This window comes from Streptomyces sp. NPDC024698 (assembly GCF_055559015.1).
This window is the reverse complement of the sequence record NZ_JBVHLK010000004.1, coordinates 1-55,486: the sequence shown is the minus strand read 5'-3', so window position 1 is coordinate 55,486 and position 55,486 is coordinate 1. Positions and strand designations below refer to the sequence as shown.

Sequence of the window (55,486 nt, the reverse complement as noted above, 5' to 3'; positions counted from 1 at the left end):
GCCCTCTCTTCCAGGTGGGCCTTGCCGGACCCGTCATCTCAGCCGAGCAGCTGGCTCTGGAGAACCACGGTCTGCTGGAAGGGGATCTCCGGCGCGGCACCCTTGCCGTGTCCGCGTACCGGACGACCTCGTCGACCGACACCTTCTCGGGAGACTCCCCGTCCCGCTCGGTCAGGGCGGCGCCCCGCAGCGCGTAGGCCGGTGAGTCGTGGTTCGCCACCGCGCCGACGGGGCACGCGTTCTGACGGCGCGTCCGCCGTCGTACCGGGACCGGCGAGCGCCGTGTCGTCGGACGCGTCCCCTCTTTCCGGTGTTTCGGAACCTTCGGGTCCTACCAAGACGTCCCCCCACAGAAGGTGAAGCACGGACTCCGTATCCGCGCACAGGAGACCCGTGGCCCACACACGGGGTTGTCCGGACGTTGATCACGATTCGGATTACGATGGCGGCCATGGCGAACAAGCTCGTGATCAAGGTGACGGCGGGGGCCGACGCCCCGGAACGCTGCTCACAGGCGTTCACCGTCGCCGCGGTGGCCGTGGCCAGTGGTGTGGAGGTCTCCCTCTGGCTGACCGGGGAGTCCTCCTGGTTCGCGCTGCCGGGCCGCGCCGCCGAGTTCGAGCTGCCGCACGCGGCGCCGCTGCCCGATCTGATCGACTCGATCCTGGCGGCGGGGCGCGTCACCCTGTGCACCCAGTGCGCGGCCCGGCGCGACATCACGGAGAAGGACGTCCTGGAGGGCGTACGGATCGCGGGTGCGCAGGTGTTCGTGCAGGAGGCGATGACGGACGGGACGCAGGCGCTGGTCTACTGACCGGGGGAACGCGCCGGTCCGCCGACCGCGGCCGCCCCCGGTTCACGGGCCGTCCCCGGTTCACGGGCTGCCCCCGGTCCGTGGGCTGCCCCCGGTCCGCGGGCCGTCCTCGGTTCACAGGCCGTCCTCGGTTCACAGGCCGCTCCTGATCCGGCTGTCCCCGGTCCGCGGGCCGTCACTGATTCCGTCGGCGCCGGCTGCGCGTGTCCACCCAGAGGCAGAACGGGTGGCCCGCCGGGTCGAACAGCACCCGTACGTCCTCCTGGGGCTGCTCCGCGGCGAGCCGGGCGCCTTGCTCCACCGCGTAGACGGTCTCCTCGGCCAGGTCGTCGACCTCGATGTCCAGGTGGAGCATCATCCGCTGATCGCCGGGCCCCGCGGGCCACACCGGCGGTGTGTAGAGCGGCTCGGTCTCGAAGGCGAGCGCGACCCCGCCGAACGGGGGCCCGATGAGCACCCAGTCGGGCTCCTCGGCCCGCACCTCGTACCCGAGCAGCCTCCGGTAGAAGTCGGCGAGTTCATGGGCGTCGGGCGCGTCGAGCACCACGGTGGACAACCTCGTACGCGACATAGACGCCTTTTCCGCTCCTACCGCTGCCTTCGGTTCACGGCTGCCGCCGCTTCTTGCCGTCCAGCTCGTCCCACCATTCGTCGGACTTCGGGTCTCCGGACGGGTCGTCCCACCATCGGTCATCGGGCCCCCGCCGGTTGGCCACCATCGCGGCGACCGGCGGGATCAGCATGGCCACCACGCACATGGCGACGGCCGCGGGAACCGACCACAGCCGCACGACCGACCACGCGAGGACGAACAGCACGATGCACGTCCCCATCATGGCGAAATACAGATGACGCCTGCGCGCGTACATACCACCAGCGTAGGCCCGGACAACCCGTCCGGCGCAGTGCCGGCGGGCCCGGGAAGCGGGCAAGCCGAAGGGCCGCACCCCGATCCGGTAAGCGTCCAACCCCCGGGGGTGCGGCCCTTCGGCCGTATCGTCGACCGCCGTCAGCGACGGCGGTCCGCCGTTCAGACGGCGATCGCGACCTCGGCGAGGCCGCCGGTCCGGGCGACGACCGTGCGGTCCGCGGTGCCACCGGGGACCAGCGCGCGGACGGTCCAGGTGCCCTCGGCCGCGTAGAAGCGGAACTGACCCGTCGCGGAGGTGGGGACCTCCGCCGTGAACTCGCCGGTCGAGTCCAGCAGACGGACGTAGCCCGTCACCGGCTCGCCGTCGCGGGTCACCTGACCCTGGATCGTGGTCTCACCGGGCTTGATCGTCGAGGCGTCGGGGCCGCCGGCCTTCGCTCCACACATATTTCGATTCCGTCCTTCAGGCCTTGGGGATTACTTGTTGGCGCCGAGCTCGATCGGCACGCCGACCAGGGAGCCGTACTCGGTCCAGGAGCCGTCGTAGTTCTTGACGTTCTGCACACCGAGGAGCTCGTGCAGGACGAACCAGGTGAGCGCGGAACGCTCACCGATGCGGCAGTAGGCGATCGTGTCCTTGGCGAGGTCGACCTGCTCGGCGGCGTAGAGCTCCTTGAGCTCGTCGTCCGACTTGAAGGTGCCGTCGTCGTTGGCGTTCTTCGACCACGGGATGTTGCGGGCGCTCGGGACGTGGCCCGGACGCTGCGACTGCTCCTGCGGCAGGTGCGCCGGGGCGAGCAGCTTGCCGCTGAACTCGTCGGGCGACCGGACGTCGACCAGGTTCTGCGAGCCGATCGCGGCGACGACGTCGTCACGGAAGGCGCGGATGGAGCTGTCCTGGGCCTTGGCCTTGTACGCGGTGGCGGCGCGCTCGGGAACCTGCGAGCCGTCGACCAGGTCGCGGGAGTCGAGCTCCCACTTCTTGCGGCCGCCGTCGAGCAGCTTCACGTTCTCGTGGCCGTAGAGCTTGAAGTACCAGTAGGCGTAGGACGCGAACCAGTTGTTGTTGCCGCCGTAGAGGACGACCAGCGTGTCGTTGGCGATGCCCTTCGACGAGAGGAGCTTCTCGAAGCCCTCCTGGTCGATGAAGTCACGGCGGACCGGGTCCTGGAGGTCCTTGGTCCAGTCGATCCGGATGGCGTTCTTGATGTGGTTCTTCTCGTACGCCGACGTGTCCTCGTCGACCTCGACGACCGCCACGTTCGGGTCGTCCAGGTGATCCTGGACCCACTCGGCGTCTACCAGGACGTCGCTGCGGCTCATGCTCGTTCTCCTCCGGGGCAGTTGCGGCGGGGTGGTGCGTTGTGGAGAGGGTGCGCGGTGCGATGCGTGCCGGTGAGAGGCTCGCGCGGCGCAATCGTGGCCCGGACAAGAGAGGTCCAGGGGCCCGGCTCGCGGAAGGCGGAAAGCTTCCGCTCAGAAGGTGCGACAGAGCATGGCGGCGACGCGGCACAGGTCTACTGCCCGCCGCTTCGTGAGATCCGCCTGTCGCTTCATGGGTCCGATCGTAGGGACGGACAGGCGGGCATGTCACCGGCGTGTCGGATGCTGAGACGCGATCGTCCGCACTGTGGGACGAGAGGGGTGTGAAGGCCCGGCCCGTACGGATTCCGGGGGCCGCGCCGGGAACGGGCCCGGTGACGGCATCTGCGGTACGGACGGAGCCGTCTCGCCTTTCGGACAGCCACCCTTCCGCAAGACACTCTTCACCCGCCGGACCGTCGCACTCGACGGTCCGGTCGGGCCTTCCGCCCCATGACGCGGCCGCCCGAACGCCCGGATGGCCGAGTGCCCGGACGCCCGAGGCCCGGACGCCTGGATGCCCGGACGCCCGGCTACCGACTACCCGACCAGCCGGACGTCCGAACCCTTCACCGAGATCTCCACACCGTCCGGCGCCGCCTCGACCTTGTCGAGCTTGATACCGCCAGGGAGCTGCTGGATCTTCTGCTGGAAGTCGGTGATCGAGCGGATCCGGCCCTCGGCGAGCTGGACGCCCAGCTTGGGCAGGGAATCCGCGTGCACCTTCACGGTGTCGCCGGAGACGGTCACGGAACTGAGCACCGAGACGGGCTCGGGCAGCTTCGCACCGAGGACGGTCCCGGAGACGGTGACCTTGATCTTGCCGTTGCCGCCGTCGGAGAGGCCGATGACCTGGGCCCTGACCCCCGGCGCCACCTCCGAGGGCTCGGACCTGGCGGCCTTGAGCAGCTCGGCGTACGAGATCGACGCGGTGCCGGTGGCGCTGCCGGCGGTGGCGGAGCCGTAGCCGCTGCTGAAGGCGACGCCGTGCATCTCGGCGTCGAGGTCGTCGATGCGGATGGTGCGGGCCGAGGAGCCGGTGCCGCCGGTCGGTGCCTCGTAGTCCTTGATGCCGATCTTCACGTCGTCGAATTCCCCGGCGACGACCTGGGTGAGGAACGGAAAGCCCCCGATCGACACGTCGGGGGTGGACGCGAGGCCCTCGGTGCTCTTGATGCGGTCGGCCGCCTCGTCCTCCGCGAACCCGACCGCCACCCGGTCGGCGAGCACGAACAGTCCGCCGAGAACGACTAACAGAATCAGGGATATTCGCAGTGCGCGCATGCTCGTTGTTCCCCCACCTGGGACGGCCCCGTCTGGACGGCCTGGTGGCCACCGCATGCGAGCCTAACCCCGAAGGGCCCCCGGATCGGGGGCCCTTCGGGGTGCTTGTCGATCACCTGTGACGATTCGGCGCGGCACGGCGACCGGGTCAGGCGGAACCGGGAGTCCGGCCGGCCGGTCAGCCCAGCGCCCGTCCCAGCAGGTAGACCGCCGGAGCGGCGGCGGCCAGCGGCAGCGCCACGCCCGCGGTGAAGTGGACGAAGCGGGACGGGTAGTCGTAGCTCGCCACCCGGTGCCCGATCAGCGCGCAGACGCCCGCGCCGAGGCCGAGGAAGGCGCCCTGCGTGCCCAGGTCCGTCATTCCGCCGACCGCGATACCCGCGCCCGCGGCGGCCAGCAGCGCGACGCCCACGGATGCCGCTGTGGGCAGCGGCAGCGCGCGGGCCAGGATCGCCGCGGCGACCGCGGCCGTGCCCACCGTGACGGCGTCCGGCTCGGCCGCCAGATGCCCGGTCGCGATGATCGCCAGCGCCGCGGAGACGACGGTCGCCATCAGGCCGTACATCCGGGTGTCCGGGTCGGCGTGGCTGCGCAGTTGCAGCACGAGGGTCAGCAGGACCCACACCCCGAGGGTGCCGAGGATCGCGGCGGGCGCGTTCTCGCGTCCGGCGGCCAGGAGCGCCACGTCGGCGGTCACCGCGCCCAGGAACGCCAGCGCGATGCCCTGCCGGGCGGGCCACATCCCGTTCAGCCGGAACCAGCCCGCCGCGGTGACGGCCTGGAGCAGGACGAGCGGGACGACGAGGGCGTACTGGCCGATCGCCGCCGTCCCGGAGAGCAGCAGCGCGAGCAGCGCCGTCAGCGCGGCCGGCTGGATCCCCGGCTCGATGACGGGCGAGCGTCCCTCGGCGCGGGCGCGCTGGGCGTCGGTGACCCGGTTCTGTCCTGTGACCGTCGCGGGTCCGTAGGCGACGCCGGTCCCGTCCGCGCTCTCGGGCAGGGTCCCGCCGTCATGCGACGGGCCCCCGGCTCCGGGTGCCGGGGCGCTGCCGGGGTTCCAGGCCGGGGCCTCGGGCGGCAGGGGCGCTCCGACGGCACCGCCGAATCCCTGGGGCTCGCCGTAGGTCTGGTAGCCCTGCGGAGGCAGGTTCGAGGGGTCGGCCTCCTGGACCGGCGCGTGCGCCTGTGTCTCCCAGGTCCGCCCCTCCCACTGCTGGGTGTGCTGCTGCGGCGGCCAGTCGGCTCCCTGCGGGGGCTCCTGGTGCTGCGGCTGCTGATACGGGTCGTATCCCTCGCGGCGACCCTCGTACGGCTGGTTGCTCATCGTCTCGCTCACCCTCCTGCGAACGGCGGGAGCACCTCGACCGTGCCGCCCTCGGCCAGCCGTACCGTCTCATGCCCGCGGGTCCCCACGGGATCACCGTCGATCAGGAACGAGCATCGCCGCAGGACGCGGACGAATTCGCCGGGGTGTCGTTCACGGGCCGTGTCGAGTGCCTCGGCGAGCGTGCCGGCGTCGTACGGCTCGTCGCCGACGCCTGCCGCTGCCTTGGCGGCGGCCCAGTAACGCACCGTGCCCTTTGCCATCTCGTTCCTCGATCGGAGATTCGTGTGTGCTGGTGTGTGGTGTCCGCGCATCTGTTTGCGTGAACCCCGCCAGGCTAGGCCCTGTCACCCGCGTGGGTGGCGCCCCAGTCCCCGATGCGGGTGAGGAGGTCGTCGGTGGCGGCGTTCTCGGCGTGGCCCATGCCGTGCTCCAGCCACAGCCCGGCGTGGCCGCCGGAGGCCTCGGCCAGCGTGCGCGGGTGGTCGAGGGGGAAATAGCCGTCACGGTCGCCGTGGACGACGAGGAGCGGAATCGGCGCGATGCGCGGGACGCACTCGACAGGGGAGGCCGGCACCGGGTCCCAGTCACGGTGGTCGATACGGGTCCGCAGCCCGACCCGGCCCACGATCCGGCCCTCCGGACGGGTCACCAGCCAGTGCAGCCGCCGCATGGGGGCCGTACCCCGGTAGTACCAGCGGGCCGGCGCGCTCACCGAGACCACCGCGTCCGTACGGGCCCGCGCGCGCCCCTCGTCCTCGTGCTCCCGGCCGGACACGGGCCCGCCCAGGAGGGTCTGCGACGCCTTCTGCCCGTACAGCGCCGCGTGCCGCAGCACCACCGAGCCGCCCATCGAGAACCCGACCGTCACGATCCGGGTGTGCCCGAGTTCACGCGCCCAGGCGACCGCCGCGGCCAGATCGAGGACCTCGCGGTCACCGACCGTGGAACGGCCGCCGGACCGGCCGTGGCCGCGGAAGGAGAAGGTGACCACCGCTCCACGGCGGGCCAGGACACCGGCCGCGCGGCGGACGTGCGGACGGTCCAGATCGCCCGTGAATCCGTGTGCGACGATGAACGCAAGGTCACCGTCCGACTGCGTTCCGGGGTCGTGAGCCGCGTCGATCGTCACCCCGTCGGCGGTACGCAGAAACGTCCGCAGAGGGGCGCGCGGCGCCGTCTCAAGGCGTGGACTCTTGGAAGATCGCGTCACTTGACCTGCCGGACCAGGGCTCATGTGGGCTATTCTGCTGGGCATGAGGACTCGGGCAGAGTAGCCCCCGGGTCCTTTTGTGCTTTCGGAAGCGTTGTATACGAAGCGGGAAACCGCAGGTGTACAGCCCTTGGGAGGGCGCTGCGGATCCCTCGGCGCACGGGAACCGCATGGACAAGAGCAGTGCCGCAAACGTCCTCGCAGGGACCGAGGAGGAACCGACGTTATGGGCGAGCGAACCGTGCACGAAGGCAGGACGACCCGAGCGGGTGAGTCACGATGAGTTCTCTTCTGCTCCTGACCAACGCCCTTCAGCCGTCGACGGAGGTGCTTCCCGCTCTCGGCCTGCTGCTGCACAACGTGCGCGTGGCTCCGGCGGAAGGCCCAGCCCTCGTCGACACCCCAGGTGCCGACGTCATCCTGATCGACGGACGGCGTGACCTCCCGCAGGTGCGCAGCCTGTGCCAGCTGCTGCGCTCCACGGGACCCGGCTGTCCGCTCGTCCTCGTCGTGACCGAGGGCGGTCTCGCGGCCGTCACCGCCGACTGGGGCATCGACGACGTCCTGCTCGACACGGCGGGACCCGCCGAGGTCGAGGCGCGCCTCAGGCTCGCGATGGGCCGCCAGCAGATCGTCAACGACGACTCCCCGATGGAGATCCGCAACGGCGACCTCTCCGTCGACGAGGCGACCTACAGCGCCAAGCTCAAGGGCCGGGTCCTCGACCTCACCTTCAAGGAGTTCGAGCTCCTGAAGTACCTCGCGCAGCACCCGGGCCGCGTCTTCACCCGCGCCCAGCTGCTCCAGGAGGTCTGGGGCTACGACTACTTCGGCGGCACCCGGACGGTCGACGTCCACGTACGGCGTCTGCGCGCGAAGCTCGGTCCCGAGCACGAGTCGCTGATCGGAACCGTCCGGAACGTCGGATACCGATTCGTTACCCCGGAGAAGGTGGAGCGCGCCGCGGACACCGCGAAGGCCAAGGCGGCCCAGCCAAAGCCGGATGATGCGGACGAGACGGCGCACCCGGACGGGACCGCTCCCACGCAGGCCGCCGCGCAGCCCCAGGAAGCTGCCGTACGCCCTGCCCAGAGGTAGGTCCATCCGCGTAGACTCCGCGCGTGGCCAAGGTGACTAGGGATGATGTGGCGCGGCTGGCGGGTACTTCCACCGCCGTCGTCAGTTATGTCATCAACAACGGACCCCGGCCGGTCGCCCCGGCCACGCGCGAGCGTGTACTCGCCGCGATCAAGGAGCTGGGGTACCGGCCCGACCGGGTCGCCCAGGCCATGGCCTCGCGGCGGACGGAGCTCATAGGCCTGATCGTGCCGGACGCGCGCCAGCCCTTCTTCGGGGAGATGGCGCACGCCGTCGAACAGGCCGCCGCCGAGCGCGGGAAGATGGTCCTGGTCGGCAACTCCGACTACATCGCCGAGCGCGAGGTCCACTATCTGCGGGCCTTCCTCGGCATGCGGGTCTCCGGACTGATCCTCGTCAGTCACGCGCTGAACGACCACGCGGCCGCCGAGATCGACGCCTGGGACGCCCGTGTGGTGCTGCTGCACGAACGTCCCGAGGCGATCGACGACGTCGCCGTCGTGACCGACGACATAGGGGGCGCCCAGCTCGCCACCCGGCACCTGCTGGAGCACGGGTACGAGTACGTGGCCTGTCTCGGCGGCACGGCCGAGACGCCCGCCGTCGGCGACCCCGTCTCCGACCACGTCGAGGGCTGGCGCCGCGCGATGCAGGAGGCCGGCAAGCCGACCGAGGGACGCCTCTTCGAGGCCCCGTACAACCGCTACGACGCCTACAGGGTCGGCCTCGAACTGCTCGCCGGACCGCACCGGCCCCCGGCCATCTTCTGCTCCACCGACGACCAGGCGATCGGTGTCCTGCGCGCCGCGCGCGAGCTGCGCATCGACGTGCCCGGGCAGCTGGCGGTCGCCGGGTTCGACGACGTCAAGGAAGCGGGCCTGACCGACCCTCCTCTGACAACGATCGCATCGGACCGCTCGGCGATGGCCCGCGCGGCCGTGGACCTCGTCCTGGACGACGGCCTGCGGGTGCCCGGCTCCCGCCGCGAGCGGCTGAAGCTGTTCCCCTCCCGCCTGGTCCTGCGCCAGTCCTGCGGCTGCGAGTAGCCCCCGCGGCACCTCCCGCCTCTCACCACCCGGCCGACAGCGCAGATCCCCGCGCCCCTGAGGGGACGCGGGGATCTCCGTGTGCCGTACCGGGCCTGGCGGGGCCTAGAACAGCAGGTTGTACTGGTTGAAGCCGGTACCGAGGCTCTTGCGGGTGCCGAAGAGGCTGCTGGAGGCCTTGCCGGTGCCGGGGTAGAGCCAGAGCGTGCCGCCCGAGTCGCGGGCCACGACGTCGGCGATGCCGTCACCGGTCACATCGCCGTTGGCCACGGACGAGGTGAAGTTCCAGCCCGTACGGGCCTGGATCCGCGCGGAGAACGGGGTCTTCTCGACCTGCGTGCCGCGGTAGAGGTACAGCACGCCGGAGCTGTTGCGGACCAGCAGATCGGCGCGGCCGTCGCCCGACAGGTCGCCGTGACCGAAGATCTTGACGTTCTTCCACGCCTTGTCGACGATCTTGACACGTCCGTAGAACTGGCCGGTGCCCTTGCCCGGGTAGAGGTAGACCGAACCGTCCGTGTCCACCGCGACCAGGTCGGGGCGGGCGTCACCGGTCAGGTCACCGGGGACGGCGTACGACGTGTAGCTGCCCCACACCGAGCTGATCTGCATCCACTCGAACTCGCCCGAGCTGTGGTTCATGTAGCTGCGGTAGAGCTTGCCGTCACCCTTGTCCCGCATGATCAGGTCCTGGTAGAAGTCCCGGTCCAGATCGGCCTGGAGGACCCAGCTCGCGTTCTGCCAGCCGTTGCCCTGATAGGCGCGGGCGGCCAGCGAGGTGCCCTTGCTGTCCTGCTCGAACAGACCGCCGGAGGGCGTGCGCTCCAGCAGGTCGGCACGGCCGTCGAACGTCAGGTCCGTGTCGTCGATACGGGGCTGGGCCGCCCACGTGTACGAGGACACCTTGGTGAAGACCGGGTAGGCGCCCTTGGCGGTGCAGCCGGAGACACCCCAGGAGACGATGCCGATGATCTTGCCGCCGAACATCACCGGGCCGCCCGAGTCACCGTTGCACGGGCTCTTGGTGCCCTCGTCGACGCCGGTCGCGGGCGTTCCCGCGCAGAACATCGAGCCCTCGACGAAGTCGTCCTCGCCGAGGACCGTGTTCATCGCGCTGTTGCAGGTCGCGTCCGAGACCAGCGGCAGGGTGACCTTGCGCAGGTTCGCCGACAGGTCGGCGTCCGCCGCACCCGAGGTCAGACCCCAGCCGTAGACGGTCGCGGAGTTGCCCGCCTTGTACGAGGCGCTGTCGCCCGAGGACACCAGCTTCGCCCACTGCTGTTCCAGCGGACGGTCCAGGGTGAGGACCGCGACGTCGTTCTGGAGGGTCGAGTTGTTGAAGTGCGGGTGGTTCCACTGGCGGTGGACGCCCGCGACGGTGCCGTTGGCGCTGTCCAGCAGACCGGTGGCACCGGCGACGACCGCGCCGTTGTCGACCCAGTCGAGACCCGCGACGCAGTGGGCCGCCGTCAGGACCTTGTTCGGGGCGACGAGGGTGCCGCCGCAGAAGTAGCCGGTCCCCGCCGCGCTGTCGTAGTAGGAGAGCTGGACCATCCACGGCGCCGAGGAGATGGCCGTCTCGCTGCCGCCGATGATGAACGGCGCCTTCTTGGGTGCCGTGCCGGGGGTCGCCTGGCTCTTGGCGGCCTCGACGACGCGGTGGCGCAGCTCCTTGTCGGAGGCGGTCGGCGCGGGCGCCGCGGTGGACCGGGCGACGCTCGCGTCGGGCAGTCCGGCCGGGTCACCGGCCGCGGAGGCGGGCTGTGCCGCGAGGGCACCGGCGCAGGTCAGCGCCAGTGCGAGAGCGGCCGTCGGCAACGCCGTGGCGTGGCGTCTCCAGCGGTCGCGCAGGGCAGGTATCACTCAGGACTCCTGGTGTGGGTGCGTGTTCGTTCTCGTCACGGGCCCGAGAAGGGCGTACGACGCACCGGTCCGACCGTCGACGGCGAACGCGCGTCGACCTCGGACGTAACCGCGGAGCCCCCCTCCGGCCCGGGAAGCGTAGGCCTCACCGATCGCTCCGGACACGGCCTTCACAGGGGTCGGACGAGACTTCGTCCCCGGCGTTCCGGGACATCACCCGAGCGCAACCCGCCGTTGGCCGGAGCGGGGCGGAATCACCCGCCGTGCCCGCCCGGGTACGCAGCGACAGCGCGGCCGCACCTCCGGCGGATCCACGGGGAGGGCACACAGGCCGCTCTCAAGATCTCCGCAGAGCACTCCGAGACGGCGCACAGAAAGCGTCTTTATATCGGGCATACGAGGTTCTGTCGGGCTTCTCAGGGGCCACTCAGGGAGCTCTCATGATCGGGGGACAGTCTTTTTTCATGACCGAGAGCTTCCGCCGCAACGGCGAGTACCCCCAGGGCGACCACTCCGGGTCCGCGTACCCGGAGCAGCAGTCGCAGCCCTCCTCCCCCGTGAACCCCGAGTGGCCTCCGCCGCCGGCGTACGACCCTGCCGGTCCGGTCCACGTCGAGCCGGGCACCACCGTGTGGCCGGGAGCCGGTCACGGCGGCAGCGGCGGAGGCGGCGGTCACACCGCCGGCCCGTACGCCGGCCACCCCGGGCCCGACCCCGCCGACCACGCCGGCTCCACCGCGGCGTTCGCGACGGTGGCCCCCGGCCAGGCAGGACCGCCCGCGTCCGCCCCGGCCGGCCGGCGGCGCGCCAAGGGCCCGTTCGCGCTGCTCGCCGCCGTGGCGATCGTCGCCGCGACGATCGGCGGCGGCACGGCGTACGCCTTCCAGGAGCTCACCGGCAACGACACCGTCGCCGCGAGCAGCAGCACCAGCGCGAACGTGGTGCCCACCAGCCAGCGCGGCACGGTCGCGGGCGTCGCCAAGGCGGTCAGCCCGAGCATCGTCGAGATCGGCGCGACCTCGAACGCGGGCTCGTCCACCGGCTCCGGCGTGATCATCACGACCGGCGGGGAGATCGTCACCAACAACCACGTCGTCTCGGGCGCCTCCGAGATCAAGGTCCAGCTGAGCGACGGCAAGTCGTACACCGCGAAAGTCGTGGGCACCGACAGCAAGAAGGACCTCGCGCTGATCAAGCTGGACAGCGCGCCCTCCGGTCTGAAGCCGGCGACGCTCGGCGACTCCGACGGCGTCCAGGTCGGCGACCAGGTCGTCGCGATCGGCTCCCCCGAGGGCCTGACCGGCACCGTCACCAGCGGCATCGTCTCCGCCCTCGACCGTGACGTCACCGTCTCCACCGACGAGAGCCAGGGCCAGCAGCAGCAAGGCGGCGGCAACGGCCAGTGGCCGTTCGAGTTCGGCGGCCGGCAGTTCAACGGCGACACCGGCTCCTCCACGACGACGTACAAGGCCCTCCAGACCGACGCCTCGCTCAACCCGGGCAACTCCGGCGGCGCCCTCATCGACATGAACGGCAACATCGTCGGCATCAACTCCGCGATGTACTCCGCCGCTTCGGACTCCTCGTCCTCCTCGTCGAGCGCGGGCAGCGTCGGCCTCGGCTTCGCCATCCCGATCAACACCGTCAAGTCCGACCTGGCAACGCTGCGGGCCGGCGGTTCCGACAGCTGACCCGGAGGTCGCCATGATGATCAAGCGCGTACCGCACACCACGCCGGCCGCCGACGCGGCCGGACTCGTCCTCGCCCTGGCCGTCGCCCGCGAGCTGCACCCGCCCGTCCGGCGCGCCCCCGAACTGGCCCCCGCCGTCTCCCGGCCCAAGCAGCACCGGACCTCCGGCCGCCGCCGTACGGCACGCGGTTGATCCCCTCCGGGACAGCCAGGAACGTGCGAGGCTGAAAGCACCCGATCACGCCCATCCCACCCGAGGAACCCGACACCCATGAGCTCCGCCGAAGGCGACCGTGACACCCAGCGCATCCTGATCGTCGACGACGAGCCGGCCGTGCGCGACGCACTCAAGCGCAGCCTCGCCTTCGAGGGGTACGACACCGAGGTCGCGGTCGACGGCGCGGACGCCCTGGAGAAGGCGACGGCCTACCAGCCCGACCTGGTCGTCCTCGACATCCAGATGCCCCGGATGGACGGCCTCACAGCGGCCCGCCGGATGCGCGGCGCGGGCACCACCACGCCGATCCTCATGCTGACGGCCCGGGACACGGTCGGCGACCGGGTCACCGGGCTGGACGCCGGGGCGGACGACTATCTCGTCAAGCCCTTCGAGCTCGACGAACTCTTCGCCCGCATCCGCGCGTTGCTGCGGCGCAGCTCGTACGCGGCCATCTCGGGCGCGGTGGTCGAGGACGACGCGCTGACCTTCGGCGACCTGCGCATGGACCTGTCGACGCGCGAGGTCACCCGTGCGGGGCGCCCGGTGGAGCTCACCCGCACCGAGTTCACCCTGCTGGAGATGTTCCTGGCCCACCCGCGCCAGGTCCTCACCCGCGAACAGATCCTCAAGGCCGTCTGGGGCTTCGACTTCGAGCCGTCGTCGAACTCCCTGGACGTCTACGTCATGTATCTGCGCCGCAAGACCGAGGCGGGCGGCGAACCGCGGCTGGTCCACACGGTGCGGGGTGTGGGGTATGTGCTGCGGTCCGGTGGCGCGGAGTGATGCGCAGATTCAGAACCCTGCCCCTGCGCTCACGCCTGGCCCTGCTGGTGGCGGCAGCGGTGGCGTTCGCGGTGGCGGCGGTCTCGACGACCTGCTGGTTCATCGTCGAGGGCAAGCTGTACCACCAGGTCGACTCCCAGCTAGGTGGTGCGGACTTCAGGCTGAACGGGCCTCAGGTCACGGCGCTGCTGGCGACGTGCCCCAAGCACGTGGACGAATCGACCGACCTCATGCGCCCCAGGGACTATTACGTACAGCTGGTCAAACCGAACGGCGCGGCATGCGTGTTCGGCAGCTCCGCGGGTGTCGTGAAGACCACGGCACAGGACAAGAGCATCGCCGCGAACCCCGACCGGGACACGCAGACGTTCCACGACACCACCGATGCGGACGGCAACGCCGTACGGGTGCGGACCACGCCCCTGCTGGTGGGGTTCGGCCCCGGCGCCCAGCTCTATCCGGACGTGGCACTGACCATCGGAATCTCGCTGCGGGACACCCAGAAGACCCTCAACGACCTCGCCCTCGTCCTGCTGCTCGTCGGCGGCATCGGCGTCGTGGGCGCCGGGGCGGCCGGGCTCTGGGTCGCGCGGGCCGGGCTCCGGCCGGTGGACAAGCTCACGGACGCCGTGGAGCACGTCGCCCGCACCGAGGACCTCACCATCCGCATCCCCGTGGACGAGGACAGCGACGACGAGATCGCCCGCCTCTCCCGTTCCTTCAACTCGATGACCGCCTCCCTCGCCAGCTCGCGCGAGCTCCAGCAGCAGCTCATCGCCGACGCCGGACACGAGCTGCGGACACCGCTCACCTCCCTGCGCACGAACATCGAACTCCTCACCCGCAGCGAGGAGATCGGCCGCCCGATCCCCCCGGCGGACCGCAAGGCGCTGCTCGCCTCGGTGAAGGCGCAGATGACCGAACTGGCGGCGCTGATCGGCGACCTCCAGACGCTGTCGCGTTCCGACGCGGGGCACCCGGCCGACCGGGTGGAGGTCGTGGCGCTCCAGGACACCGTGGACGCGGCCCTGCGCAGGGCCCGGCTGCGCGGCCCCGAGCTGACGATCACGGCCCGGCTTGAGCCCTGGTTCGTCCGCGCGGAGCCCTCCGCGCTGGAGCGGGCGATCGTGAACATCCTCGACAACGCCGTGAAGTTCAGCCCCGCGGGCGGCACGATCGACGTCATGCTCAAGGACGGCGAACTCACCGTCCGCGACCACGGCCCCGGCATCCCAGGCGATGAACTCCCGCACGTCTTCGACCGCTTCTGGCGCTCCCCGAGCGCCCGCGCCCTCCCCGGCTCGGGCCTCGGCCTGTCGATCGTGGCCCGCACGGTCCAGCAGTGCGGCGGCGAGGTGACGCTGAGCCCCGCGAAGGGCGGCGGCACGATCGCGGCCGTACGGCTTCCGGGTGCTCCGACGGCCCCGCCCGACCTCCCCTGACCTGCTCCCGGTCATGAGCGAGCCCCCACCCGGGTCCGGGTGGGGGCTCGCCGCTCTTCGGCCTACTGGACGACCGTGATCCGGTCCGCCGCCGGGACCGGGTACGGCGTGGCGGCGGAGGAGTTGGACGTCAGGTAGGTGCCCAGCGCCGCCAGGTCGTCCTCGCCGACCCGGACGTTCGCGCCCTTGCCGAGCTCCGCGAAGCCGTCGCCGCCGCCCGCGAGGAAGGAGTTCATCGCGACGCGGTAGGTGGCGGCCGGGTCGATCGCGGTGCCGTTGAGCTGGACCGAGCCGACGACGACACGCGCCGCGCCGCTCTTGGTGAGGTCGAGGGTGTAGGTCAGGCCCTTGGAGATCTGGAGGATCTTCGGGGAGGCCTCGTTGGCTCCGCCGACCTGCTGCTGGAGCGCGGTGATCACCTGTGCGCCGGTGAGGTCGACCAGGTTGACGGTGTTGGCGAACGGCTGGACCGTGTACGCCTCCCCGTAGGTCACGACACCGTCGCCCTCACCGCCGCTCGACGCGTACGTGAGCCCGGCGCGGATGCCGCCCGGGTTCATCACCGCGAGGTCGGCCTCCGGGTCGACGGACTTGGCGTAGGCGAGCTGGGCGTCGGCGATCAGGTCGCCGGCCTGCGACTCGGTGCCGGTGTTGCCGATGTCGCCCGCGATGTAACCGAGGGGACGCGAGGCGACCGGCGCGGACAGCGCCTTCCACTTGGTGATCAGCGCGGTCATGTCGGGGGCCTTCGCGACATCGCGCGTGACCACGTGGTTCGCGGACTTCACCGCCGTACGGGCGATGTCACCGGTCCGGCGGTCGTACGTCAGCGTCGTGTCCGTGTACAGCCGGCCGAAGGAGGAGGCCGAGGTGACCATGCGGGGCCGGCCCGAGGGGTCGGGGATGGTGCACGCGTACGCCTGGTGGGTGTGGCCGGTGATCAGCGCGTCCACGGCCGGTGTGACGTTCTTGGCGATGTCGACGATGGGCCCGGAGATGCCGTCACCGGCGCCGGGGCTGTCGCAGTCGTAGTTGTACGCCGTCGACGCGGGCGCGCCGCCCTCGTGGATCAGCGCCACGATCGACTTCACGCCCTGGTGCTGGAGCTCCTTGGCGTACTTGTTGATCGTCTCGACCTCGTCGCCGAACTTCAGGCCCTTGACGCCCTCGGCGGACACGATGTTCGGCGTGCCCTCCAGCGTGACGCCGATGAAGCCGATCTTGACGCCGTTCTTCTTCCACACCCAGTAGGGCTTGAGGATCGGCTTCCCGGTCTTCTCGTCGGTCACGTTCGCGGCGAGGTACGGGAAGTCGGCGCCGGTGAACTTCTTGCCGCCGTAACAGCCGTCCGTCGGGTGGCAGCCGCCCTTCTGGAGCCGGCCCAGTTCCTTGGCGCCCTCGTCGAACTCGTGGTTGCCGACCGAAGTGACGTCGAGGTCGAGGCCGTTGAGCGCCTCGATGGTCGGCTCGTCGTGGAAGAGGCCGGAGATCAGCGGGGAGGCGCCGACCATGTCACCGGCGGCCGCCGTGATCGAGTACTTGTGCCCCTTGCGGGCGTCGCGCAGATGCGTGGCCAGATACTCGACACCGCCCGCGTCGACGGTCTTCGTCGTGCCGTCCGCCTGAAGCTCCGTGACCCGGCCCGAGGAACCGGTCGGCGGCTCCAGGTTGCCGTGCAGGTCGTTGAAGGACAGCAACTGGACGTCCTGATAACGGCCGCTGCCGTGATGGTGCTGCGGTGTCCTGTCGTCCTGGTGCGCGCTCGCCGGGATCGCGGCGGCCAGCGCCCCGACGGTGGCGAGCCCGGCGGCGGCCGCGAGGAGGCGGTGACTGCGTCTGAACCGGATCGTGGGCGGCATGGTTCCCCCTGGAGAACGGTGAGAGGTCCGAAGCGGTGTGCCGTGCGTGAGCCGGGCGGGTGGTGCGTGCCCTGTACGCCGCGCGAACCGTGTGTACGAGCACATGATGCCCGCGGCTTTGCACGCACTTTAGAATCAACGCGCGTAGCGCGAAAGGGGGTTCGGGATTACGGAGTGGTTGCCATCACCGCACCGGGAACCGACCATCACGCCACAGGGATCCCTCGGGCACACCGCCGGACTCCACCGCGGCCCGCCCGGGGCGCCGCCCGGCCCGCCCGCCCGGGCCACCGCCCAGGCCCCGACCCGGTCCGCGCCGACCCGCACGGGCCCCCTGACCGCACGTGCTCCGGTCTCCCCGGACCGTCCCTCCCCGCCACGTCCCGTGTCCGCGTCGCCCAACTCCTTGTCCCTCCACCGCCGAGCCGTACCCTCGTATGCATGACCAGCGACGACGCGGCACCCTTCGCCCTCTCCCGCTCCATCGAGGCCCACTCCGTGCTCTCTCCGGACCAGGCCGAGGACGTGCTCCGACTGCTCGCGGAAGCCGCTCGGGCCGATGGTCAGCAGGCCGTGTCCGAGCAGGGCCGGCTTCAGCTGAAGGGCGGAAGCCGTGACGGCGTCCGGCATCTCCTGCTGACGGTCGGCGACGAACTGATCGGCTACGCGCAACTGGAGGACACCGACCCGGTCGAGGCCCCGGCCGCCGAACTGGTCGTCCATCCGGCCCACCGGGGTCACGGACACGGGCGCGCGCTCGGCTCGGCGATGCTGGACGAGTCCGGGAAGCGGCTGCGGGTCTGGGCGCACGGCGGTCACTCCGCCGCCCGGCACCTCGCCCAGGTCCTGGGCCTCACCCTCTTCCGCGAACTGCGCCAGATGCGGCGCCCGTTGGAGAACCTCGACCTGCCCGAGCCGAAGCTGCCGGAGGGTGTGAGCGTCCGGACCTTCGTGCCGGGCCGGGACGACGCCGCCTGGCTCGCCGTGAACGCCGCCGCCTTCGCCCACCACCCCGAGCAGGGCTCCCTGACCCAGCGCGACCTGGACGACCGGACCGCCGAGCCGTGGTTCGACCCGGCCGGCTTCTTCCTCGCCTTCCGCGGCGACGAACTCGTCGGCTTCCACTGGACCAAGGTCCACGCCGAGGAGGGCCTGGGCGAGGTGTACGTCCTCGGTGTGCGGCCCGGCGCCCAGGGCGGCGGACTGGGCAAGGCGCTGACCACGATCGGACTGCGCCATCTCGCCGCGCAGGCCCTGCCCACCGCGATGCTCTACGTCGACGCCGACAACAAGGCGGCGGTGACCGTCTACGAGCGTCTCGGCTTCGTCACCCACGAGACGGACCTGATGTACCGGACGGAGTCCTGAGCTCGCGGCCCTCGGCCCTGAGCCACCGGCCCTGAGCCACCGGCGCAGGCGACCTCCCGGCGGGCCGAACTCAGCGGTGGGCGAGGACGGTTGTCCCGCGTCGCCGCAGGGGTTCGGTCAGGGAGAGGGCTCCCACCAGCACGGCCATGACCAGGACGCCCGCCCAGCGCCGGTGCGCGTCGTCCCAGTTCGGGTCGGACGGTCCGGCGAAGAGCTCCCAGCGTTCGGGCAGCAGCAGGGACGCGGCGAAGAACGCGCCCACGAGTCCGGCGGATATCGCGATCCCCGGTTCGCCTGCCTCCGAGTACCGCACGGCGACGAGCGCGGAGGCCAGCGCCAGGACCATCACGGCGGCCGCCTCCAGGGTGATCGCGCCCATCGGGGGCCGGCCCTTGGCGGGGATCAGGAACAGCGCGGCCGTCCAGCACGCTGCCGCGAGCGGCACGACGAGCCCCAGCCGCAGTCCGATCCGGACCGGGCGCCTGACCGGCACCGTGGCCGTGATGGCGCGGGCCGGGTCGTCGAGCAGGAACGCCAGCCCCAGCGCGAAGGCGAGCGCGGAGGCCCTCAGGAGGTTCAGACACAGCCAGGTGTCCGGTGATCCGCCGACCATCCGTGACAGGCCGGCCGGCAGCAGCCCGACGACGGCGCCCGTGATCAGGGCCCATCGCGGCAGACCGCGGCAGACGGGGCGGAGCAGGGCGCGGGCCACGACATGGGTGGGAGGGGGCCCGGCAGCAGCTGGGGAGCGGTCCGCGGACGATGCTCCCGCCGTCTTCACTACTCCCCGCACGAGCCACTCCCCGAGTCGGCCGTGGTCCCCTTGCCGCCGACCGGGACGCCGAACAGCTCGGCCACCCGCGCCGTGGACGTCCTGGGGGAGGTCAGCTCCGTCCAGTGCGCCTTCACCTTCGCGGCGACGCTGTAGTGCGGCTGCCGGAGCAGTTCGCGGACCACGGTGGTCTGCTGGGCGGACATGGAGACGGGGTTCGTGGGGGCCAGCGCGACGGCGGAGCCCTCGATGCTGTCGTCGATCCGGACGTCGCGCAGGGAGGCGACCGGGTCCGGCTGGGTGCTCAGTGCCAGCCACATGATGGTCACCACGCGCGCGTCGCACCTCTCGCCGACGGCCTGCTCGTTCCCCGCGACCAGGACCGAGGCGACGCCGACCGCGAACTCGGGAAGGCGGTTGCCGCCCCAGCGCGTGCCCACGGTCACCGTGCCCGGTGTGCTGGAGGGGGAGATCGCGGCATCGCCCTGTAGGCCGTAGCGGGCGTCGATCCGCTGGCGGACGGTCAGCCGCTCACCTGCGGCGGAGCCGCCCGCGCGGGACTGGATGCGGTCGACGGCTGCGGCCCAGTTGGCCGTACGGCCGGTCCACTCCGGGAACGCGCAGTACGTGGACCGTCCGTGCCGGGCACAGATCTGCTCCTGCCGCGGGCTGACGGACGCCTTGGCGCGTGCCGCGATCAGCGAGGCCGAATCGTCCGGGGACTGGCCGGCCACGCCGACGGCCGTCGCGGCGAGCGCGAGCGCGGTCACCGCCGTGACCATCCGCGTCCGGCCACCGCTCAACCGCACGGCGAGGCAGAGCAGCAGGACCGTGAGGCCCGTGAGATAGAGCGCGTGCCAGGCGGCCGGGCGGCCCAGCAGATCGGAGGGGAAGGGGTCGGCTCCCATGTCCTCCACGACCGGTCCGAGCCAGCGCACCCAGTGCTTTCCCTGGGTGAGCGCGGAGGCCAGGGTGCTGAGGACGAACACACCGATCACGAAGGGCGGTGCGACGAATCCGACGGGTATCACCCGGGCGAGCAGCACACCCAGGGCGCCGGCCAGCAGGACCACGAGCGGACCCACGACCAGTTCGGCGGGTGAGCCGTGGCCGACGGCGCCCGGCTTCAGCGCGGCCCAGAGGTACTGGAAGCCGACGACGAGCGCGGTGATCGCGGCACAGGGCAGCACGGACAGGGCGTGCGCCACCGTCCGCCGCCACTGCTCCATGGGCAGGAGGCCGAAGTGCTCGTCGGTGGACTGTCGCCGGGAACGCAGCACGGCGCGGTTGACGCAGACGAACACGGCGACGGCCAGCAGCATGGGTGTCGCCTGGGTGGACCGGTCGATGTCCTGGAGGACCGGGAAGTCACCCGTTCCGTCGCCCTTGGTGAACAGCCGCCAGCCGACATAGCCGAGGTAGAGGGCGAGGAAGGCCAGGACCGGGATCTGGAGCAGCAGTTCGCGTGCCTCGAACCGGGCGAGGGCCAGGACGGCGGCCGTGCGGGACTCCGGGCCGGGCGCGGGCGGCTCCACCCCCGTGGGAGCCGCCTGCGCGATGGTGTCGGTGGGGGCGCTCATGCCGCCACCTGCGCGTCCTGGGTGTCGAGGGTGAGCAAGTAGCCGTCCTCCAGGGTCGGTTCGAGAAGGTCGGCGCCCTCGGGCGGATCGCCGACATTGCGGAAGGCGCCGGTACCCGTGCGCCATCCGGCCCGGGCGGACGGGTCGCGTTCCGTGCTGCTCCACACCCGGCCGGCCGCCCGCTCGGTCAGCTCCGCAGGGGTGCCCTCGAAGCGGATGCGGCCGGCGTCCATGACGATCACCCGGTGGCAGAGCATCGCCACGTCCTCGGTCTGGTGGGTGGAGAGCAGGACGGTGCGTCCTTCTCCCGCCTGGGCGATCAGTTCCCTGAAGCGCATGCGCTGTTCGGGGTCGAGGCCGACGGTGGGTTCGTCGAGGACGAGGAAGCCGGGGTCGCCGACGAGCGCGGCGGCCAGGGCGACCCGCTGGCGCATACCGCCGGAGAGCCGCTTGATGCGCTTGCCCCGCACCTCGGACAGGCCGACGGACTCCAGCACCCGGCGGACCTCGCGGTGCCGGGCGGTGCGGTCGGTGAGTTCCTTGAGGATCGCCACGTAGTCGACGAACTCGAAGGCCGAGAAGTCCTGGTGGAATCCGGGGGTCTGCGGGAGATAGCCCAGGGCGCGCCGCACCGCCAGGCGTCCGGCGGTGGTGCCCGGGTCGTGGCCGAGGACGGTGAAGGTGCCCCCGTCGGCGGGCACGGCGGTGGCGAGGACCCGCAACAGGGTCGTCTTTCCGGCGCCGTTGGGTCCGAGGAGTCCGGTGACTCCTTGGCCGAGGCGCAGGGAGACGTCGTCGAGGGCGCGCGTGCCGCCGAAGCGGAGCGTCAGGCCGGAGGCGGAGACAGTGGGGATCATGCTGCGTTCCTGTCGGTGATGTCGGTGAACGGGAGGTTCGAGGCGTCGAACCGGTCGCGTGCGAGATAGAGGAGTACGGCGGCCAGTACGGCGACGGCCCCGGAGACGCCCTGCCCGGCCGCGGTGAAGGGGGCGAGCGTGCCGTCGGGCTCCGTGGTCGCCCGGGCCACGGCCAGCAGGGCGACCCAGCCGCCGCCGACGAGCGAGGGGGCGAGGACGGGACCGAGCCGGGAGCTGAGCGCCAGCCCGGTCGCGGTGAGGGCGAGGCCGGGCAGCAGCCAGGCCAGGGCGTGCAGTCCGTAGGAGGGGAGGGCGAGGGTGGCGAGGCCGCTGAAGCCGAGGCACACGGTCAGGACCGCGACCGTGCGGATCATCAGGAGCCGGAAGCCGTGCAGGGGTGAGACGACCGCCATCTCGTAGGTCGGGTCGATCCCGGGGCCGTACGACACGGCGACTCCGGCGAGCGGCAGCAGGGGCGCGAGGGCGAGGAAGAGGGTGGGCGTGGCTCCGGCGTTCACCGCGTCCGCCACGACCACGGTCATGGCCAGGAGGGCGGCGATCGCGCTCAGCCAGGAGCGGCGCAGGGCGGGTGCGGCGGCCAGGAGCCGTGCGGTGTGGTCGGCGACGCCGAGCCGGACGAGCAGCCACTCCACCGGACCCGGCCGGGGGGCGTCGAGTTCGGCGTCGAGCCGCTCCCAGCCGGCGTCCAGGGCGACCGGGTCGCCGACCTCGGCCAGCGTCCCCCGGCACCGCGTGCACGCGGCGAGGTGGGTGTCCGCTGACCACAGGCGCGGAGCCGTCAACTCGCCCCGTGTGTAGGCCAGGAGGTCCTCGTCCGGGACGTGCCAGGTCCTGCGGCTGTCACCGCTCATCTCGTCGCCATCGCTTCCGTGACGGTCGTCGCTCATGCCAACGCCTCCCGCAACTGCCTGCGCGCACGCAGTGCCCGCGTCTTGACCGTCCCGGGCGGAATGCCGAGCAGGACGGCCGCTTCTCTGGTGGTGAGTCCGTCGATCACCGTGGCCTGGAGCACCACCCGGAGTTCGGGCGAGAGCCGGGTCAGCGCGCCGGCCAGGTCGCCGTGTTCGACGCCCGCCAGCACGCGTTCCTCCGCCGAGGCCTCGTCGCGGTGCCGGAGCCTGGCGAGCGCGCTGCGGAGCCGGCCGCGCGCGCCGTCGCCACGCAGCGTGTCGACGAGACGCCGTGAGCCGATGCGCCACAGCCAGCCGGCCGGGTCACCCTCCTCGCGGTAGCGGGCGGTGCCGCGCCAGACGGCGAGGAAGGTCTCCTGGACGACGTCGTCGACGATCCCGGCGTCGGCGCACCGGCCGCGCAGCCGCGCGGTCAGCCATGGCGCATACCGCCGGTACAGCTCTTCGAAGGCGCGACGGTCCCCGTCCGCCACGATGGCCCGCAGCAGCTCTCCGTCGCTTCTCGTTTCCCTCACATCCCCTCATCGGACGAGCCCCACCGATCGGTTCACGGATCGGCGAAAAATTTCGTGACGCCCTCGCGTGCCTGGTGGGCGGCCCGATCCGGCACCGGGACAACACCACCCGGCGGCCCTCGACTTGACGCCGACCCCCCTCTTCCACCACCCTTTCACTACTCAATTAGTGAAAGGGTGGTTGTCCGAGTGGTCGTGTACCGCATCGACCGGCGCAGCGGCGTCGCCACCTACGTCCAGATCGTGCAGCAGACCAAACAGGCCCTCCGGCTCGGCCTCCTCGAACCGGGCGACCGGCTCCCCACGGCCCGTGAGGTCGTGGAAGCCACCGCGATCAATCCGAACACCGTCCTGAAGGCCTACCGCGAACTGGAGCGCGAGGGACTGGTCGAGGCCAGGCGGGGTCTCGGCACGTTCGTCCGCAAGACCCTCGGCGCCACCCCGGCCGACTCGCCGCTGCGCGACGAGCTCGACGCCTGGGCCCGAAGCGCCCTCGCCGCCGGCCTCGACCACGAGGACGTGGCCGCGCTGTTCACCTCCGTACTGGACGCACATTTCCCGAAGGGGGACCAGTGAGTTCCACCGGCACCACCCGATCCACCGTCGCCGTCGAGGCACGCGGTCTGACCGTGCGCCACGGCCGGCGCTCCGCCGCCGCCCTTGACGACTGCTCCTTCCGCCTCCCGGCCGGGCGGATCAGCGCCCTCGTCGGGCCCAACGGCGCCGGCAAGTCGACGCTGCTGGCGACCGCGGCCGGGCTGCTGCGCCCCGCCGCCGGCAGCCTCACCGTGCTCGGCGCGGGCCCCGCCGAGGCCCGCGAGAGGATCGCCTACCTGGCCCAGGACAAGCCGCTGCACACCCAGCTCACGATCGCCGAGACCCTGCGCCTGGGCGCCGAGCTCAACCCGGCCCGCTGGGACGCCGCGCACGCCGCCGCGATCGTGGAACAGGGCTCGCTCGACCCCGGGACCAAGGTCCGCAGGCTCTCCGGCGGCCAGCGGACCCGCGTGGCACTCGCCCTCGCGCTGGGCAAGCGGCCCGATCTGATGCTCCTGGACGAACCGATGGCCGACCTGGACCCGCTGGCCCGCCACGAACTGCTGGGCACCCTGATGGCGGACGCCGCCGAACGCGGGACCACGGTGCTGATGTCCTCGCACATCGTCACCGAACTGGCCGACGCCTGCGATCACCTGCTGCTCCTGGGCGACGGACGCGTCCGGCTCGGCGGCGGCCTGGACGACCTGCTCCTCGCGCACACCCTGGTGACCGGCCGCGGCACCCCCGCCGACCTCGCCCCGCACCTCGTCGTCGAGTCCCGCGCCACCGGCCGCGGCCTCACCGCCCTGATACGCAACGACGGACCGGTGGACGACCGCTGGGACGCCGAACGCCCCTCCGTGGAGGAACTCGTCCTCGCCCATCTGCGCTCCCCGAAAGCCCCCGCGCTGCTCACCCCCGGCACGACCGCGACCCCCGCGGCGGTGACCCGATGAGCGCCACCGCCACAAAGGCTCCCGTACGCCGCACGCTGCCCGTGCCGCGCGGCCTGGTCTGGACGGTCCTGCGGCTGCACCGCACCGCGCTGTGGATCTGGACCGGCTTCGTCGTGCTCACCGCGGGACTGCTGCTGTGGCTGTACGGCCCCGGGGCCGCCCACACGCAGCATCTGCTCGACACCTTCGGCTACGCGGGCGTGCAGGACGACGCCTGGACCTTCGGCATCATCGGCTCGCCGTTCTCCGACGCCTACAACGACCTCTTCCAGGACCCGGCCTCGCTGCTGAACCTCGCCTCGTTCGCCGTCGCCGTCTTCGCGGCAGGCTCGCTGACCGCACGCGAGCTGGAGAACGGCACGGCCCGGCTCGCCTGGACCCAGTCCGTCACACCGGCCCGCTGGCTCGCGGCCATACTCGCGGTGCCCGCGCTGCTCGTCACCGTCGGCACGGGCCTGCTGGTCGTCCTCTACCGGATGCTGTGGGACGCCCACGCCAACCTCCTGCTGGCCGGCATCGGACCGCGGGCCGTGTACTTCGCCATCGGCCCGGCCACCGTCGCCGCGCCGCTGTTCGGTCTGGCCGTCGGCGCGTTCGCCGGTCTCGCACTGCGCCGCACCCTGCCCGCCCTCGCCGTCGCCGGGCTCGTCCAGGGCGCCGTCATCATGTTCCGCGCGAACTCCTGGCCCTTCCAGGGCAGTTACCAGCAGCCCGACCTGTCCGCCCGGAGCCGGGCCATCACCTCGGCGGGTACGGAGATCCCCGACCCGGGCTGCTACCTCAGCCGCCCCTGTCTGGCCAGGCACCATGTCGTGGGCTTCAGCCGCGAGTACCTCCCCTCCCCCGACTACTGGCCCCGCCAGCTCCTGGAGACCGGCGTGCTGCTGGCCGCCACCGCGATCCTGGTCGCCGCCGCCTTCGGCGTCCTGAGGCGGAGGTCGACGTCGTGACCACCCTGACCACCCCGCACCACCCGTCAGGCCCGGCCCCGTACCGCCCGTCCGGCCTGACCTGGACCGTGCTGCGGCTGCACCGCACGGCCCTGTACGCCTGGATCGCCGCCCTGCTCCTCGCCGCGGCGGGCCTGGTCTGGATGCACGCCATCGGCCCCGACGCCCGCGCGGCCACCGGCGACTGCGGCCCGCCGGACCTCTTCGCGGCGGACTGCGGAACCATCCGGGAGACCGCCGCGGACAGGATCTATCCCTACGGTCTCGACCTGGCCTCCGCCTGCGTCACCTGTCTGCTGTACCCGGTGGCTGTCTGGGCGGGTGCCGCGCTGACCGGCCGCGAGCTGGAGAGCGGCACCGCGCGGCTGGCCTGGACCCAGTCCGTCACACCGGCGCGCTGGCTCGCCGCCAGGCTCGCCGTCCCGGCGGTCCTGCTCACGGCGGGCACCACCCTGGCGGTCCTGCTCGTCGGCTGGGCCCGCCGTGCCGGGAACGGCGAGCTCTCCGGCGGCCGGTTCGACACGAACGTCTTCATCTCCTCAGGACCGGTGGCCGTCGCGTACGCCCTCGCCGGTCTCGCCCTCGGCGCGCTCGCGGGCCTGGTGCTGCGCAAGGCCCTGCCCGCCGCCGGCGCCGCCCTCGTCGCGGCGTACGTCCTGCACCGCGTGCTGGACGCGCTCCGGATGAGTCTGTGGCCCGCCCAGAAGGTCACCGGACAAGCGGCCCTCCATGTCCCGCACGGCGCGCTGGTGCTCGACCGCGGGGCGCGGCCGAGCGCCGACGGACGGTCCGGTGTCTGGGCCACCTATCAGCCGGAGTCCCATTTCTGGCCCCTCCAGCTCGTGGAGAGCGGTCTGCTCCTGGCCCTCGCGGGACTCGCGACCGCGGCGGCCTTCACGCTGCTGCGCCGCCGCCATGCGTGACCCGCGGTAACGGCGGCCCCCACGCGCTTCCGCGTGACCCGCGGTAGCAGCGGCGCCCGCGCGCTTCGGCGCGGGCGGGTGTGTACGGGGTTCCCGGGCGTGCGGACGTCCGGGAGCCTCCCCCAGATATCCCGCACGTCATGTCGCCGTAACCATCGATTCAGGTGACCTTGCGACGCTCGACCCATGCAGCCCGCCGTGCCCGAGCCTTCTCCCCCGCCGGAGAACGAGTCCGCACCGTCCACGCGGAGTCAGCGTACGCCGACCGAGCGGAACGGGAACTTCCACATCGGCGCCCTGGTGCCCGCCCTCTCCGACGCGCCGGTCTCGCCCTCGGCACGGAAGAATGGGTCCATGAACCAGCGAAGCGCCCAGGCACCCGTGCAGCACCCGCAGCCCTCCGTCGGCTCCATCGCCGCCCACCGCCCGCACACCGTCGCGGCGAACGTGTCCGACCTGGAGCCCGACCTCGACGCCGACCTCGACGAGTACGAGGACGCCGTGCAGGACGGGATCATGCTGCCGCAAGGCAGGTTCCTGGACCGCGAGCGCAGCTGGCTGGCGTTCAACGAACGCGTTCTGGAACTCGCGGAGGACCCGAACACGCCCCTGCTGGAGCGCGCCAACTTCCTGGCGATCTTCGCCAGCAACCTGGACGAGTTCTTCATGGTCCGGGTGGCCGGCCTCAAGCGCCGCATCGCCACCGGCGTGGCCACCAAGTCCGCCTCGGGCCTCCAGCCCCGCGAGGTCCTGGAGATGATCTGGGCCCGCTCCCGGGAACTCATGGCCCGGCACGCGGCCTGCTACCAGGAGGACGTGGCCCCCGCGCTCGCCGAGGAGGGCGTCCACCTCGTCCGCTGGAGCGAGCTGACGGAGAAGGAACAGGCCCGCCTGTTCACCCTCTTCCGGCACCAGATCTTCCCGGTCCTGACCCCGCTGGCGGTCGACCCCGCGCACCCCTTCCCGTACATCTCGGGCCTGTCCCTGAACCTCGCCGTCGTCGTGCGCAACCCGGTCAGCGGCCACCGCCACTTCGCGCGCGTCAAGGTCCCGCCGCTGCTCTCCCGCTTCCTTGAGGCCTCCCCGAACCGCTACGTCCCCATCGAGGACGTGATCGCGGCCCACCTGGAAGAGCTCTTCCCGGGCATGGAGGTCCTGGAGCACCACACCTTCCGCCTCACCCGCAACGAGGACCTGGAGGTCGAGGAGGACGACGCCGAGAACCTGCTCCAGGCCCTGGAGAAGGAGCTCATGCGGCGCCGCTTCGGCCCGCCGGTGCGCCTGGAGGTCGAGGAGTCCATCGACCGCTACGTCCTGGACCTCCTCGTACGCGAACTGAAGATCTCCGAGGCCGAGGTGTACCCGCTGCCGGGTCCCCTGGACCTCACCGGCCTCTTCGGCATCGGCGCGCTCGACCGGCCCGAGCTGAAGTACCCCAAGTTCATCGCGGGCACCCACCGCGACCTCGCGGAGGTCGAGTCGGCGTCCCCGCCCGACATCTTCGCCGCCCTGCGGGAGCGCGACGTCCTGCTGCACCACCCGTACGACTCCTTCTCCACCTCCGTGCAGGCCTTCCTGGAGCAGGCAGCCGCCGACCCCGACGTGCTCGCCATCAAGCAGACGCTCTACCGCACCTCCGGCGACTCCCCGATCGTGGACGCGCTGATAGACGCGGCCGAGTCCGGCAAGCAGGTCCTCGTCCTGGTCGAGATCAAGGCCCGCTTCGACGAGCAGGCGAACATCAAGTGGGCCCGCAAGCTGGAGGAGTCCGGCTGCCACGTCGTCTACGGCCTCGTCGGCCTGAAGACCCACTGCAAGCTGTCGCTCGTGGTCCGGCAGGAGGGCGACACCCTGCGCCGCTACTCCCACGTCGGCACCGGCAACTACCACCCGAAGACCGCCCGGCTGTACGAGGACCTCGGACTGCTCACCGCCGACCCCCAGGTCGGCGCGGACCTCTCCGACCTCTTCAACCGGCTCTCGGGCTACTCGCGCCGCGAGACCTACCGCCGGCTGCTCGTCGCGCCCAAGTCCCTGCGCGACGGCCTGATCGCGCGGATCAACAAGGAAGTCCAGCACCACACCGCCGGTAGGCCCGCCTTCGTCCGCATCAAGGTCAACTCGATGGTGGACGAGGCGCTCATCGACTCCCTGTACCGCGCCTCCCAGGCCGGCGTACCGGTCGACATCTGGGTGCGCGGTATATGCGCCGTCCGCCCCGGCGTCACGGGCCTGTCCGACAACATACGGGTCCGCTCCGTCCTCGGCCGCTTCCTGGAGCACTCCCGGGTCTTCACCTTCGGCAACGGAGGCGAGCCCGAGGTGTGGATCGGCAGCGCCGACATGATGCACCGCAACCTCGACCGGCGGATCGAGGCCCTGGTCAGGGTCACCGACCCGGCTCACCGCGCAGCCCTCAACCGGCTGCTGGAGACCGGCATGTCCGACACCACGGCCTCCTGGCACCTCGGCCCCGACGGCGAGTGGATCCGCCACGCGACCGACGCGGAGGGACAGCCCCTGCGGAACGTCCAGGAGATGCTCATAGACGCCCGGAGGCGCCGGCGTGGCACAGCAGCACCTTGATCCCCCCACCGGCTCCGTGGCCGGGACGGCCCCCCTCGACGAGGCGGACACCCCGATCGGTGACGTCCTCGCGGGCTATCTGCGGGCCCAGGCCACTGAATTCCTCCGCTCGCTGCGCCAGCACCGGGAGACCGGCGGCGCGGCGAACGGAGGAGGGGAGTCCGGCGACGCGGCGCGCTCCCTGCGCCACTCCGCCCGCCGCATCAGCGGCAGCCTGCACACCTTCCGGCCGCTCCTCGACGCGGAGTGGTCGGAGGGGATGCGGCCCGAACTGGCCTGGCTCTCGGGCACCCTGGCCCGCGAACACGCCTACGCCGCGCGCCTGGAGCGGCTGATCGGCGCGCTGAACCGGCTGTCCGGCACGGCCGCCGTGCCCGGCCAGGCCGGACGCTCCCCGGGCCCCGCCCACAAGGCGGGCGGTCTGACCGTCGGCGCAGCCAAGGCGGGCGCCCTCCTCGACCGCCAGCTGACCCTCGCCCGCACCCGCGCCCACTCCGCGGCCCTCCAGGCGCTCGGCTCCTCCCGCTTCCACGCCGTCGCCGACAGCGTCGCCGTCCTCGCCAGCGAGGTTCCGCTGGCCCCGGCCGCGGACAGCGCCGATCTGCGTCCGCTGGCCGCCGCCGCCCAGGACCGGCTGGCCGACGCCGTCAGCGCGCTGCCGCTGGTGATCGCCGGCCGCCCCTACAACGCGGAGGCCCTCGTGCACGGCCTCTCCGCCGACACCGCTCCCCAGCCGCAGGACGCGCCCTGGCACCAGGTCCGGCTGCTGATGCGGCTGCACCGCTACGCCCACGAGGTGCTGCACCGCGGGGAGTGCCCCGTCGACATGCGGCTGCTCGGCGCGGGCACGGCGCTGAACCGGCACCGGGACGCGGCGGAGGCGGCCTCCGCCGCGTCCGCCGCGGCGCGCACCCCGCGCATCGCGCCGGCGACGGCGTACGCGCTCGGGGTGCTGCACGCCGATCAGCGGCACGAGGTGGAGGCGGCCCGGTTCGCCTTCCAGCAGGCCTGGCACAAGGAAGCCGTACGCACCCCCTGAGGGAGGCCCCATGGCCGACGACACCATCCAAGCGGCGGGCTGCGTCCTGTGGCGCCGCTCCCCGGTCGACTCCGCGCTGGAGATCTGTCTCGTCCACCGGCCCAAGTACGACGACTGGTCGCACCCGAAGGGCAAGCTGAAACGCGGCGAGGGGTTCCTGACCGGCGCGCTGCGCGAGGTCGAGGAGGAGACGGGCTACTACGCCCACCCCGGCGCCGTCCTTCCCACGCTCCGCTACGCCGTCGGCGGGCGCCCCAAGGAGGTCCGTTACTGGGCCGCCGAGGCGGCCGACGGCCGTTTCGCCCCGAACGACGAGGTCGACCGCGTGCTCTGGCTCACCCCCACCGCCGCACGGCACCGCCTCACCCAGCCCCGCGACCGCGATCTGGTCGACGCGCTGCTGGACGCGCTGCGCACGGCCTGACGTGTTCCCCTGGAGAGAAGGGCGCCGCCCCCGGTATCCGGCGCGGCGCTCCGGCATGCGCCAAAGCAGTCCCTGGGGAACCGCGGACGGACACGCACCGTAGTGACCGCACCCTTCGCTGTTGCTCATGAGGAAATCGGGGCGAATGAGCTATGACGGGAACATGGGCGGCGCCCATCACGTACGCACCCGTTCGATTACCTGGAGTTTCCCTTCCGGACCCCTCGGCCGGGACATATCCGTGTCCTCGACGTGAGCGTTCCGTGACCTCACCGCACCGCCGTCAGGGGTTCACCCTCCGTTCACTTACGGCCTTCGGCGCCTTCACCTGATCTGCTTAATTTCGGCCTTACGCGGTGCGAAGGACGCCTCAGGGCGAACCCTTCCCATCGCTACGGACCGCAGTACGACAGACATCGCACGCCGCCACCTGACGGCGGCTCCTGGAAGGAACTCCCGAAGTGAAGCTTCAGCGCATGAACCGGCGTGCCCTCACCCTCGGTGCTCTCGCCGTCTCCGGCGCCCTGGCCCTCACGGCGTGCGGTTCTGACGACACCGGCAACGCCAGCGGTGGCGGCAGCTCGGCCTCGGCCAGCAACAACAGCGCGATCAAGTGTGACAACGCCAAGGGTCAGCTTCAGGCCTCCGGCTCCTCCGCGCAGAAGAACGCGATCGACGCCTGGACGAAGGCCTTCACGGCCGCCTGCAAGGACGTCCAGATCAACTACAACCCGACCGGTTCGGGCGCCGGCGTGACCGCGTTCACCCAGGGCCAGACCGCGTTCGCCGGTTCGGACTCGCCGCTCAAGCCCGAAGAGGCCACGGCCGCGAAGAAGGTCTGCGGCGGCAACGCCGCGGTCGACCTGCCCATGGTCGGCGGCCCCATCGCGATCGGCTACAACGTCCCCGGTGTCGACAACCTGGTCCTGGACTCCTCCACGCTCGCCAAGATCTTCGACGGCAAGATCACGACGTGGGACGACGCGGCCATCAAGAAGCTGAACCCCCGCGCGAAGCTTCCCTCCACCAAGATCCAGGCGTTCCACCGCTCGGACGAGTCCGGCACCACGGACAACTTCACCAAGTACCTCATCGCCACCGCCCCGGCGGACTGGAAGTACTCCGGCGGCAAGGCCTGGCAGGCGAAGGGCGGTCAGTCCGCTCAGGGTTCCGCCGGTCTCGCCCAGCAGGTGAACCAGACCCCCGGCGCGATCTCGTACTTCGAGCTCTCCTACGCCACCGGCAGCATCAAGGCCGCCGCCCTCAAGACGGACGCCGCCGCCCCCGCCGCCGCCACGGTCGAGAACGCCACCAAGGCCATCTCCTCCGCCAAGGTCGTCGGCACCGGCAACGACCTGGCGCTCAAGCTGAACTACAAGCCGACCGCCGAGGGCGCCTACCCGCTCACGCTGGTCACCTACGAGATCCTCTGCGAGAAGGGCAACAAGGCCGACACCCTGGCCGCGACGAAGGCCTTCCTCACCTACACCGCGAGCGAGGACGGCCAGAAGCAGCTGACCGCCGCCCAGTACGCGCCGATCCCCGCCGAGATCATCACCAAGGTTCGTTCCACCATCTCGAACCTGAGCTGACCCGAGTGTGCGGCCCGCCTCGCCGAGGCGGGCCGCACCGTCCGGTGCACCGCCGCCTGGAGCCGCCACTCGATCCGGCTCCGCAGACCGGAGACTCATGATGGACATATCCACTCAAAGCACTGAAGCACCCCCTCCCACCCCAGGGCCGTCGGCCGCGCGCAAGCGTGCCGCCCGCGGCGCCACCCGCCCCGGAGACCGCGTCTTCCTCGCGCTCTCCCGCGGTTCCGGCATCCTCCTCCTGGTGATCATGGCCGCCATCGCGGTCTTCCTCACCTACCGCGCCTCGCTCGCGCTCAGCAAGAACCACGGCAACTTCCTCACCACCTTCGAGTGGAACACCGGCTTCACGCCGCCGGTCTTCGGCATCGCGGTACTGGCCTTCGGCACGGTGGTCTCCGCGATCATCGCCATGGCCCTCGCGGTCCCGGTCGCGGTCGGCATCGCCCTGTTCATCACGCACTACGCGCCGCGCAAGCTCGGCGGACCCATCGCGTACGTGATCGACCTGCTCGCCGCCGTCCCCTCCATCGTGTACGGCCTCTGGGGCGCCATCGTCCTCGTACCGCACATGAACGGGCTGTTCGGCTGGCTGAACACCTACCTCGGCTGGACCGGCATCTTCAGCTGGCAGCAGGGTGCGCCCCGCTCCATGCTCACCGTCGGCATCCTGCTCGCGATCATGATCCTTCCGATCATCACGAACGTGAGCCGTGAGGTCTTCCGCCAGGCGCCGCAGATGCACCAGGAAGCCGCGCTGGCCCTCGGCGCCACGCGCTGGGAGGTCATCCGCATGTCGGTGCTGCCCTTCGGCCGCTCCGGCGTGATCTCCGCCTCGATGCTCGGCCTCGGCCGCGCGCTCGGCGAGACGATGGCCGTCGCCACCGTGCTCTCCCCGACCTTCGACATCCAGGCCAGCCTGCTCGATCCCGGCGGCGGCACCTTCGCCCAGAACATCGCGGCCAAGTTCAACGAGGCCACCGTGTTCGGCCAGGACGCCCTGATCGCCTCGGGTCTCGTCCTCTTCGTGATCACCCTGCTGGTGAACGGCGCGGCGCGCTTCATCATCAACCGCCGCAAGGAGTACTCGGGGGCCAACGCATGAGCAACGCACCCGTCACCCGCAAGCACGCCAGCACGCTGCGCGGCGGAAGCCTTCCCAAGTGGTCCCCCTGGGCCATCGCGGCGGGTTCCATCGCGGTCGGGCTGGGAATCTCCTTCGCCGCCGGCCTGGACAGCAAGGTCCAGTGGGGCCTGATCGCCGCGATCCTCTTCGTCCTCGGTACGTACGTGTTCGCCGCGCGCGTCGAGGGCCGCCGCCAGGCCAAGGACCGCGTCGCCACCAGCCTGGTCTGGGTCTGCTTCATCGTCGCCGTGGTGCCGCTGGTCTCCCTGATCTGGGAAACCCTCAAGCGCGGCGTCAAGGCCTTCGACCCGTACTTCCTGAGCCACTCCATGGGCGTGGTCGCCGACACCGAGACCGGTGGCGGCATCTACCACGCGATCATCGGCACGCTGGAGCAGGTGGGTATCGCCTCGCTCATCGCCGTACCGATCGGCGTGCTCACCGCGATCTACCTCGTCGAGTACGGCCGCGGCAAGCTCGCCAAGGCGGTCACCTTCTTCGTCGACGTCATGACGGGTGTCCCGTCGATCGTCGCCGGTCTGTTCGTTCTCAGCTTCTGGATCCTGATCATGGGCATGGGCTACTCCGGCTTCGCCGGCGCGATGGCCCTGTCGATCCTGATGATGCCCGTGGTGGTCCGCTCCACCGAGGAGATGCTCAAGCTCGTCCCGAACGAGCTGCGCGAGGCCTCTCTGGCCCTCGGCATCCCGAAGTGGCGCACCATCCTCAAGGTGGTCCTGCCGACGTCCATCGGCGGTATCACCACGGGCGTGATGCTCGCGGTCGCGCGCATCACCGGTGAGACCGCTCCCGTGCTGCTGTTGGTGTGGGGTACGAACTTCATCAACAACAACCCGTTCGACGGCCCGCAGGCCTCGCTGCCGCTGTACATCTACCGGCAGTACGCGGCGGGAACCCCGGCATCCACCGACAGGGCCTGGGCGGCGGCGCTCGCCCTCATCCTGTTCGTCATGATCCTCAACATGGGAGCCCGCGCCATCGCGCGCTGGAAGGCACCCAAGACGGGCCGCTGACGCGGCCGATCAGCGACCCGATCCTTTGCGAAAGAAGCAGTGACTGACATGGCCAAGCGAATCGACGTAAGCGGTCTGACCGCCTACTACAGCGCCCACAAGGCGATCGAAGACATCTCCATGACGGTCGAGCCCCGCTCCGTGACGGCCTTCATCGGCCCCTCCGGCTGCGGCAAGTCGACCTTCCTGCGCACCCTGAACCGCATGCACGAGGTCACCCCCGGTGGCCGCGTCGAGGGCAAGGTGCTCCTCGACGACGAGGACCTGTACGGCAACGGCATAGACCCCGTCGCCGTGCGCCGCACCATCGGCATGGTCTTCCAGCGCCCCAACCCCTTCCCCACCATGTCGATCTTCGACAACGTGGCGGCGGGCCTGAAGCTCAACGGCAGCTACAAGAAGTCCGAGCTCAGCGACATCGTGGAGCGGTCCCTCAAGGGCGCGAACCTCTGGAACGAGGTCAAGGACCGGCTGAACAAGCCCGGGTCCGGCCTGTCCGGCGGTCAGCAGCAGCGTCTGTGCATCGCGCGGGCGATCGCCGTCGAGCCGCAGGTCCTCCTCATGGACGAGCCCTGCTCGGCCCTGGACCCGATCTCGACCCTCGCCATCGAGGACCTGATCGGCGAGCTGAAGGAGCGCTTCACGATCGTCATCGTGACGCACAACATGCAGCAGGCCGCCCGTGTCTCCGACCGCACGGCGTTCTTCAACCTGTCCGCGGTGGGCCAGCCCGGCCGCCTGATCGAGATCGACGACACGGAGCGCATCTTCTCCAACCCGTCGGTCCAGGCCACGGAGGACTACATCTCCGGCCGCTTCGGCTGACCTGACCGGTCTCCCCGAAACCCCTCGCGGTGCTGCATGGCGGTGCCACCGCGAGGACGAGAAGGGCCCGCCCCTGGCTCCCGGGGGCGGGCCCGTTCTTCTTCCCGGCCGGGAGTTTTGCAGCCCGTCCGGCGTTCGAGGGCGAGGCCCTTGAGACCGATGCGGAGGTCCAGGAGCTGGGGTCCTGCGTCGAGGCTTCGCCCCGGGGCGCCCTCCGGCGTACAGAGACCAACGGGCGGGCCGGCGGGAAACGCCTGGGGCCGGCCCCGAAGGACCGGCCCTTGACGATCAGGCTCCGCGAGAGCGCCCGCTCTAGAGGAACGCCAGGTTCACGACCCAGAAGCTGGCGGCGGCCACGAGCGCGGCCGCCGGCATGGTGATGAACCAGCCGAGGACGATGTTCTTGGCGACACCCCACCGCACGGCGTTCACCCGCTTCGTCGCCCCGACACCCATGATCGCCGAGGTGATGACATGGGTCGTGGAGATCGGCGCCTTGAAGAGGTACGCCGTCGCGAACATGATCGAGGCACCGGTCGTCTCCGCGGCGAACCCCTGCGGCGGGTCGAGCTCGATGATCTTCCGGCCGAGCGTCCGCATGATGCGCCAGCCACCCGCGTACGTACCCAGCGACAGCATCATCGCGCAGACGATCTTCACCCAGACCGGAATCGGGTCGTTCGGCCCCTGCTCTCCGGCGATGACCAGCGCCATCACCACGACACCCATCGTCTTCTGGGCGTCCTGGAGACCGTGCCCGAGCGCCATGCCGGCCGCGGACACCGTCTGCGCTATCCGGAAACCACGCTTGGTCTTGTGCGGGTTGGACCGCCGGAACAGCCACATGATCAGGGCCATCACGAGATAGCCGACGAGCAGACCGACGACCGGCGACAGGAACATCGGGATGATGACCTTGTCGACCAGCCCGCTCCAGTAGACCGTCGTACCGCCCGCCAGGGCCGCGCCGACCATGCCGCCGAACAGGGCGTGCGAGGACGAGGACGGCAGACCGAAGTACCAGGTGATCAGGTTCCAGGTGATCGCGCCGACGAGCGCCGCGAAGAGGATGCCCATCCCCTTCGAGCCCTCGGGTGTCTGGATCAGCCCCTCACTGACGGTCTTGGCGACCCCGCTGCCGAGGAACGCGCCGGCGAGGTTCATCACCGCGGCCATGGCGAGCGCGGCCCGCGGCGTCAGGGCGCGCGTCGAGACGGAGGTGGCGATGGCGTTCGCCGAGTCGTGAAAGCCGTTCGTGTACGTGAATCCGAGCGCGACCCCGATGGTCACGATCAAAGCGAAGGTGTCCATGAACGGGTCAGGACTCCTTGACGGCGATGGTCTCCACCGTGTTCGCCACGTGCTCGAACGCGTCAGCCGCTTCCTCCAGCACGTCCACGATCTGCTTGAGCTTCAGCACCTCGATGGCGTCGTACTTGCCGTTGAAGAGGTGGGCCAGCAGCTTGCGGTGGATCTGGTCGGCCTGGTTCTCCAGACGGTTGACCTCGATCCAGTACTCCGTGAGGTTGTCCATGGTCCGCAGATTGGGCATGGCCTCGGCGGTCAGTTCCGCCGCCCGCGCCAGCACCTCGATCTGCTGCTCGACACCCTTGGGGAGTTCCTCGACGTTGTAGAGGACGACCAGATCGACGGCCTCCTCCATGAAGTCCATGATGTCGTCGAGGGACGAGGCGAGGTTGTAGATGTCCTCGCGGTCGAAGGGCGTGATGAAGGAGGAGTTCAGCTGGTGGAAGATCGCGTGTGTCGCGTCGTCACCGGCGTGTTCCGCGGCCCGCATACGCTCTGCGATCTCGGCCCGAGCGGAAGCGTCCGCCCCGAGCAGTTCCATCAGGAGCTTCGAGCCCGTGACGATGTTGTCCGCGGATGCGGAGAACATGTCGTAGAAGCTCGTCTCCCTGGGGGTCAGACGAAAACGCACGTTGGGGTCCTCGGGGTGCTTCGATTCGGTCAGGCTGATGCTAGGTGCATCATCCGGCCACGGCTAAGGGGCCGCCACCCAGTGTCGCCCATCAGGCACGGTGATCGGCACGGGGTCCGTCACCGGCGCCGAGCAACAGGTCCCTACCCAGCAAAGTTCGGTACGATATACCCACCAGGGGTATATGTAAGTGGCGTTTCAGACAGGATCGCCGATCCGATCCAGCAGGAGGACGCGATGACGACCACCGAGGCCGGCGCGACGGCGCCCTCCGGAGACGCGCAGGAGATCGTGACCGACCACGACCGCGGCATCCACGGCTACCACCAGCAGAAGGACGAGCACCTGAAGCGGCTGCGCCGCATCGAGGGCCAGATTCGCGGTCTGCAACGCATGGTTGACGAGGATGTCTACTGCATCGACATACTCACGCAGGTGTCCGCCTCCACCAAGGCCCTCCAGTCCTTCGCCCTCCAGCTCCTTGAGGAGCACCTGCGCCACTGCGTGGCGGACGCGGCGCTCAAGGGCGGCGCGGAGATCGACGCGAAGGTCGAGGAAGCCACGAAGGCGATCGGCCGTCTGCTGCGCACCTGAACCGCCCGCCGACCGCGGATCCCGCGCGAGGAACGCGGAAGCCGGCCGCGGACAGTACGCGATCCACGCGAATCATGAGAGATACGACGCATGTGACATCCGCGACGTGCGCGGCCCGGACACCGGGGCGGGGCCGGAAAGGACTAGTCCTCCGCGCGCCGCCGCCCGTGAGCGCGTTCTTCGGCCACTTTCAGCACCGCGTCGATGCTCTCCAGGCTGAGGCGGTCCTCGTGTGCCGCCGAGGCCGCGATGATCAGCTCGCCGCACAGGTCGATCTCGGCGAGGGCCACGTGGTCCTGAACTGCCGTACCGCCGACCGGAGCCACGCGCATCACCTCTTCCTGCCGTCACCGACTTCCTAGAGTAGGGAGCGGCCTACACACCGCGCATGGCACGGAAGGGCCATTTCCGGCCCTCCTCTGAAGCTACGGCTCCGGATGCTCTTGCCCATCGGCGCCGGAACCCACTACTCCGCGATCTTCCCGGCGTAGATGTCCGAGGAGTCCGGCAGTTGTACGACGGCGGGGCTGCCGAAGTCGTACAGCAGGAGCGTCGAGGCGACGGCGACGGTGCCCCTGCTCTGTCCGTTGACGAAGCTGAACCGGTGCCGGACCTTGCGCAGCCGCCCCTGGTCGTCGAGGTAGGCGTCGAAGGGCACCTCGGTGGTGGCGAACCCCTTGGCGGCCGCCGCCAGCGCCGGCCGCTGCCCCGCCGGGGCGTCCCGCGCGGCGGTGCCGAGGTCGGCGGTCCCGCGATAGTGGCGCACGGAGATCCCGGCGACCTCGGTCCTCCCCACGTACGTCACCGACCGCGCGCCGCGCAGCAGTTCGGCCGCGGCGTACGGGTCGGTGGCGCCGCCGGTGACCAGGTTGCCGTCCGTGAGGCCGGCCGTCGCCACGCGCACCCATTTGTCGGCGGGCACTCCGGCCCCCCGGTTCTTCATGAACAGGGCGCCGGGGGTGAGCAGTTCGGTGATCGGACGGTGCTCGGCCGCGCCCGCGGGGTCCTGCGGCAGCAGCACCTTCAGACGCCCCGCCTGCTTCCTGAAGTCGTACACACCCTGCCCGCGGATCGTGACCCTGGTCCCGCCGGTGGCCATCTCCATGGACGTGCTGGCCTTCGCGCTGCCGGCCCGCTCCAGCACGGCCACCGCCCGGCGCAGTGTGTCGGCGGCTGCCGGCCCGGTGCGGACGTCCTCCGCGGCCGCCCCGCCGCCCGAGCATCCGGTGCCGCAGACCATGAGCCCCGCCGCGACGAACGCGACGAGGACCGCCGCCCGTTCCTGCTGCTGCGCCACCATCGTCCGCCGACCCCCAGCCGGTCCGTCCCGGGTCATCCCGTCGTTCCGGCTAACGACAGGTGGGGACGCCCGGTCACGCGGGAGGAGTCCGTTCACCGGGCTTGGGTAACGTGGTGGTGTGGAGCACCTGGACGAGACGGACCCTCTCCCCGGACACCGGACGACCACGGTCGAGCAGGGTCCCTTCTGCCTGGCCCGCTGCACCTGCGGCTGGCGGGGCCCGGCCCGTCGCGCCAGAAGCCAGGCCCGCACGGACGCGACGACGCACGCCCTGGCGATGAACACCTGAACGCTCCCGCCACCAGCCCTCTCTCGCCCCCTCCGGCCCCTACCCGACCCGTACCCGGGGCTCCGCCCCCAGCCCCCCGCTCCTCAATCGCCGGAGGGGCTGAATCTTCACCGGCCGGGGCTGAATCTCTCTCTGCTGCTACCCGCACCCGGGCACGGCCCCGCCCCACCACCGGGCTGTAGCCGTTCTGCGACACAGCCGCGCGGAACCCCTGAGCCCGTGGGCCCGTCTCGTTCCACGGAACCCACGGGAGGCACACATGCAACGGCGTTCGTTCATCGGCGGCACCACGGCCGTCCTCGCGGCGGCGGCCACGTCCGCGTGCAGCGGCAAGGGCGGCACACACGCCGACGGCAAGGCGAGCACGAGCGCCACGGGCACCGCGAAGGGCACCTCCGGCATCCGCACGGCGACCGCCGCCAACAGCGCGGCCGCCAACTGGACCGCGCTGTCGCACCAGCTGGACGGCGCCCTGGTCCGCCCCGGCGACCACAGCTGGCCCGCCGCCCACCAGCTGTACAACACGCGCTTCGACAACCTGAGGCCCGCCGCCGTCGCCTACGTCGCCCACGCCGACGACATCCGTACGACCATGGACTACGCCCGCGCCCACGGCGTGAAGGTGTCGATCCGCAACGGCGGCCACTCCTACGCCGGCTGGTCCTCGGGCGACGGCCGCCTGATCATCGACGTCTCCAAGCTGAACAAGATCCGCGCCTCGGCGAACGAGGCGGTCGTCGGCGCCGGTTCCAAGCTGATCGACGTCTACCGCGCGCTGGCCGCGAAGGGCGTCACCATCCCCGCCGGTTCCTGCCCCACCGTGGGCGTCTCCGGACTGACCCTGGGCGGCGGCCACGGCGTCGTGTCACGGGCGTACGGACTGACCTGCGACAGCCTCACCCAGGCGACGCTGATCACCGCCGACGGCAAGCAGCTCACCGCGAACGCGAGCGAGAACAAGGACCTGTTCTGGGCCCTGCGCGGCGCGGGCAACGGCAACTTCGGCGTCATCACCGAGCTCCGCTTCAAGACCCACCCCGCGCCACAGGGCGTCTCGGCCTACATGACCTGGCCGTGGGCCAAGGCCGCCGCCGTGGTGAAGGCCTGGCAGGAGTGGGGCCCGAGCCAGCCCGACGAGATCTGGTCGTCCTGCCATCTGGCCAACGCGGCCGGCGGCACGCCCACCGTGTCCATAGCCGCCTTCTCCCTCGGCACCTACGGCGAGCTCCAGAACGCGGTGGACCGGCTGGCGGACCGGATCGGCTCCCCCGCGCGCAGCGTCTCCCTCAAGCGGCGCTCGTACGAGGAGTCGATGGAGGTGTACGCGGGCTGCTCCTCCTTCTCCGCGGACGCCCAGTGCCACCTGCCCGGCTCGACGCCGGGCCGCAGCCCGCAGGGCGCCCTCGGCCGCGAGACGTACGCGGCCCGCTCGGACTTCTTCGACCGCTCGATATCGGCGGCCGGCGTCCAGACGCTCCTGAACCAGATCTCCGCGGTCCGCGGCGGCGCGGGCAGCATCGCCCTCACGGCGCTCGGCGGCGCCGTCAACCGCGTCGCGCCGACCTCCACCGCGTTCGTGCACCGCCGCTCGCGCATGCTGGCGCAGTACATCGTCTCCTGGCGGGCGGGCACCTCCGGAGCCACCGCCCAGTCCTGGCTGACGGGCGCCCACAACGCGATGACCCGCTACGCCTCGGGCGCGGCCTACCAGAACTACACCGACGCGACGCTGACGAACTGGCGCAAGGCGTACTACGGCGACGCGGCCGGCCGTCTCGCGACGCTCAAGCACCAGTACGACCCGAACCGCTTCTTCTCGTTCCCCCAGGCCCTCTGAGGCCCGGGGCCGGGCCGGGCGCCTACGCGGCCAGGTCCCGTTCCTCCGTGTGCTCGGCCCTCGCCCCCGGGATCAGCGTCTCCCGCCCGGAGGGCGCGGTGCCGCGCGCCCGGATGAGCCGGCCCACGCGCGGCGCCGTCTCCACGGCCTTCATGACCGGGGTCAACAGGGCCATGGCGAGGGGCGACAGCAGCAGCACGACGGCCGTGCCGAGCGCGAAACCGCCGATGACGTCCGTCGGGTAGTGCACGCCCATGAAGACCCGGCAGAACCCTTCGAACAGCGCCAGCGCGATCCCGGCGAGCCCGAACCTCCGGTGGGCGACGAAGAGTCCGACGCCCATCGCCATGGTGAGGGTGGCGTGGTCGGAGACGAAGGAGAAGTCGGTCTTGCCGTTCACGAGGACGTCCAGGCCCTGGTGGTCCACGAAGGGGCGTGGACGCTGCACGAAACCTCTTATCGGGACGTTCACCAGGAGCGCGATCCCGGCCGCGAGCGGCGCCCAGACGAGGGCGGCCACGGACGCCGCCGCGTCGGCACCGCCCCGCCGCCGCACGGTCGCCCAGCACCACACGACCAGCAGGACCATCGCGAGCAGCAGACCCCACTCGCCGACGAACTCCATGATCCGGTCGGCCCAGTGCGGCGCGTGCTTGGCCAGGCCATTGATGTCGTAGAGCAGGTCGACGTCGGGGTTCGAACCGGATTCGGCGAGTTGCGCCATGGCGCTGCGGCCCCTTCGTCGTCTTTCCCGCGACCGCGCCCTTTCGCGCGCCGCTCGATCCACCCCCGTGGTTGTAGATCAGTTCTCTACGTCAAAAGGAACGCACGGTCCCCTCCCATACGTTCCACCCTCCACGAAATGATCACGCACACGTTATCGAAGAGAGATATCGCCGCAGATCAGGGGGTGGATTCATACCGAAGTGGGCAACGCCTTCGCGCCATCCTCGGTCACCCGGGTGGCCCCGAAGTAGTCGGGCGTGTCGACGGGGTCGAACCGGATGACGGCACCCGGCCGGGGGGCGTCGATCATGTATCCGCCGCCCACGTAGATGCCCACGTGCCGAATGGCACGGGAGTTGGTGAGGTCGTCCGAGAAGAAGACGAGGTCCCCGGGCAGGAGTTCGTCGCGCCTGGGGTGCGGCCCCGCGTTGTACTGGTCGTTGGCCACCCGGGGCAGGGACACCCCGACACTGTCGTACGAGGCCTTGGTCAGACCCGAGCAGTCGAACCGTCCGCCCTGGTCAGCCGTGCCGTTGCCACCCCACAGATAGGGCGTGCCGAGCTTCCTCTGCGCGTACGTGATGGCCGCGGCCGCCTGCTTCGAGGGGTCCACCCGGGTCACCGGGGCCGCGAAGCTCTTGGCCAGCGTGGTGATCGTCTTCACGTAGTTGCGGGTCTCCGCGTACGGCGGCACGCCCCCGTACTTGATGACCGCGTAGGCGCCCGCGTTGTAGGCCGCGAGCATGTTGTCGGTGACGCTTCCCGGAGCGTTCTTCACATAGGAGGCGAGCTCGCAGTCGTACGAGGCGGCCGACGGAATCGCGTCATTGGGGTTCCATACGTCACGGACGCCGTCCCCGTCGCCGTCGACCCCGTGCGTGGCCCAGGTCCCCGGAATGAATTGCGCTATCCCTTCCGCCTTCGCCGGGCTCTTCGCGTTCGGATTGAATCCGCTCTCCTGATACAGCTGGGCGGCGAGCAGCGCGGGATTGATCGCGGAGCAGAGATTGCCCCACCTCTGGACGAGGGACTGGTACGCGGCGGGCACGGCGCCCTTGGCGAGCCCGACCGAACCGCCGCCGATGCCGCCCGTGAGGTTCCCGGCGACCAGGTAGACGCCGACGACGAGCAGCATCACGAAGCCCATCCCGGCGCCGACGGCCGCGGCCGCCACGATCCAGGCCTTACGCACCGTCAACCGCCCCTCGCCGCACCGGAGTCCGCCGACGTCAGTGTAGAGGCGGGGTCCCGTACGAGAGGGTCGTCGCGCGCACGGACGGAGCGGTATGTCCCGCCGGACAGGCCCTAACCGGCCAGGGCGGCCACGTGGTACAGCTCCTCGGCCTCGGTGCCGAACACGGCGCTGTACGACACGTCGTCGGTGTCCCCGCCCTGTTCGTGGCCGCCGATGACGCCGACGACCGCCCCGTCCCCGTTCACCCAGGGACTGCCGCTGGTTCCGCCGGCGAAGGCGGGACACGCGACGCGCTGCTGCGTCCGGCTGTGCGCGGTGGGCTTGTCCGTGCAGGTGATGGGGGTGTCGACGGAGCCGGGGTATCCGGTGACGGTGACGGCGGTGGCCCCGGTGCTGCGGTGCGCGGCGAACGAGTTCCCGCCGCCGACGGCGTCCTCGACCTCCTTGCCGTCGCGGGCGGCCAGGACGGCGAAGGCGACGTCACTGTCCTCGTCCTGGTCCAGCTTCCATCCGTCGGGCACGAAGACGCCCTGGACGTCCCAGAACCCGTAGGGCGCCCTGCCGTCCCGGTAGCCGGGCGCGAAGGACAGCGTCGCCTCGCCGTCCAGGCAGTGGGCGGCGGTGAGGACGAGGTCGCGTCCCCCGCTGTGCACGACGGAGGCGGTGCAGAAGTGCCCGCCCCCGCCCTCGCTCGCGGCGCTCCCGTGGAAGAGGGCACCCACCCGCACGCTCCGGCTGTTCACGGCGGCCCGGACGGTCACGCCGAAGGGCCCCGGGCCGTCGTCGGCCGAGGCGACGGACGAGGACGTCACCGCGAGCAGCACGAGGGCCGCGCCCAGCAGTGCGGGCCGCCGGGTGTCTGGGAGACGGGTGATGCGGATGCTCTTCATCGCCCCTCACCTTGCCGCAAGCGGGTGAGAAAAACCTCGGACCTGTCCGAGTATCACCTGTGAATGCCGACCCCGCCCGGCCACCGTCACCCGGTCGCACCCACGGCCTTCCGCAGGCCAGGGGGTCGCGGGGCCCCGTTTCCGCCCCGTGCGCCCCGCACGCGTCGGTGCGGGCCCGTACCGGGCGGGGATACGGTGGCCCCGAAAACCGTCCGCACCGCCCTTCAGGACCCGCGAAGGAGTCCGCGATGCTCACGCCCACCCGGCGGAGGTCCTCGTACCGCGAGGGACCCGGCCGTGGCTGACCTCTCCTCCGGACTCGACTGGGTCCGTGCCGCCCCCGAGGACGCGACCGGGCCCGGCCCCTGGATCGAGATCGCCTTCGGCGAGGACGATCTGGTCCACCTCCGGGAGACGGGCGACCCCGGGAACGTGGTCACCACCACCCGCAGGAAATGGGACGCGTTCGTCCTGGGGGTCAGGGCGGGCGAGTTCGACCACTTCGTCGAGGAACTGGAGGACGCGGGACCCCCGGCTCCCGCCGAAGACCGTTCCTGAATCCCTGAGTCTCTGAGTCCCTCGGGCCACGAGGTCACGGGTCCCTGAGGCGTAGCTATTGTCATGGCCATGATGTAAATGCGGACGGCACGGCGAATTCCCTTGAACCAGCTGTGAGTTGGGTCAAGCGGCCGCCAGTCCCCAGCCATCCGTGAGCCATGGGCAGGTCACGTGCCCGCCGTGTTCGGCAAGGCGGAAGCAAGACTTCCAGAAGCCTCTTGTTGTCGCGTACTCAACAAGGGAGGGTCGTCGCGGGCCGCTCGGCCCGCCGCCGGGGACACCGCACCGGCGCCGCACCCGCACCGCCCCTGTCCACCACTTCCAGGAGGCTGTACGTTGCGCACCACACTCCCCCAGAGACCTTCCCCCACCCCCGGAAGCAGCCTGCGCCGGGCCGGCGCGGCCGTCGTCGGCGTCGCCGCGCTCGTCCTCGCGGGTCTCGGCGGCGCCGGGTCCGCCCAGGCGCACACCGCCGTCCCCGAGGCCACCCCCCACGTCAGCTGGACCAGGGCGTGCGCGACGCCGGCGCGGGCCGGCTTCGCCGCCTGCGACGCCAAGCGGGTCACCGGCGGCGTCACCGAGTACATGGCGGAGAAGGCCTTCGCCAAGGGCGTCGCCCCCCGGGCCGCCACGGCCTCCACCCCGTCCGGCTTCGGACCGACGGACCTCCAGTCCGCGTACGGCCTGACCTCCGCGGCCTCCTCCAAGGGCTCGGGCGAGACCATCGCCATCGTCGACGCCTACAACGACCCCAACGCCGCGGCCGACCTCGCGACCTACCGCTCGTACTACGGCCTGAGCGCGTGCACCGTCGCCAACGGCTGCTTCAAACAGGTCAGCCAGACCGGCTCGACCACCTCGCTCCCGTCGAGCGACAGCGGCTGGGCCGAGGAGATCTCCCTCGACCTCGACATGGCGAGCGCCGTCTGCCCGAAGTGCAACATCACCCTCGTCGAGGCCAAGTCCTCCTCGATGGCCAACCTCGGCACCGCCGTGAACGAGGCGGTCACCCTGGGCGCGAAGTACGTCTCGAACAGCTACGGCGGCTCCGAGTCGTCCTCCGACAGCTCCTACGACACCTCGTACTTCAAGCACACCGGTGTCGCCATCACCGTGAGCGCGGGCGACGAGGGCTACGGCGCGGAGTACCCGGCCGCCTCGCAGTACGTCACCGCCGTCGGCGGCACCGCACTGACCAAGGCGGCCTCCACCAGCCGCGGCTGGACCGAGTCGGTCTGGAAGACCAGCAGCACCGAGGGCACCGGCTCCGGCTGCTCCTCGTACGACACCAAGCCGAGCTGGCAGACCGACACGGGCTGCTCCAAGCGCACCATCGCCGACGTCTCGGCGGTCGCCGACCCGGCCACCGGCGTGGCGGTGTACGACTCGTACGGCATCACGGCGGGCTGGTACACCTTCGGCGGCACCAGCGCCTCCTCGCCGATCATCGCGGGCGTCTACGCCCTCGGCGGCACGCCGTCCAGCGGCTCCTACCCGGCCAAGTTCCCGTACACGGCGGCCGGCACCTCGGCGCTCAACGACGTGACCTCGGGCAACAACGGCAGCTGCTCCACCAGCTATCTGTGCACCGCGACGACGGGCTACGACGGCCCGACCGGATGGGGCACCCCGGAGGGTGTCACCGCCTTCACCGGCTGACCTCCGGAGTGTGGGTGGTGCCGGGAGACGTGGGGTTCCCCGGCACCACCCGGCGAACGGGCCGCGGCAACCAGCCGCGGCCCGTTCCGCTGTCACCACCCGGAGCCGCCGCCGTCCACCCGGAGCGGGCCCGGCGACCCGGGGAACACCGGCGCGACGCACCGTCAGAATCCTTCCGGCGCGGTCGCGTCCGTTCGAATCCCGCTCCGCGTCCCGAGCCGTAGAAGGGGACAACGACGGAACCACGCGACAGGTTTCGCATCCACTTCATTGCCCGGCGTGACCAGCCGTGATACACAGAGTGACGATACGACTCGTCGTATACCGCCATACGCCTCCCGTGAGGGTCCCGCGTACGCCGGTGCCAAGGAATTCGCACGAATCCCGCCAACCAATGACGTCAAGTCGACATACGAAGGCGTCATTGTCGGCGAGAATGGGCCCGACCTCTGCGCGCAGTGGCAGGGGGTGCAGAACTACCCACTAGGGGCGGTGACTTACATGCTTTTCGCAGCCGACAAGGGCGACATCAACACAATCATCGGTGGAATCGCTCCGGACTGGGGCCCGTTCGGCAGCCTGGGCAACGAAGCCAAGGTGATGGTCGAGGTGGTGATGGCGGTCGCCATCCTGCTCTGCCTCGGCATCGCGATCTGGGGCGCGGCCAAGCAGCGCATCGGCGCGACGGCCCTCCGCGACACCTTCAGCGCCGAACAGGGCAAGGGCCTCATCATCGCCGGGCTCACGGGCGTCTTCATCATCGGTTCCCTCGGCACGCTCTTCACCATCGTGTACGGCATGGCCGTGTAGCCCGGCCGGGCCGCGCCCCACCCGGCGCACCGTCAGTACCCGGCCGGGCGTGCCCGGATCCTCGCTCCACCGACCCATTCGTCCGTCGTGCCCACCGGCTGAGGTTGCAACTCCCTGATGTCCAGTCACCACACCGCGCCCGCGCGGGAACCAGCACGGCTACCGTCGTACTACATGGTTCAGCGAGAGGTTGAGGGGGCGTACGCGGCATGAGTCTCGGTGACGAACCCGGGTACGGGGACGGCCCGCGCGGCGAGGACGGGGGGTACGGAGGCTCCGGCCAGACCCGCACCCGCCTGCCCGACCGCCCTGGCGACGTCTACGGCGGCGCGCGACGCGGACGCGGATCGTCCTCACGGAGCCTGGTCACGGTGGTCGGCGTGGTCGTCCTGCTCATCGTCGCGATCGCCTTCGCGAACCGCGGCGACAACGCGGCGACCTCGGACGGCGGCAGCGGCGACAAGGCGAAGACGTCTCCCACGGCGGCGTCCGGCAGCCACCCGGTGACGACGAAGTCCGCAGGCATCCCCTCGGGCTTCCCCCACACCCAGCAGGGCGCACAGAGCGCTGCCGCGAACTATGCGGTGGCCCTGGGCTCGGCCGACATGTTCGACAAATCCCGGCGGGACCAGATCCTCGCGACCGTGATCACCCCCGCCAAGGTGTCCGAGTTCGAGACGACGCTGGACCAGGCGTACACGCCGCAGTTCAACAAGAACGTGGGCCTGAAGGAGGACGGCTCTGCTCCGCAGGGCTACACGTTCGTCTCGCGCACGACCCCCATCGGGACCAAGGCCACCCAGTCGACGGGCAACACGGAGACCGTGGAGGTCTGGTGCGGTGGTCTGCTCGGTCTCGCCGGTGAGAACTCGGCCAACCCGGTCACCAGTAGCTGGTTCACGATCACCATGAAGCTGGAGTGGACCGGAGGCGACTGGAAGATCGTCTCGCACTCCCAGAAGGACGGCCCCGCGCCCGTCCCGGGCGACGACCGGGCCTCCAGCGCCGACGACATCGCGAAGGCTGTCGAGGAGTACGGAGGGTTCACGTATGCGCGCTAACCACCGCGTCCTCAAACTGACTGCGGTCATCGGGGCCGTACAGGCCTCGGCGGTGCTGCTGGCCACAAGAGCGGTCGCCGCGCCCACGCCGTCGCCGTCGCCGAGCGACAACCACTGCAGCCTCATCCACGGTCCGGCCCGCAACTACTGCGAGACCGGCACCAAGGGATCCGGTAAATCAGGCCTCAGCACCGATCCCGGTGTCGGGTCCACGATGGATCCCCTCTCCTCCCTGGCCAAGGGCTGCGCCGACGCCGCCTCCTGGACCATCGACAAACTCTCCGCCGCCGTGAACGACACCGCCAACGTCGACTTCACGAACTCCAAGTTCCTCCAGCAGTACGCCGTCGTCTTCGCGGCGTCCACGATCCTGACCCTGCTCCTGTGGCTGCTGGCCGTGGCCAAGCGGGCCGTACGAGGTGTCCCCCTCGGCACGGCCCTGTCCGAGGCGATCGGCTTCCTCTGGCTGACCGTGCTGGCCTCGGCGTTCACCCCGCTGATCCTCTACACGGTCGTCTCGGCGACGGACGGCGTCACGGAGGTGCTCGCCAAGACGACCGGCAACCAGACCGACACGTTCTTCGGCACGTTCTCCGGCGCGCTGAACAAGGGCAGCAACATCGGCGGCGGCCCCATCATGCTGATCGTCGTCTCGATGGTCTCGATCCTCGCCGCCGGCATCCTCTGGCTGGAGCTGGTCATCCGGGCCGCCCTGCTCTACGTCGGCGCCCTCCTCGGTACCGTCGTCTACGCCGGCCTCGTCGACAAGAACCTGTGGGGCCACGTCCGCCGCTGGGCGGGCATCATGATCGCGGTCATCCTCGTCAAACCGGTCATCGTGATCGTGCTGGGTCTCGCCGGCGCCCTGTCGTCCTCCGACAACGGCCCCGACTCCTTCTCCGCCGTCGTCTCCGGGCTCGCCATCATCCTGCTCGCCATCTTCGCCAGCGCGATGATCTACCGCTTCGTCCCCGGCTTCGGCGACGAGATCGCCGGCTCCCGCAACAACCGCATCATGCAGGGCGCCGAGGGCAAGGCCGCCGCCGTGATCAGCTCGCCGGCCACCCTGGTCGCGCAGGGCATCAAGACCCACAGCTCGCGCGCCGACAACAACGGTGGCGGAGGCGGCAACAGCCAGCCCCGCCCCGCCAACCCCGCGTCCGGCGGCGTGGCCGCGCACAGCAGCCGCACCCCGAACGGAGGCGGCGGATCCGTCCCCTCCGCCGCACCACCGCCGCGCAGCAGCCCGGTCAACACCCCGCACGCAGGCAACACCCGCAACAGCAACCGCACGGGAGGTGAAGGGCGTTGACGACCGAGTCCCACCTGTCCCATCCGGTCACGCCCCGCCGTACATATCTGATCGGCCGCGCCCGGCCGAACGCGATCGTCGGCCGGAACCGCGAGTCCGGCGAGATCGCGCTCATCATCGGCGGCGCGTTCCTCGGCATGATGTGCGGCCTGCTCGTCCCGGTGCTGTCCCTGCGGATCGTGCTGCTGATGGGCTTCCCGCTGCTCGCGCTCGCCGCCGTGTACGTCCCGTACAAGCGGCGCACGTTCTACAAGTGGTTCGAGATCAACCGCAGTTACAAGCGGAGCCTGCGCCAGGGAACGGCGTACCGCAACCAGGTGATGGAGGCCGGCACCCGCTTCGACGGCAGGGAGGTCGAGATCGGACCGCCGCCCGGCATCGGCCGCATCGCCTGGCTCGCCGCACCCTTCGGCCCCGACGAGATCGCCGTCCTGCTGCACGCCGACCGACGGACCGTCACCGCGGCCATCGAGATCGAGGGACCGGGCGTCGGACTGCGCGACAGCGAGGACCAGGAGGCCCTCGTCGACCGCTTCGGCACGCTGCTCAAGCACGTGGCGAACGGCGACGGCTTCGTCACCCGCCTCCAGATGCTCGCCCGCACCCTGCCCGCCGACCCGGACGCCCACGCCAAGGACGTCTCCCAGCGCGGCGACGACCGCGCCCCCGGCTGGCTCCAGCAGTCGTACGACCAGCTCCAGTCCATGGTGTCCACCAGCAGCGAGCAGCACCGCGCCTACCTCGTCGCCTGCATGCACTACTCGCGCGAACTGGCCGCCGAGGGACAGGCCATGGCGCGCGCGGCCCGGCCCCAGGGCGGCCGCAAGGTCGACCGGGACGCCGGCCTCGCCGTCGTCATGGCCCGCGAGCTGACCGACATCTGCTCCCGGCTCCAGGAAGCCGACATCCGCGTACGGCAGCCGCTCGGCCAGGGACGGCTCGCCTCCCTCGTGCACTCGATGTACGACCCCGACCACCCGATCGACCACATCCAGGCGATGACCAAGCGCAACGCCTGGCCGGCCGAACTGGACGCCATGGAGCCCACCTACCTCCAGGCGAAGACCCGCGAGTCCTCCACCCGCGCCCCCTGGTGCCACGCCACGGCCTGGGTGAAGGAGTGGCCGATGACCCCGGTCGGCGTCAACTTCCTCGCCCCGCTCCTCGTCCACACCCCCGACGTCATCCGCACGGTCGCCGTGACCATGGACCTCGAACCCACCGAGATCGCCATCGAGCGCATGCTGACCGAGAAGACCAACGACGAGGCCGAGGCCAGCCGCGCCGCCAAGATGAACCGCACCGTCGACCCCCGCGACATCGCCTCGCACAACCGCCTCGACCAGCGCGGCGAGGACCTGGCGAGTGGCGCCGCCGGCGTCAACCTCGTCGGCTACATCACCGTCTCCTCCCGCAACCCCGAGGCCCTCGCGCGCGACAAGCGCACCATCCGCGCCTCGGCCGGCAAGTCGTATCTGAAACTGGAGTGGTGCGACCGCGAGCACCACCGCGCCTTCGTCAACACACTGCCGTTCGCCACCGGAATCCGCAGGTAGGGGCTGATGCACTGATGCGGGATCCGCTCTCCGCCGCGACGGACAGCTTCACGTCCTTCCTCTTCGGCAAGGTCGAGACGACCCGCCTGCCCGTACGCACCTCCACGGGCCAGGCGCAAGCGGTCTACCTGCCCACCGCAGCACCGGGTCTCGGCGACTCGGGCGTCATCATCGGCCGCGAGGTGTACTCCGGCAAGGGCTACATCTACGACCCCTTCCAGCTCTACGGGCAGCAGCTCCCCGCCCCGCACTGGCTGGTCCTCGGCGAGTCCGGCAACGGCAAGTCGGCCCTGGAGAAGACGTACGTCCTGCGGCAGCTGCGCTTCCGCGACCGCCAGGTCGTCGTCCTCGACGCCCAGGGCGAGGACGGCGTCGGCGAATGGAACCTCATCGCGGAAGAGCTGGGGATAACTCCCATCCGGCTCGACCCGACGGCCGCCCTGGACATGGGCATCCGGCTCAACCCGCTCGACCCCTCGATCACGACGACGGGCCAGCTCGCCCTGCTGCGCACCATCATCGAGGTCGCGATGGGCCACGGCCTCGACGAGCGGTCCGGCTTCGCCCTGAAGGTCGCCCACGCCTACGTCAACGAGACGATCGTCGAGCGCCAGCCCGTCCTCACCGACATCGTGGAGATGCTGCGCCACCCCGAACCGGAGTCGGCCGAGGCGATGAACGTCGCCATAGACGACGTACGGGCCTGGGGCCTGGACGTGGCCCTGGTCCTGGACCGGCTCGTCGACGGTGACCTCAGGGGCATGTTCGACGGCCCGACGACCGTCGGCATCGACCTGGACGCCCCCCTGATCGTCTTCGACCTGTCGCACATCGACCGCAACTCCATCGCCATGCCCATCCTCATGGCGATCGTCGGTGTGTGGCTGGAGCACACCTGGATCCGGCCCGACCGCAAGAAGCGCATCTTCCTGGTGGAAGAGGCGTGGCACATCATCAACAGCCCGTTCGTGGCCCAGCTGTTCCAGCGGCTGCTGAAGTTCGGGCGCCGCCTCGGCCTGTCCTTCGTGGCGGTGGTCCACCACCTGTCGGACGTCGTCGACGGAGCGGCGGCCAAGGAGGCCGCCGCGATCCTGAAGATGGCCTCGACACGGACCATCTACGCGCAGAAGGCGGACGAGGCCCGGTCCACCGGCCGGGTCCTCGGCCTGCCCCGCTGGGCGGTCGAGATCATCCCGACCCTGACCCCGGGCATCGCCGTCTGGGACGTCAACGGCAACGTCCAGGTGGTCAAGCATTTGATCACCGAGACGGAGCGCCCGCTGGTCTTCACCGACCGCGCGATGACGGAGTCGTCCGCCGACCTCGCCGCCGACGACGCCCTGCGCGCCGCCGAACTGGAGGCCGAGGAACGGGCGGCGGCCTTCATGGAGCAGCATCTCAGCGATCTCGACGGCTCCGCCGAGTCCACGGTGGCCTGAGATGAGCCAGTACCCCGACGGGCACGACGATCGGCACGCCCCCCGGCGCGAGGGGCCGGGCGGCATTCCCGACGGCCTGCTCATCGGGGTGCTGGGCTTCCTCCTCGGCATGACCCTGATGGTGTGGACGGCGACGGGCCTCGCGGGCTGGTTCTCCCGCGGCGCCTGGCCGGACGCGATCACCTTCACCCGTACGCCCCTGGCCATGCGGCACCTGATCGGCGAACCGCACGACATCGCGGGCGCCTGGCCCGACACCCCGGCCTCCCAGCTGTCGGGCTACGGCCTCTTCTGGGGCCTGTTCATCGGCCAGTTGATGGTGCTGCTGGTCCTCGCCATGTTCGTGATGGGCACGGTGGCCCGATGGCGGGCGGGACGGGCACGCGGCCGGGCCCGGGCCAGGGCGGCCATGGCGTCCGGAGACTCAGGGGCGTCCGCGGCCGGCGCGGTCACCCCCGAACCGGTGGTGCCGCCGGCCAGGACGGAACAACGGCCGCTGCCCACAAGGTACCTGGAGACGACCAGGGCCGCCGAGGGCGATCGCACGAGCACCCCGCCAGGGGAACGGCCGGCCGAGCATCCGGCCCAGCCGGGCCACGGTCATCCGGCCCCCCAGGACCTCGCGGGCGCGGCACACGGCCATGCGGCCGCCTCGGCATCGGCACAGGCACCGGCGCAGGGACACACGGACCCGCGGACACCCGGCCACGCGGGCGGCTGGGAGGCCGTCGCCCCCGAGGCCGGGGCGGCCCTCACCGCCGGGGCCCCCGGCCCCGGCACGATGGCCCGGCAGAAGCCCACGTGGACATCCCCGCACGCGGTCGTCCTCGCTCCCGCCGAGACCCGCCACCTCACCGCGGCCCAGGCCGTGCGCGACGCCGAGGGCCCGGTCCTCGTCATCACCTCCGACCCGCGCACCTGGGCGGCCACCAAGGACGCCCGCGCCAAACTGGGCCCCGTCCTCCTCTACGACCCCGCCCACCTCTGCGACACCCCGGCCCGGCTCCACTGGTCCCCCGCGGCCGGCTGCGAGGACAAGGAGACGGCGGCGGCCCGGGCGGCCGCGCTGCTCGCCCCGGTACGCCCCTCCGCCAAGGCGGACCAGCCGATGGCCGATGTCGCGGAGACCCTCATGCGCAGCTATCTGCACGCCGCGGCCGTCGAGGGCAAGGCCTTCCGGCATGTCCACCGCTGGGCCCAGGGCTCACAGGTCCAGGACGCCGTACGAGCCCTGCGGACGCATCCCAAGGCCGCGTCCGGCGCCGCGGGCGAACTGGAGGCCGCGCTCGTCTCGCACCCCGAACGCCGGGACATCGCGCAGGAGTTGACGGCCCGTGCGCTGGCGTCCCTCGCCACGGTCAACATCCGGGAATCCTGTACCCCGAACCGAAATGACAGCCTCGCCTTGGATTCCTTCGTCAACGAAGGGGGCACTCTTTATATGATCGGTGAACCCCTCGAGGACCCCAAGGCCGGCCCCGGAGCCATGCCCCTGTTGACGGCCCTCGCCTCAAGCGTGGTCGAGCGTGGCCGGCGCATGGCCGAACGGTCATCCTCCGGTCGGCTCGACCCACCACTCACCCTCGTCCTGGACGACATCGCGGCCGTGGCCCCGCTCCCCCAGCTCCCCGAGCTGCTGACCGCGGGCCCTGGCCGCGGCCTGCCGACCCTGGCCCTTCTGCGCTCCCGCGAGCAACTCCGCTCCCGCTGGCCGCAGTACGAGCTTCCGGTCTGACGTCTCTCAGCCCCGCGTGATGGCGAACTCCAGCTCCAGCTCACCGGTGCCGCCCGGCATCGGCGTGGTCTCTCCGGTGGGCAGGAAGCCGCTCTTCCGGTAGAACGCCTCGGCACGGCCGTTCTTCTCGTGCACGAACAGCCGCACGCGTTCTAGTCCCGACTCCCAGGACCACGCGAGAGCGGCGTCGAAGAGCCCCCGGGTCGCCCCCGCCTCGCTCCCCCGGTGCTCGGGCCGTACGTAGACCCCCACCAGATGCCCCTGATCCCGCTCGGGCACCTCCCCGAACGCGTCCGGCACCCCGGCCTGTTCGACCAGCACGGTCACGGAACCGGCCCACACCCCGTCCTCGCCCACGGCCACGATCTGCTGCCGCGCGGTGGCACCGGCCGCCGCCCCGGACGCCCGGTCCTGCCAGAAGGCGTCCGGCTCGGCCACCGCCTTCTCGTACGTCTCCAGGAACGCCAGGTGGGCGACGGGGTCCCGCAGGGCGTCGAGCCGCAGCTCCTTCACCAGCCGCCACTCGTCGGAACGTATGGAACGGATCTCGTAGGTCCTGGAGTTCATGGCTGTCACCGTAGTACGTGTGTACGGCCGGGCTCATCCGATATCCACCCTGCCGATCACCACCGGCCCGGCCACCGTCATGCTCTTCCCTGTACGGCGTTGTCAGCCGGCCGATCCGATCACGCGCAAGCTCGCCAGGGAGAACACCGCATGGCCAAAGTCCAACTAGAGGAACTCCGCGACGTCATTCATCCCACGGGCAAGCTGGACAGCCGCGCCGAGCACTGGGCCGGCCGCCTCTACATGAGGTCCCTCTCCCTGCGGGTGACCCGGCATCTCGTCGACACCCGTATCTCGCCGAACCAGATCACCGTGATCATGGTCTTTGCGGGGATGCTCTCGGGAGTCGCCCTGATCCTGCCGGGCCTCGGTGGCGCCGTCCTCTCCGTCGTCCTCATGCAGCTGTATCTGCTGCTCGACTGCGTGGACGGCGAAGTCGCCCGCTGGCGGCGCCAGTTCAGCCCGCTCGGCGTCTACCTGGACCGCCTCGGCGCCTACCTCGCCGACGCCGCCGTGATGGTGGGCATGGGCATCCGTGCCGCTCAACTCGGCCTGAATCTCTACCTGGTGGCGGGTCTGGCCGCGGCGATCGGCGTCCTGCTCCTGAAGTCGTCCTCCGACCTCGTGCACGTGGCCCGATCCGACAGCGGTATGCAGAAGGCGACCGACGCCTCGGTCGTCCCGCGCTCCAGCGGTCTGGCACAGGTCCGCCGGCTCGCCTCGGCCGTGGGTCTCCACCGCCTGGTCAACGGCATCGAGTGCACGATCCTGCTGCTCGTCACCGCCGTCGTGGACCTGGCGCTCGGGGACCTGACGGCCACGCGCATCGCGACCGTCGCCGTGACGGCGATCGTGTGGCTGCTCGTGCCGGCGCATGTCGTCTCGATCGTCGCGTCGTCCCGCCTGAAGTAACCGCACCACGGGAAAGGGGGCGGTCTCCACGAGGAGACCGCCCCCTTTCCCATCTCCGGAGATACTCCCGCCTGGAAATGCCCCCTAAACGCAGAAAACCCCCGTACCGGTATCCCCGGCACAGGGGTTTTCTCAAAAATTGTTCGGCGGCGTCCTACTCTCCCACAGGGTCCCCCCTGCAGTACCATCGGCGCTGTGAGGCTTAGCTTCCGGGTTCG

The 55,486-nt window shown here is 71.0% G+C and carries 55 protein-coding genes and 1 rRNA gene; 31 read left to right on the top strand and 25 right to left on the bottom strand.

Going from position 1 to position 55,486, the window contains the following annotated elements; translation table 11 throughout:
- Positions 1 to 451 precede the first annotated feature (451 nt).
- A complete protein-coding gene (locus ACZ4AA_RS11185; RefSeq protein WP_467599109.1) occupies positions 452 to 814 on the top strand; it encodes a DsrE family protein in 363 nt (120 codons plus the stop codon).
- A 175-nt stretch (positions 815 to 989) separates the two neighbouring features.
- Here ACZ4AA_RS11185 and ACZ4AA_RS11180 read toward each other — a convergent pair whose 3' ends face one another.
- The 9 genes from ACZ4AA_RS11180 to ACZ4AA_RS11140 form a co-directional block, all read right to left on the bottom strand.
- Positions 990 to 1,385 (bottom strand): VOC family protein, encoded by a 396-nt coding sequence (locus ACZ4AA_RS11180; RefSeq protein ID WP_467599107.1) that lies wholly within the window; start codon positions 1,383 to 1,385, stop codon positions 990 to 992.
- Positions 1,386 to 1,419: 34 nt separating this feature from the next.
- A complete protein-coding gene (locus ACZ4AA_RS11175) occupies positions 1,420 to 1,683 on the bottom strand; it encodes a DUF3099 domain-containing protein (protein ID WP_467599104.1) in 264 nt (87 codons plus the stop codon).
- 161 nt (positions 1,684 to 1,844) lie between these two features.
- On the bottom strand, positions 1,845 to 2,132 hold the full coding sequence (locus ACZ4AA_RS11170) for a DUF1416 domain-containing protein (RefSeq protein ID WP_018527919.1): 288 nt from the start codon (positions 2,130 to 2,132) through the stop codon (positions 1,845 to 1,847).
- Between the two features lie 30 nt (positions 2,133 to 2,162).
- Positions 2,163 to 3,008: a sulfurtransferase gene (locus tag ACZ4AA_RS11165; protein ID WP_467599101.1), complete on the bottom strand. Its 846-nt coding sequence runs from the start codon at positions 3,006 to 3,008 to the stop codon at positions 2,163 to 2,165.
- 153 nt (positions 3,009 to 3,161) lie between these two features.
- Positions 3,162 to 3,242 (bottom strand): putative leader peptide, encoded by an 81-nt coding sequence (locus ACZ4AA_RS11160; RefSeq protein WP_350310325.1) that lies wholly within the window; start codon positions 3,240 to 3,242, stop codon positions 3,162 to 3,164.
- Between the two features lie 345 nt (positions 3,243 to 3,587).
- Positions 3,588 to 4,331 (bottom strand): LmeA family phospholipid-binding protein, encoded by a 744-nt coding sequence (locus tag ACZ4AA_RS11155; protein WP_467599099.1) that lies wholly within the window; start codon positions 4,329 to 4,331, stop codon positions 3,588 to 3,590.
- 178 nt (positions 4,332 to 4,509) lie between these two features.
- The gene (locus ACZ4AA_RS11150) at positions 4,510 to 5,655 is read right to left on the bottom strand and encodes a hypothetical protein (protein ID WP_467599096.1); all 1,146 of its coding nucleotides are present in this window, start codon (positions 5,653 to 5,655) and stop codon (positions 4,510 to 4,512) included.
- 8 nt (positions 5,656 to 5,663) lie between these two features.
- Positions 5,664 to 5,918 (bottom strand): MoaD/ThiS family protein, encoded by a 255-nt coding sequence (locus ACZ4AA_RS11145; protein ID WP_467599094.1) that lies wholly within the window; start codon positions 5,916 to 5,918, stop codon positions 5,664 to 5,666.
- 74 nt (positions 5,919 to 5,992) lie between these two features.
- Complete coding sequence (locus tag ACZ4AA_RS11140) at positions 5,993 to 6,892, bottom strand: alpha/beta hydrolase (RefSeq protein ID WP_467599091.1); 900 nt, start codon at positions 6,890 to 6,892, stop codon at positions 5,993 to 5,995.
- 255 nt (positions 6,893 to 7,147) lie between these two features.
- On the opposite strand from ACZ4AA_RS11140, the gene ACZ4AA_RS11135 reads away from it, so the two are divergent.
- The gene (locus ACZ4AA_RS11135) at positions 7,148 to 7,966 is read left to right on the top strand and encodes a response regulator transcription factor (RefSeq protein ID WP_355759868.1); all 819 of its coding nucleotides are present in this window, start codon (positions 7,148 to 7,150) and stop codon (positions 7,964 to 7,966) included.
- Between the two features lie 23 nt (positions 7,967 to 7,989).
- On the top strand, positions 7,990 to 9,012 hold the full coding sequence (locus ACZ4AA_RS11130) for a LacI family DNA-binding transcriptional regulator (RefSeq protein ID WP_467599087.1): 1,023 nt from the start codon (positions 7,990 to 7,992) through the stop codon (positions 9,010 to 9,012).
- Positions 9,013 to 9,117: 105 nt separating this feature from the next.
- Here ACZ4AA_RS11130 and ACZ4AA_RS11125 read toward each other — a convergent pair whose 3' ends face one another.
- Positions 9,118 to 10,875, bottom strand: a complete 1,758-nt coding sequence (locus tag ACZ4AA_RS11125; RefSeq protein WP_467599084.1) for a trypsin-like serine protease — start codon at positions 10,873 to 10,875, stop codon at positions 9,118 to 9,120.
- Between the two features lie 464 nt (positions 10,876 to 11,339).
- Here ACZ4AA_RS11125 and ACZ4AA_RS11120 point away from each other — a divergent pair, with 464 nt between their 5' ends.
- The 4 genes from ACZ4AA_RS11120 (at position 11,340) to ACZ4AA_RS11105 (ending at position 15,011) form a co-directional block, all read left to right on the top strand.
- Positions 11,340 to 12,566: a S1C family serine protease gene (locus tag ACZ4AA_RS11120; protein ID WP_467599081.1), complete on the top strand. Its 1,227-nt coding sequence runs from the start codon at positions 11,340 to 11,342 to the stop codon at positions 12,564 to 12,566.
- Positions 12,567 to 12,579: 13 nt separating this feature from the next.
- Positions 12,580 to 12,759 carry a hypothetical protein gene (locus ACZ4AA_RS11115; RefSeq protein ID WP_467599078.1) on the top strand — a complete coding sequence of 60 codons (180 nt, stop codon included), beginning with the start codon at positions 12,580 to 12,582 and terminating at the stop codon, positions 12,757 to 12,759.
- A gap of 78 nt (positions 12,760 to 12,837) precedes the next feature.
- A complete protein-coding gene (locus tag ACZ4AA_RS11110) occupies positions 12,838 to 13,569 on the top strand; it encodes a response regulator transcription factor (protein WP_467599075.1) in 732 nt (243 codons plus the stop codon).
- Positions 13,569 to 15,011 carry a HAMP domain-containing sensor histidine kinase gene (locus ACZ4AA_RS11105; protein ID WP_467599072.1) on the top strand — a complete coding sequence of 481 codons (1,443 nt, stop codon included), beginning with the start codon at positions 13,569 to 13,571 and terminating at the stop codon, positions 15,009 to 15,011. Before ACZ4AA_RS11110 ends, ACZ4AA_RS11105 begins: the two co-directional genes overlap by 1 nt.
- Positions 15,012 to 15,073: 62 nt before the next feature.
- On the opposite strand, the gene ACZ4AA_RS11100 is transcribed toward ACZ4AA_RS11105, so the two are convergent.
- A complete protein-coding gene (locus tag ACZ4AA_RS11100) occupies positions 15,074 to 16,870 on the bottom strand; it encodes a bifunctional metallophosphatase/5'-nucleotidase (RefSeq protein WP_467599069.1) in 1,797 nt (598 codons plus the stop codon).
- A gap of 441 nt (positions 16,871 to 17,311) precedes the next feature.
- Between ACZ4AA_RS11100 and mshD the strand changes: the two genes are divergently transcribed.
- Positions 17,312 to 18,238 (top strand): mycothiol synthase, encoded by a 927-nt coding sequence (gene mshD / locus ACZ4AA_RS11095; protein WP_467599066.1) that lies wholly within the window; start codon positions 17,312 to 17,314, stop codon positions 18,236 to 18,238.
- 70 nt (positions 18,239 to 18,308) lie between these two features.
- Here the strand turns inward: mshD and ACZ4AA_RS11090 are convergent, their stop codons facing one another.
- From ACZ4AA_RS11090 to ACZ4AA_RS11070, 5 genes are read right to left on the bottom strand one after another with little or no spacing between them, the layout of a single operon-like run.
- Positions 18,309 to 19,031: an ABC transporter gene (locus ACZ4AA_RS11090; protein ID WP_467599063.1), complete on the bottom strand. Its 723-nt coding sequence runs from the start codon at positions 19,029 to 19,031 to the stop codon at positions 18,309 to 18,311.
- The gene (locus ACZ4AA_RS11085) at positions 19,019 to 20,590 is read right to left on the bottom strand and encodes an ABC transporter permease (protein WP_467599060.1); all 1,572 of its coding nucleotides are present in this window, start codon (positions 20,588 to 20,590) and stop codon (positions 19,019 to 19,021) included. The genes ACZ4AA_RS11090 and ACZ4AA_RS11085 overlap by 13 nt, the downstream gene beginning before the upstream one ends.
- The gene (locus ACZ4AA_RS11080) at positions 20,587 to 21,447 is read right to left on the bottom strand and encodes an ABC transporter ATP-binding protein (RefSeq protein WP_467599057.1); all 861 of its coding nucleotides are present in this window, start codon (positions 21,445 to 21,447) and stop codon (positions 20,587 to 20,589) included. The genes ACZ4AA_RS11085 and ACZ4AA_RS11080 overlap by 4 nt, the downstream gene beginning before the upstream one ends.
- Positions 21,444 to 22,355, bottom strand: a complete 912-nt coding sequence (locus tag ACZ4AA_RS11075) for a zf-HC2 domain-containing protein (RefSeq protein ID WP_467599054.1) — start codon at positions 22,353 to 22,355, stop codon at positions 21,444 to 21,446. The genes ACZ4AA_RS11080 and ACZ4AA_RS11075 overlap by 4 nt, the downstream gene beginning before the upstream one ends.
- Positions 22,352 to 22,894 carry an RNA polymerase sigma factor gene (locus ACZ4AA_RS11070; RefSeq protein ID WP_467599051.1) on the bottom strand — a complete coding sequence of 181 codons (543 nt, stop codon included), beginning with the start codon at positions 22,892 to 22,894 and terminating at the stop codon, positions 22,352 to 22,354. The genes ACZ4AA_RS11075 and ACZ4AA_RS11070 overlap by 4 nt, the downstream gene beginning before the upstream one ends.
- 189 nt (positions 22,895 to 23,083) lie before the next feature.
- Between ACZ4AA_RS11070 and ACZ4AA_RS11065 the strand changes: the two genes are divergently transcribed.
- From ACZ4AA_RS11065 to pstB, 11 genes are all read left to right on the top strand, one after another.
- On the top strand, positions 23,084 to 23,470 hold the full coding sequence (locus tag ACZ4AA_RS11065) for a GntR family transcriptional regulator (RefSeq protein WP_467600295.1): 387 nt from the start codon (positions 23,084 to 23,086) through the stop codon (positions 23,468 to 23,470).
- Positions 23,467 to 24,390 carry an ABC transporter ATP-binding protein gene (locus ACZ4AA_RS11060; RefSeq protein ID WP_467599048.1) on the top strand — a complete coding sequence of 308 codons (924 nt, stop codon included), beginning with the start codon at positions 23,467 to 23,469 and terminating at the stop codon, positions 24,388 to 24,390. Before ACZ4AA_RS11065 ends, ACZ4AA_RS11060 begins: the two co-directional genes overlap by 4 nt.
- A complete protein-coding gene (locus ACZ4AA_RS11055; RefSeq protein ID WP_467599045.1) occupies positions 24,387 to 25,340 on the top strand; it encodes a hypothetical protein in 954 nt (317 codons plus the stop codon). The genes ACZ4AA_RS11060 and ACZ4AA_RS11055 overlap by 4 nt, the downstream gene beginning before the upstream one ends.
- Complete coding sequence (locus ACZ4AA_RS11050; RefSeq protein ID WP_467599042.1) at positions 25,337 to 26,263, top strand: hypothetical protein; 927 nt, start codon at positions 25,337 to 25,339, stop codon at positions 26,261 to 26,263. The genes ACZ4AA_RS11055 and ACZ4AA_RS11050 overlap by 4 nt, the downstream gene beginning before the upstream one ends.
- 354 nt (positions 26,264 to 26,617) lie before the next feature.
- Positions 26,618 to 28,849 (top strand): RNA degradosome polyphosphate kinase, encoded by a 2,232-nt coding sequence (locus ACZ4AA_RS11045; protein WP_467599039.1) that lies wholly within the window; start codon positions 26,618 to 26,620, stop codon positions 28,847 to 28,849.
- Positions 28,830 to 29,888 (top strand): CHAD domain-containing protein, encoded by a 1,059-nt coding sequence (locus ACZ4AA_RS11040; protein ID WP_467599036.1) that lies wholly within the window; start codon positions 28,830 to 28,832, stop codon positions 29,886 to 29,888. Before ACZ4AA_RS11045 ends, ACZ4AA_RS11040 begins: the two co-directional genes overlap by 20 nt.
- A 10-nt stretch (positions 29,889 to 29,898) precedes the next feature.
- Positions 29,899 to 30,312, top strand: a complete 414-nt coding sequence (locus ACZ4AA_RS11035) for an NUDIX hydrolase (protein ID WP_467599033.1) — start codon at positions 29,899 to 29,901, stop codon at positions 30,310 to 30,312.
- Between the two features lie 461 nt (positions 30,313 to 30,773).
- Positions 30,774 to 31,904: a phosphate ABC transporter substrate-binding protein PstS gene (gene pstS / locus ACZ4AA_RS11030; protein ID WP_467599030.1), complete on the top strand. Its 1,131-nt coding sequence runs from the start codon at positions 30,774 to 30,776 to the stop codon at positions 31,902 to 31,904.
- Between the two features lie 100 nt (positions 31,905 to 32,004).
- Positions 32,005 to 33,009 (top strand): phosphate ABC transporter permease subunit PstC, encoded by a 1,005-nt coding sequence (gene pstC, locus ACZ4AA_RS11025; RefSeq protein WP_467599027.1) that lies wholly within the window; start codon positions 32,005 to 32,007, stop codon positions 33,007 to 33,009.
- The gene (pstA, locus tag ACZ4AA_RS11020) at positions 33,006 to 34,064 is read left to right on the top strand and encodes a phosphate ABC transporter permease PstA (protein ID WP_467599024.1); all 1,059 of its coding nucleotides are present in this window, start codon (positions 33,006 to 33,008) and stop codon (positions 34,062 to 34,064) included. Before pstC ends, pstA begins: the two co-directional genes overlap by 4 nt.
- Before the next feature lie 48 nt (positions 34,065 to 34,112).
- A complete protein-coding gene (pstB, locus tag ACZ4AA_RS11015; RefSeq protein ID WP_355759908.1) occupies positions 34,113 to 34,889 on the top strand; it encodes a phosphate ABC transporter ATP-binding protein PstB in 777 nt (258 codons plus the stop codon).
- A 312-nt stretch (positions 34,890 to 35,201) separates the two neighbouring features.
- Here the strand turns inward: pstB and ACZ4AA_RS11010 are convergent, their stop codons facing one another.
- Together ACZ4AA_RS11010 and ACZ4AA_RS11005 are read right to left on the bottom strand one after the other, a co-directional pair.
- A complete protein-coding gene (locus tag ACZ4AA_RS11010; protein WP_355759910.1) occupies positions 35,202 to 36,200 on the bottom strand; it encodes an inorganic phosphate transporter in 999 nt (332 codons plus the stop codon).
- 7 nt (positions 36,201 to 36,207) lie between these two features.
- The gene (locus ACZ4AA_RS11005; protein ID WP_037622416.1) at positions 36,208 to 36,828 is read right to left on the bottom strand and encodes a DUF47 domain-containing protein; all 621 of its coding nucleotides are present in this window, start codon (positions 36,826 to 36,828) and stop codon (positions 36,208 to 36,210) included.
- 237 nt (positions 36,829 to 37,065) lie between these two features.
- On the opposite strand from ACZ4AA_RS11005, the gene ACZ4AA_RS11000 reads away from it, so the two are divergent.
- The gene (locus ACZ4AA_RS11000; protein ID WP_385399698.1) at positions 37,066 to 37,422 is read left to right on the top strand and encodes a metal-sensitive transcriptional regulator; all 357 of its coding nucleotides are present in this window, start codon (positions 37,066 to 37,068) and stop codon (positions 37,420 to 37,422) included.
- A 143-nt stretch (positions 37,423 to 37,565) separates the two neighbouring features.
- On the opposite strand, the gene ACZ4AA_RS10995 is transcribed toward ACZ4AA_RS11000, so the two are convergent.
- Entirely contained in the window at positions 37,566 to 37,754 is a 189-nt protein-coding gene (locus tag ACZ4AA_RS10995) for a hypothetical protein (RefSeq protein ID WP_467599021.1), read from the bottom strand.
- Positions 37,755 to 37,888: 134 nt separating this feature from the next.
- Positions 37,889 to 38,722 carry an SCO4651 family lipoprotein gene (locus ACZ4AA_RS10990; RefSeq protein ID WP_467599018.1) on the bottom strand — a complete coding sequence of 278 codons (834 nt, stop codon included), beginning with the start codon at positions 38,720 to 38,722 and terminating at the stop codon, positions 37,889 to 37,891.
- A 118-nt stretch (positions 38,723 to 38,840) separates the two neighbouring features.
- Between ACZ4AA_RS10990 and ACZ4AA_RS10985 the strand changes: the two genes are divergently transcribed.
- Positions 38,841 to 39,011: a hypothetical protein gene (locus tag ACZ4AA_RS10985; protein ID WP_467599015.1), complete on the top strand. Its 171-nt coding sequence runs from the start codon at positions 38,841 to 38,843 to the stop codon at positions 39,009 to 39,011.
- Positions 39,012 to 39,270: 259 nt separating this feature from the next.
- The gene (locus ACZ4AA_RS10980) at positions 39,271 to 40,848 is read left to right on the top strand and encodes an FAD-binding oxidoreductase (RefSeq protein WP_467599012.1); all 1,578 of its coding nucleotides are present in this window, start codon (positions 39,271 to 39,273) and stop codon (positions 40,846 to 40,848) included.
- Between the two features lie 22 nt (positions 40,849 to 40,870).
- Here the strand turns inward: ACZ4AA_RS10980 and ACZ4AA_RS10975 are convergent, their stop codons facing one another.
- The 3 genes from ACZ4AA_RS10975 to ACZ4AA_RS10965 form a co-directional block, all read right to left on the bottom strand.
- Positions 40,871 to 41,572 (bottom strand): phosphatase PAP2 family protein, encoded by a 702-nt coding sequence (locus ACZ4AA_RS10975; protein WP_467599009.1) that lies wholly within the window; start codon positions 41,570 to 41,572, stop codon positions 40,871 to 40,873.
- Positions 41,573 to 41,764: 192 nt separating this feature from the next.
- Entirely contained in the window at positions 41,765 to 42,772 is a 1,008-nt protein-coding gene (locus tag ACZ4AA_RS10970; protein WP_467599006.1) for a C40 family peptidase, read from the bottom strand.
- Between the two features lie 107 nt (positions 42,773 to 42,879).
- A complete protein-coding gene (locus tag ACZ4AA_RS10965; RefSeq protein ID WP_467599003.1) occupies positions 42,880 to 43,659 on the bottom strand; it encodes a trypsin-like serine peptidase in 780 nt (259 codons plus the stop codon).
- 297 nt (positions 43,660 to 43,956) lie between these two features.
- Here ACZ4AA_RS10965 and ACZ4AA_RS10960 point away from each other — a divergent pair, with 297 nt between their 5' ends.
- The 8 genes from ACZ4AA_RS10960 to ACZ4AA_RS10925 all read left to right on the top strand — a co-directional run bounded on the left by ACZ4AA_RS10960 (position 43,957) and on the right by ACZ4AA_RS10925 (position 53,789).
- A complete protein-coding gene (locus tag ACZ4AA_RS10960; RefSeq protein ID WP_467599000.1) occupies positions 43,957 to 44,217 on the top strand; it encodes a DUF397 domain-containing protein in 261 nt (86 codons plus the stop codon).
- A gap of 336 nt (positions 44,218 to 44,553) precedes the next feature.
- Positions 44,554 to 45,876 carry a S53 family peptidase gene (locus ACZ4AA_RS10955; protein WP_467598997.1) on the top strand — a complete coding sequence of 441 codons (1,323 nt, stop codon included), beginning with the start codon at positions 44,554 to 44,556 and terminating at the stop codon, positions 45,874 to 45,876.
- Between the two features lie 501 nt (positions 45,877 to 46,377).
- Positions 46,378 to 46,686 carry a hypothetical protein gene (locus ACZ4AA_RS10950; protein ID WP_037622434.1) on the top strand — a complete coding sequence of 103 codons (309 nt, stop codon included), beginning with the start codon at positions 46,378 to 46,380 and terminating at the stop codon, positions 46,684 to 46,686.
- 209 nt (positions 46,687 to 46,895) lie between these two features.
- Positions 46,896 to 47,747 carry a DUF8175 domain-containg protein gene (locus ACZ4AA_RS10945; protein WP_467598994.1) on the top strand — a complete coding sequence of 284 codons (852 nt, stop codon included), beginning with the start codon at positions 46,896 to 46,898 and terminating at the stop codon, positions 47,745 to 47,747.
- Positions 47,737 to 49,059 (top strand): hypothetical protein, encoded by a 1,323-nt coding sequence (locus ACZ4AA_RS10940; RefSeq protein ID WP_467598991.1) that lies wholly within the window; start codon positions 47,737 to 47,739, stop codon positions 49,057 to 49,059. Before ACZ4AA_RS10945 ends, ACZ4AA_RS10940 begins: the two co-directional genes overlap by 11 nt.
- A complete protein-coding gene (locus ACZ4AA_RS10935) occupies positions 49,056 to 50,615 on the top strand; it encodes an SCO6880 family protein (RefSeq protein ID WP_467598988.1) in 1,560 nt (519 codons plus the stop codon). Before ACZ4AA_RS10940 ends, ACZ4AA_RS10935 begins: the two co-directional genes overlap by 4 nt.
- Before the next feature lie 14 nt (positions 50,616 to 50,629).
- Entirely contained in the window at positions 50,630 to 52,054 is a 1,425-nt protein-coding gene (locus ACZ4AA_RS10930) for an ATP-binding protein (RefSeq protein WP_467598985.1), read from the top strand.
- Position 52,055: 1 nt separating this feature from the next.
- Positions 52,056 to 53,789 carry a type IV secretory system conjugative DNA transfer family protein gene (locus ACZ4AA_RS10925; protein WP_467598982.1) on the top strand — a complete coding sequence of 578 codons (1,734 nt, stop codon included), beginning with the start codon at positions 52,056 to 52,058 and terminating at the stop codon, positions 53,787 to 53,789.
- 6 nt (positions 53,790 to 53,795) lie between these two features.
- Here the strand turns inward: ACZ4AA_RS10925 and ACZ4AA_RS10920 are convergent, their stop codons facing one another.
- Entirely contained in the window at positions 53,796 to 54,356 is a 561-nt protein-coding gene (locus ACZ4AA_RS10920; RefSeq protein WP_467598979.1) for a GNAT family N-acetyltransferase, read from the bottom strand.
- Positions 54,357 to 54,506: 150 nt separating this feature from the next.
- On the opposite strand from ACZ4AA_RS10920, the gene ACZ4AA_RS10915 reads away from it, so the two are divergent.
- Entirely contained in the window at positions 54,507 to 55,268 is a 762-nt protein-coding gene (locus ACZ4AA_RS10915; RefSeq protein ID WP_467598976.1) for a CDP-alcohol phosphatidyltransferase family protein, read from the top strand.
- Positions 55,269 to 55,409: 141 nt separating this feature from the next.
- On the opposite strand, the gene rrf is transcribed toward ACZ4AA_RS10915, so the two are convergent.
- Positions 55,410 to 55,486, bottom strand: a 5S ribosomal RNA gene (gene rrf, locus ACZ4AA_RS10910); the annotation flags it as partial.

Excerpts from the sequence above, each read along its gene's own strand:
- ACZ4AA_RS11185 (WP_467599109.1), top strand. The coding sequence starts at position 452 with ATGGCGAACAAGCTCGTGATCAAGGTGACGGCGGGGGCCGACGCCCCG.
- ACZ4AA_RS11180 (WP_467599107.1), bottom strand. The coding sequence starts at position 1,385 with ATGTCGCGTACGAGGTTGTCCACCGTGGTGCTCGACGCGCCCGACGCC.
- ACZ4AA_RS11175 (WP_467599104.1), bottom strand. The coding sequence starts at position 1,683 with ATGTACGCGCGCAGGCGTCATCTGTATTTCGCCATGATGGGGACGTGC.
- ACZ4AA_RS11170 (WP_018527919.1), bottom strand. The coding sequence starts at position 2,132 with ATGTGTGGAGCGAAGGCCGGCGGCCCCGACGCCTCGACGATCAAGCCC.
- ACZ4AA_RS11165 (WP_467599101.1), bottom strand. The coding sequence starts at position 3,008 with ATGAGCCGCAGCGACGTCCTGGTAGACGCCGAGTGGGTCCAGGATCAC.
- ACZ4AA_RS11160 (WP_350310325.1), bottom strand. The coding sequence starts at position 3,242 with ATGAAGCGACAGGCGGATCTCACGAAGCGGCGGGCAGTAGACCTGTGC.
- ACZ4AA_RS11155 (WP_467599099.1), bottom strand. The coding sequence starts at position 4,331 with ATGCGCGCACTGCGAATATCCCTGATTCTGTTAGTCGTTCTCGGCGGA.
- ACZ4AA_RS11150 (WP_467599096.1), bottom strand. The coding sequence starts at position 5,655 with ATGAGCAACCAGCCGTACGAGGGTCGCCGCGAGGGATACGACCCGTAT.
- ACZ4AA_RS11145 (WP_467599094.1), bottom strand. The coding sequence starts at position 5,918 with ATGGCAAAGGGCACGGTGCGTTACTGGGCCGCCGCCAAGGCAGCGGCA.
- ACZ4AA_RS11140 (WP_467599091.1), bottom strand. The coding sequence starts at position 6,892 with ATGAGCCCTGGTCCGGCAGGTCAAGTGACGCGATCTTCCAAGAGTCCA.
- ACZ4AA_RS11135 (WP_355759868.1), top strand. The coding sequence starts at position 7,148 with ATGAGTTCTCTTCTGCTCCTGACCAACGCCCTTCAGCCGTCGACGGAG.
- ACZ4AA_RS11120 (WP_467599081.1), top strand. The coding sequence starts at position 11,340 with ATGACCGAGAGCTTCCGCCGCAACGGCGAGTACCCCCAGGGCGACCAC.
- ACZ4AA_RS11115 (WP_467599078.1), top strand. The coding sequence starts at position 12,580 with ATGATGATCAAGCGCGTACCGCACACCACGCCGGCCGCCGACGCGGCC.
- ACZ4AA_RS11110 (WP_467599075.1), top strand. The coding sequence starts at position 12,838 with ATGAGCTCCGCCGAAGGCGACCGTGACACCCAGCGCATCCTGATCGTC.
- ACZ4AA_RS11105 (WP_467599072.1), top strand. The coding sequence starts at position 13,569 with ATGCGCAGATTCAGAACCCTGCCCCTGCGCTCACGCCTGGCCCTGCTG.
- ACZ4AA_RS11100 (WP_467599069.1), bottom strand. The coding sequence starts at position 16,870 with ATGCCGCCCACGATCCGGTTCAGACGCAGTCACCGCCTCCTCGCGGCC.
- mshD (WP_467599066.1), top strand. The coding sequence starts at position 17,312 with ATGACCAGCGACGACGCGGCACCCTTCGCCCTCTCCCGCTCCATCGAG.
- ACZ4AA_RS11085 (WP_467599060.1), bottom strand. The coding sequence starts at position 20,590 with ATGAGCGCCCCCACCGACACCATCGCGCAGGCGGCTCCCACGGGGGTG.
- ACZ4AA_RS11080 (WP_467599057.1), bottom strand. The coding sequence starts at position 21,447 with ATGATCCCCACTGTCTCCGCCTCCGGCCTGACGCTCCGCTTCGGCGGC.
- ACZ4AA_RS11075 (WP_467599054.1), bottom strand. The coding sequence starts at position 22,355 with ATGAGCGACGACCGTCACGGAAGCGATGGCGACGAGATGAGCGGTGAC.
- ACZ4AA_RS11055 (WP_467599045.1), top strand. The coding sequence starts at position 24,387 with ATGAGCGCCACCGCCACAAAGGCTCCCGTACGCCGCACGCTGCCCGTG.
- ACZ4AA_RS11045 (WP_467599039.1), top strand. The coding sequence starts at position 26,618 with ATGAACCAGCGAAGCGCCCAGGCACCCGTGCAGCACCCGCAGCCCTCC.
- ACZ4AA_RS11035 (WP_467599033.1), top strand. The coding sequence starts at position 29,899 with ATGGCCGACGACACCATCCAAGCGGCGGGCTGCGTCCTGTGGCGCCGC.
- pstC (WP_467599027.1), top strand. The coding sequence starts at position 32,005 with ATGGACATATCCACTCAAAGCACTGAAGCACCCCCTCCCACCCCAGGG.
- pstA (WP_467599024.1), top strand. The coding sequence starts at position 33,006 with ATGAGCAACGCACCCGTCACCCGCAAGCACGCCAGCACGCTGCGCGGC.
- pstB (WP_355759908.1), top strand. The coding sequence starts at position 34,113 with ATGGCCAAGCGAATCGACGTAAGCGGTCTGACCGCCTACTACAGCGCC.
- ACZ4AA_RS11010 (WP_355759910.1), bottom strand. The coding sequence starts at position 36,200 with ATGGACACCTTCGCTTTGATCGTGACCATCGGGGTCGCGCTCGGATTC.
- ACZ4AA_RS11000 (WP_385399698.1), top strand. The coding sequence starts at position 37,066 with ATGACGACCACCGAGGCCGGCGCGACGGCGCCCTCCGGAGACGCGCAG.
- ACZ4AA_RS10995 (WP_467599021.1), bottom strand. The coding sequence starts at position 37,754 with ATGCGCGTGGCTCCGGTCGGCGGTACGGCAGTTCAGGACCACGTGGCC.
- ACZ4AA_RS10990 (WP_467599018.1), bottom strand. The coding sequence starts at position 38,722 with ATGGTGGCGCAGCAGCAGGAACGGGCGGCGGTCCTCGTCGCGTTCGTC.
- ACZ4AA_RS10980 (WP_467599012.1), top strand. The coding sequence starts at position 39,271 with ATGCAACGGCGTTCGTTCATCGGCGGCACCACGGCCGTCCTCGCGGCG.
- ACZ4AA_RS10975 (WP_467599009.1), bottom strand. The coding sequence starts at position 41,572 with ATGGCGCAACTCGCCGAATCCGGTTCGAACCCCGACGTCGACCTGCTC.
- ACZ4AA_RS10965 (WP_467599003.1), bottom strand. The coding sequence starts at position 43,659 with ATGAAGAGCATCCGCATCACCCGTCTCCCAGACACCCGGCGGCCCGCA.
- ACZ4AA_RS10950 (WP_037622434.1), top strand. The coding sequence starts at position 46,378 with ATGCTTTTCGCAGCCGACAAGGGCGACATCAACACAATCATCGGTGGA.
- ACZ4AA_RS10945 (WP_467598994.1), top strand. The coding sequence starts at position 46,896 with ATGAGTCTCGGTGACGAACCCGGGTACGGGGACGGCCCGCGCGGCGAG.
- ACZ4AA_RS10940 (WP_467598991.1), top strand. The coding sequence starts at position 47,737 with ATGCGCGCTAACCACCGCGTCCTCAAACTGACTGCGGTCATCGGGGCC.
- ACZ4AA_RS10930 (WP_467598985.1), top strand. The coding sequence starts at position 50,630 with ATGCGGGATCCGCTCTCCGCCGCGACGGACAGCTTCACGTCCTTCCTC.
- ACZ4AA_RS10925 (WP_467598982.1), top strand. The coding sequence starts at position 52,056 with ATGAGCCAGTACCCCGACGGGCACGACGATCGGCACGCCCCCCGGCGC.
- ACZ4AA_RS10920 (WP_467598979.1), bottom strand. The coding sequence starts at position 54,356 with ATGAACTCCAGGACCTACGAGATCCGTTCCATACGTTCCGACGAGTGG.
- ACZ4AA_RS10915 (WP_467598976.1), top strand. The coding sequence starts at position 54,507 with ATGGCCAAAGTCCAACTAGAGGAACTCCGCGACGTCATTCATCCCACG.